Source organism: Phytohabitans maris (assembly GCF_031085175.1).
GTDB classification, from domain to species: Bacteria; Actinomycetota; Actinomycetes; order Mycobacteriales; family Micromonosporaceae; genus Phytohabitans; species Phytohabitans maris.
On record NZ_JAVHUY010000006.1, the window covers coordinates 56,339 to 112,606 of the forward strand.

Sequence of the window (56,268 nt, forward strand, 5' to 3'; positions counted from 1 at the left end):
CGGCCAAGGGCGGCAACAAGGAGATCGCGTACGGCTTCGTCAAGTACGCCAACGCGGGTGAGGGCGTGCAGACCCGGCTCGACGGCGGCGCCTTCCCGGCCACGACGGCGGAGCTGAAGTCGGAGAAGTTCCTCAGTACGGAGTTCCCCTACTTCGGCGGCCAGAAGGCCAACGAGATCTTCGCGAAGTCGGCCGAGCAGGTCGTCACCGGCTGGTCGTACCTGCCCTTCCAGGTGTACGCCAACAGCATCTTCAACGACACCGTCGGCAAGGCCTACGTGTCCGGCACGACGCTCCAGGATGGACTGAACAGCTGGCAGCAGGCCAGCGCCAAGTACGGAACGGACCAGGGATTCAGTGTCAAGTGAACCAACGTGGCCCGGCGCCGTCACGGCGCCGGGCCGCTGGTTGCGGTGGCCCGGCGGCGGCGAGCCCCGGATGGCGTACGGCGCCGACTACAACCCCGAGCAGTGGCCGCGGCACGTGTGGGACGAGGACGTGCGGGCGATGCGGGCCGCTGGGGTCAACATCGTCTCGCTCGCCATCTTCTCCTGGGCCCGGATCGAGCCGGCCGAGGGGGAGTACGACTTCGCCTGGCTCGACGACATCATGGACCTGTTGCACCGCAACGGGATCGCCGTCGACCTCGCCACCGCGACCGCCTCGCCGCCGCCGTGGCTGAGCAGCAAGCACCCGGAGATCCTGCCGGTCGACCGCACCGGCGCCACGCTCTGGCCCGGCGGGCGGCAGCACTGGCGCCCCACGTCGCCGGTCTTCCGGGCGCACGCGCTGCGGCTGGTGCGCGCGCTGGCCGGCCGCTACGCCGACCATCCGGCCCTGGCCGCCTGGCACGTCAACAACGAGCTCGGCTGCCACAACGTCTACGACTACTCGGACGACGCGGCCCACGCGTTCCGGGACTGGCTCCGCGCCCGGTACGGCACCGTCGAAGGGCTCAACGCCGCGTGGGGCACGGCTTTCTGGGCCCAGCGGTACGGCGACTTCGCGCAGGTGCTCCCGCCCCGGCAGGCCGCCTCGTACCCCAACCCGACGCAGCAGCTCGACTTCAAGCGCTTCTCCTCCGACGCGCTGCGCGACCACCTGCGCGCCGAGCGGGAGATCCTGCGCGCGGCCACGCCCGAGGTGCCGGTCACCACGAACTTCATGGTGATGGGGGAGACCGCCGGCATGAACTACGCCGACTGGGCGTCCGAAGTGGACTTCGTCGCCAACGACCACTACCTGGTGCCGGGGCCGCAGGGGCAGGACGAGCTCTCGTTCTCGGCCAACCTCACCGGCAACCTCGCCGGCGGGCGGCCGTGGTACCTGATGGAGCACTCGACCAGCGCGGTCAACTGGCAGCCGGTCAACCTCGCCAAGCGGGAGGGTGAGCTGGCCCGCGACTCGCTCACGCACGTGGCGCACGGGGCGGACGCGGTCTGCTTCTTCCAGTGGCGGCAGTCCGCCGCCGGCGCCGAGAAGTACCACTCGGCGATGGTGCCGCACGCCGGCGAGGAGAGCGAGGTCTTCCGGTCGGCCGCCGATCTGGGGCGTACCCTGGCCGGACTCGCCCCGGTCGCGGGCGTGCCGCGGCGGCCGGCCCGGGCCGCGATCCTCTTCGACTGGGAGTCGTGGTGGGCCAGCGAGCTCGACTCGCACCCGAGCTCGCGGCTGCGCTACCGGCAGGAGGCGCTCGACTGGTACTCGGCGTTCCTCGCCCTCGGCATCCGCGCCGACGTGCTGCCGGTCGCCGCCCCGCTCGACGGGTACGACCTGGCGGTCGCGCCGATCCTGCACGTGGTCCCGGCGCCGCTGGCCGGGCGGCTGTCGCAGTACGTGGCCGGCGGCGGCCACCTCGTGACGACGTACTTCTCCGGGATCGTCGACGAGAACGACCACGTGTGGCTCGGCGGCTACCCGGGCGCGCTGCGCGAGCTGCTCGGCATCCGGATCGAGGAGTTCGGCCCGCTGCTCGACGGCGACAGCGTGGTACTGGACACCGGCGCGACCGGTACACTGTGGACGGATCGGCTCGACGTCACCGACCCGGCCGTGGAAGTGCTCGCCGCGTACAAGACCGGCGAGTACGCCGGCCGCCCGGCGGTCACCCGGCGCACGGTGGGCGCCGGCTCGGCGAGCTACGTCTCCACCCGCCTCGGCCCGGCCGGCCTGGCCCCGCTGCTGGCCCAGCTCGCCGGCGCGGCCGGAGTCCACAGTGAACTGCCCGAGCCGTTGCGCGGCCGGGTCGAGCTCGCCATCCGGGGCAACCACTGGTTTCTGGTCAACCGCACCGACGAACCGGTCGAGCTGTCCGGCGTGCCCGGCCAGCCGCTGCTCGGCGGCGAGGTGCTCCCACCGCGCGGCGTCGCCGTCCGGGCTGTGTAGCGTACGGGGCGTTCCGGGGTGGCCCGGCCGGCGCGGGGCCCTGGCGCGGCGGCGGGGCCCGCCGGCGGGCGGGGGGCCCACCGGGCCGGGGTGGGTGCGGGGGGGGGCGGGGGCGCCCGGGGCGGCGGGCCCCCGGGCGGCGCCGGCCGGGCCCGCCTCAGAGCGTGGTGCACACCGTGCCGTTGAGGGTGAACGCGGCCGGTGTCACGTTCGGCCCGCTGTAGGCGCCGACGAAGCCGACGTTGACCGTGCCCCCCTCCGCGGCGAGGAGGCCGTTGCCGTCCAGGTTGGTCACCTTGACGGTGCGGCCGGTCTCGGTCCAGGTGGCGTTCCAGCCGCCGTCCATCCGCTGCCAGCTCGTCGGCCACTCGTACGTGAGCGTCCAGCTGGTGAGCGCGCGGGTGCCGGTGTTGGTGATGTCCACACTGGCCACGTAGCCGCTGGACCAATCTGTGGTGTACGTCCACTTCACCGTGCACGTGCTCTGCGCCGGTGTGCCCGTGGTGAAGGTGAGCGGCGGCGAGGCCCACGAGACGTTGCCGGCGGTGTCGCGGGCCAGGACGTTCACCGTGTACCGGCTGCCGGGCCGCAGGTTGCCGACGGTAAACGAGGTGCCGGGCGTCTCGCCGAGCTGCTCGCTGACCGCGCCGAGCTGGCGGTGCACCTCGTACTTGGCGATCGGATGCGCGCCGGCGCGCCCGGCCGGCCAGCTGATCGTCGCGGTGCGGTCGGTGACGGCGCTCGCGGTGGGCTGGCCGGGCGCGGTGGGCAGGCCGGTGACGGCCCGCTCGGCCTTGCTCGTCAGGACGGTCAGCGAGTACGGCGGGAGCGTCTGGCTGGTCGCCGTGCCGGCCTGGGCGGTGGCGATGCCGGCCGCCCCGTTGGCGTACGTGTGGACGGTCACCGCGCCACCGGCCGGCGCGAAACCGGCGTAGTCGATGGTGACGTCGCGGGCGCTGTCCGGGTCGCGGTTGAGCAGCAGCACGTTGACGTCCCCATTGGACCTGCGGACCGCGTGCGCGGTGACGAGCGGGTCGCTCGTGGCGGCGCGGACGAACTGGTCGCCGGGGCGGGCGAACGTGTTCATCAGGGAGAGACCGTGGTAGGGCGCGAACGGCGTGTTGAGCGGCGGCTCGCAGGTCGTACCGTCCGGTGTGCACGTGCCGCTGGAGAACATGCCGAAGTCGCCGTAGTCGGTCTGGCCGGCCACAGTGGACACGGTGCCGATGCCGTTGTGCACGTTCCACCACTGCACCGTGAAGACGCCGTTCGCGAGCAGCGTCGCGTACGCGTCGGCGAGGAAGATGGCGCCCGGCTGGGTGTTCTGGCCGACGCCGACGTTGGTCTCGGTGAGGCTGATGCCGATCCGGCCGGAGTTGGCGCCGGCGTACTTCGCGATCTGCTGCCGCACGATGTAGAGCGCGTCGACGAGGTGCTCGGTCTTGCCCATCGCCTCGGCCGCGCTGGGGCCGCCCGGGTACCAGTGCAGGTCGACGAAGTCGATCTTCGGTCCGGCGATGGAGAGCACCACCTGGTTCCAGCTGCCCGCGTCGCCCTCGGCCACGACCGCGTCCGGCCAGCCCGCCGGGATCGTGAGCACCGCGCCGACCTTGATGCTCGGGTCGACCGCCTTCATCGCGTCGGCGTACGCGACGACCTCGTTGGCGTACTGCCGGGGGCTCTTGTCCGGGTGGTCGTCCGCCTCCCAGGCCGCGCCGTAGTGGCCGTTGCCGTAGTTCTCGTTGCCGACCGTCCAGTACTTGACGCCGTACTTCTTGACCACGTTGGCCTGGCGGACCCAGCCGGCGGCCTCCGCGGCGGTGCCGGTGCCGTAGTTCGCGATGATCATCGGGGTGGCGCCGGTGCGCCGCACGCCGGCCATGAACGTGTCGAAGTCGGTGTTCGGCGCGACGTAGCCGCCCGGCGCGGTGTGGTCGGCCCAGTGGTAGATGTCCGCGTACGAGCCGCCGGGGTAGCGGCGCATCGTCACACCGGCCGACTTGAGCAGGTCGGCCACCGCGTTCGTGCCGAGCTCCTGGTCCCAGATGGCGTCGTTGATGCCGAGGCCGGTGGCGGGCATGGCGGCGAGGCCGGCCCGCGCGTTGACGGTGACGGTGGCGGGCGCCACGGCCGCGTGGGCGGCCGGCTGGCTGATGCCGGCGAGCGCGCCGGCGGCGAGGAGGAGTGCCGCGGCGGACGCCGCGCGGCGAAGCATGGGGTATCTCATCGGTCAGACGCTCCGGGGACATGACGCATCGGCAGGGATGACGCACAGCTGGTGAATGCGGTCGAAGGTTGCCCTGCCTCACGACCATGTCCGGCTCTGGACCGATAGCAGTATCGATCGAGCGCCTTCACTTGGCAAGCGCCCCGCCGGCGGGATGCTCAGGGCCAGCGGTCCAGGCGGATCCAGCGGTAGCCGTAGCCGTGCACGTCGATGGCATCCGGGTCGACCTTGTCGCCGTAGTCGCCGTCGGCGGCGACGTTGAGCGGCGGGATGTCGCGGCGCAGGTGCGCGGGGAGCGCGACGCGGCACGGGTCGGGCGCGAGGTTGTGCAGGAAGAGTACGCAGCCGCCGGCGCCGCGGGCGCTGTGCGCGAGCAGGTGCGGCGGGCCGATCTCCAGGACGTCGTGGGCGCCGCGGCCGATCTCCTCGCACTCGCGCAGCGTGTGCAGCATCCGCTCGAACCACACCAGCAGGCTGTCCGGGTCGAGCCGCTGGGCGGTGACGTTGACCAGGTCCGCGCCGTACTCGCCGTTACTGATGACGGGCGTGACGAGGGCGGCCGCGGGCGCGTCGGAGAAGCCGGCGTTCGCGGTGGCCGACCACTGCATGGGGGTACGGATGGCGGTCCGCTCCGGCAGCGTCAGGTCCTCGCCCATGCCGATCTCGTCGCCGTACCGGATCACCGGCGTGCCCGGCATCGTGAACTGCAGGCTGTACGCCATCTCCAGCCGCCGCCGGTCGCCGTCCAGCATGGGCGCGAGGCGGCGGCGCAAGCCCCGGTGGTACAGGTGCATCCGCTCCTCGGGGCCGAACTCCGCCATCACCTCCTCCCGCTCGCCCGGCGTGAGCCGCTCCAGGTCGACCTCGTCGTGGTTGCGCAGGAACGTGGCCCACTGGGCGTGCAGCGGGAGTTCGGGCAGCTCGCGGAGGGTGGCCTTGAGCGGCGACGCGTCCTGGCGGGCCAGGCTCAGCATGATCGCCTGGTTGAGCCGGAACGCGAACACCATCATCAGCCGGCTCGCCGACCCGTCCGCCTCGCCGAAGTACTCCAGGAGTTCGCCGTCGCCGACGTTCGCCTCGGCCAGCAGCACCGCGTCGCCGCGCCGCCACGACAGCGTCTCGCGCAGCTCGCGCAGGAACGCGTAGTCGCGGGAGGGCGTCCCGATCTGCCCGTCCCGCCGGCTCTCGATCAGCATCGGCGCGGCGTCGACCCGGAAGCCGGCCACGCCGAGGCGCAGCCAGAACTCCAGGATCTTGCGGATCTCCCGGCGTACCGCGGGGTTGTGGGTGTTGAGGTCCGGCTCGAACGTGTAGAACCGGTGCCGGTACCAGGCCTCCGCCACGTCGTCGTACGTCCACGTCTCCGACTCGACGCCGGGGAAGACCTGCCCGTGCCAGCGGTCGTCCGGCTCGCTGTCGGACCACACGTACCAGTCCCGGTACGGGGAGTCGCGGTCGGCACGGGCCTGCTGAAACCACGGGTGCTCGTCGCTGGTGTGGTTGAGCACCAGGTCGAGCATCACCCGCAGCCCGCGCTCGTCGGCGTTGTCGAGCAGCTCGGCCAGGTCGCCGAGGGTACCCAGCCGGGGGTCGACGCCGTAGTAGTCGGTGATGTCGTAACCGCCGTCGCGCCGCGGGGAGGGGTGGATCGGGTTGAGCCAGACCGCGTTCACGCCGAGCCGGGTCAGGTAGTCCAGCCGGGAGGTCAGGCCCGGGATGTCGCCGTACCCGTCGCCGTTGGAGTCCTGAAACAGCCGGACGTCCAGCGCGTAGATGACGGAGTTGCGGTACCAGCGGTCCACCCGACCCTCCGCGGGTCAGGCCGGCCGGTCCGCGCCGCCCAACGCGTGGCGTAGCCGGTCCCGCAGCTCGTCGTCGATGGTCGCCTCGTCCGGGTCCGGGCCGCGGCCGGGCTCGAACACCAGCGCGTCCAGGTACGGGTCGCGGTTCTCGCTGTTTCGGGTCTCGATCGCCTCGTGGCAGCGGCGCCGGGCCGCATCCGGGTCCATGCCGTGCGCCACCACGTCGTGCGCGAGGTTGAGCGCGAGGATGTTGCCCTCCTCGTCCTCGCAGTGCGAGGAGAGCTCGCCGCGGGTCCGGTCGTACACGACGCTGCCGTTGAACCGGGCCAGGTCGGCGAGGCGTTCCATCGGCACCGGCTGCTCCACGACGTGCTGTACGACGTCGACGTGCTCGTGCGGGAAGCGGTGCGGGACGATCGCGCGGGACACGACGACCCGCTTCCACGGCGTCCGGTCGTGCCAGATCAGCGTGTTGGGGCTCGCCTCGTCGGGCGGCCCGTACTTGTCGGCGGTGACCTGGGCGGCGGCCGCCGCGCTCGTCGGCCACCCCTCGGTGAGCGGCGCGGTCATGCCGGCCGCCCCGTGCCGCGCGCCGACACCGTCGGTACCTCGTGCGGCGCGACCGGCCGGTCCTCGTCCGCGGTGCCCGCGCCGGTGCTCGCCGGCTCGAAGGCGAAACCGCTGGTGTACGCCTGCGGGCGCCCCATCAGGTGGCTGGCCACCATCTCGGTGTACTCGCGGCGTGCCTCGTCCACCCCGATGCGGCCGCTGACCAGGTCGTGGGCGAGGTTGACGGCGAGGAAGTTGACCGCCTCGACGTGGCAGGTGGCGGCCACCTCGCCGCGGGTCCGGTTGACCCGGATGCTCCCGTTGAACGCGGCGACGTCGGCGGCGCTCTCCCGCGGCACCTCCAGGTCGACCCAGCTCTCGATGCGGTCCTGGTGCGGCTCGGGGAAGTGGTGCTCCGACGCGTCGCGGTTGACCACGATCCGCTTCCACGGCAGGGGGTGGTTCCACACCAGGCGCCTGGGCATCGTCTCGTCCGGCGGCCCGTACCGCTCGGCGGTGCGCCGCGCGGCCTCCTGGGCCTCCTCCGGCCAGTCGCCCACCACCCGGTCCAGCGTCTCTGTCACGGTCGATCCTCCGTGTCTGCGTGCTCCGCTCCCGGGTACCCAGCGGGCGCCGGCCCATTCCCGCCGCGCCGGCCCGATCACCCCGACCGGGCGATCCGCGCTCACCCCCGCCCGGCGAACGCTCGTGGCGTCTCAGCCGCGCACGGAGAGGACGCGCCGGTGGAGGATGCCGATGCCGCGACCGTCGTCGTCGGCCTCGTCGCCTCGCCGGGGCCGGCCGCGGAGATGGCGCAGACGCTGGTCGACGGGCTGGCCGACCAGATGGGCGACCGGCTGCCCGGTGCCAAGTGGACGATCCGGGTGGTGGCCGACCGGCTCGTCGACGGCCCGGCCCCGCTGCACCAGCTCGTCTCGTGCACCCGGCGCCGCCTGCTCGACGGCGGCTGGCAGCTCGCCGTCTTCCTCACCGACCTGCCATTGCAGACCGCTCGCCGCCCGGTCGTCGCGCACGCGAGCAGCGCGCACGGGGTGGCGGTGATCTCCTTGCCGGCGCTCGGCGCGGTGGGCGTACAGCGGCGGGCCGGCGAGGCGATCGTACGGCTCGTCGCGGTGCTGGTCGGCGACGGCGACACGCCGGTCGACGTCAAACCGGCCCGCGCGAACGGCGGCAGGCGCCGGGACGCGCTGCTGCGCCGGCTCCGCGAGCTCGGCACGGTGGCCGGCGACGACCGCGGCGCCGGCGTGGTCGCCGGGGTGGTCAGCGGCAACCTGCGGCTGCTGGTCGGCATGCTGCGCGCCAACCGCCCCTGGCGGCTGGCCGTCGGGCTGTCCCGGGCCCTCGTCGCGGCGCTCGCCGCCGGCGTGTTCGCGCTGGTCACCAACGACGTCTGGCAGCTCGCCGACACCTTCGGCTGGGTGCGGCAGACGCTGGTCGGCGCCGGCTCGGTGGCGGCCGTGGTGCTCACCCTGCTGCTCGGCGCCGACCTGTGGGAACGCGCGCCGCCGCGCCCCACCGACCGCGAGGTGGCCCGCTCCACCCGCGAACAGGTGATCCTCCTCAACTCCGTCACGGTCACGACGCTGCTCATCGGCGTGTTCGCGCTCTACTGCGCGCTCTTCGTCATCACGCTGCTCGGCGTGCTGCTGCTCGTACCGCCGGGGCTGCACGCCAGCACGCTGGGCCACCCGATCGGCTTTTCCGACCAGGTGGAGCTGGCCTGCCTGGCCAGCGCGCTGGCCACCCTGGGCGGCGCGCTCGGCGCCGGGCTGGAGAGCGACGAGACGGTCCGCGAGGCGGCGTACGCGTACCAGCCGGACCGCTCACTGACGGACTGACGGCACGGCCAGCGCGACGAGGGCGGTGGCGATCCACTCCCGGTACGCCTCGACGGTCCAGCCGCGCTGCCCCACGAGGAGGCCGTGGAGCAGCGGCGAGCTCAGCGTCCAGATCGTGTCCCGCAGGTGGCCGACCCGGGACAGGTCCGCGTCGCCGCGTTTGGCGGCCACGGCCGTGGCGACGTAGCCGGCGCCGGTGAGCCGCTGCCGGTCCAGGTCGGCGACGAGCGCGGCGATCTGCGGGTCGGCGTCGGCCGCGGCGTGCGCGACCGCGTAGATCGGGCCCGCCCGCCGCCCGGCGTCGGCGATCACCTCCGCGTACCGCCGGAGCGCCTCGGCGGCTGACGGCGCCTCGTGCACCCGCCGCAGCACCGGCTGGTCGCCCGGCCCGCCGGCCTCGGCGTCGTCGCCGAGCGCGTCGCCGACCGCCTCCTTCAGCAGGTTGACCTTTGACTTGAAGGCCGCGAACACGGTCGGCGTGGAGACCCCCGCCTCCTCCGCGACCTGGGCGATCGACGTGACGGCGTATCCGTGCTCGCGGAAGAGGCGGGTCGCCGCGCGCAGGATCCGCTCCCGGTTGGCCAGCGCCTGGGCCCGGCGGCCGGAGGAGTCGTAGCGGCGGCGGCCAGCCGGCGGGACGATCATTCGGCTACCTTACGCTCTATTAGATATAGAGCTAATTAAATCAATCTGGTACGGCGTACGCGTCCCGAGTGGACGGTCGGGCGGAGATGGAACGGGCCGTCCGATCGGGCCAGTCCGCGCCGCGCGGGTACCCGCCAGACTGGGGGCCGGGCGGCCAGACCGGGGGATATGGCATGAGGATTCTGTTCAGCGGCTGCCCGGCTTACGGGCACCTGCACCCGATGCTTCCACTCGCCCGCGCGGCGGCGCGCGGCGGCCACGACGTGGCGGTGGCGACCGGGCCCGACCTGGCCGAGCACCTGGCCGACCGGGGCTACGAGACCTGGGCGGTCGGACCGACGTTCGCCGAGTCGTGGGACGAGCGCAACGCGGCACTGCCCGACCTCGCCACGGTGCCACCGGAGCGGCACCTGTCGCTGGACATCGGGCCGCTCTTCGGCGCCTCGGCCGTCAAGCGGGCGGTCGACCTGGTGCCGAGGGCCCAGGCGTGGCGGCCCGACCTGGTGGTCCACGAGACGGTCGAGTTCGCCGGGGCGATCGCCGCACATCGCAGCGGGGCGGCGCACGTCACGCACGGGATCGGCGTCCCGCCGCCCGGGCCGGTGCGGGCGGCGCTCGGGTCCGCGATGGGCGAGGTCTACGAGCGGTGGCACGCGCCCGACCTCCCCGCCGAGGTGCTCGCCGCGCCCTATCTGGACATCGCGCCGCCCGCGCTGTCACCCCTGGGCGAGCCGGCGTTCGACAACGTGGTGCCCCTGCGCCCGTACCCGGGAGAGATCCTCCCCACCGACCGGCTGCCGGCCGCCCTCGCGGCCCGGCCCACCGCGGACATCGCGTACCTGACCTTGGGCACGATCTTCCACAGCGCGCCCGGCGTCTTCGAGGCGTGCCTGGCCGGCCTGCGCGACCTGCCGCTCGACGTGGTGGTGACCGTCGGTCGCGACGGCGACCCGGAGCGGCTCGGGCCGCAGCCACCGTCGGTGCTGGTCGAGCGGTACGTGCCGCAGGCGCTGCTGCTGCCCCGCTGCCGGCTGGTCGTCTCGCACGGCGGGGCCGGCACGATGCTCGGCGCGTACGCGCACGGGATCCCGCAGCTGATCCTGCCGCAGGCCGCCGACCAGTTCCTCAACGCGGAGGTGGCGCAGGCGGCCGGGGCGGCGATCGCCCTCCAGCCCGGGACGGTCACGCCGGCGGCGGTGCGCGCGGCGGCGCTGCGGCTGCTCGGCGAGCCCGGGTTCGGCACGGCCGCGCGGGCGCTGCGGGCGCAGATCGAGGCGACGCCGGGCGTCGACGACGTGCTCACCGCGCTCAGCCGGAGCGCGGGCGCTGCCTGCCGTCGGCGGTGAGGGCGGCGCCGACGAGGGCGATCGCGGCGGTGACGGTGGTGCCGTCCGGGCCGGTCTCCACGACCACGTCTTCGCTGAGGCGGCGCACGATCCAGAGGCCGCGCCCGCCCAGCGCGGTCGGCTCCGGCGGGCGGGAGCCGGCGGCCGGGTCCGGCATGCCCGGGCCCTGGTCGCTGATCCGGCAGCGCAGCAGGTCGCCGTCGCGCCACAGCCGCAGCCGCCCGGTGCCGCCGCCGTGCCGGATCGCGTTGGTGGCCAGCTCGCCGCCGACGATCAGCAGCCGTTCCACCTGCTCGGGGGTGGCGCCCAGGTGGTCGGCGTGCGCGGCCAGCGCGGCCCGCAACGCGTACAGCCCGTCCGCGTCGAACTGGTGGTCCACGGCGACCGCCTCGGGACCCATCGTCGGCGCCGGCCCGGCCCGGTCCCGGGCGGGCGGGTCAGCGCTGGTCATGGCCGGGTACTACCCGAAGCCGCGGCAGGTCACGCGCGCCGAGGAGGTCCAGCATCCAGCGCACCCGTCACCCACGCCCCGCTACCGTTCCGCTGCCAGTCACGGCGATCGTAGTCCCGCGGTGGATGTCGGGCTGGTCCCGCGAGTGACACGGTGGGGGTTGGAGGTCATGTCATGACACAGCTGACGACCACCGTCCGCATCGGCCCCGGTCACGTACAGCTAGCGCTGGTCGGTGAGATCGACCTGTCCAGCGTCGAGGTGCTCCTGCAGGGCCAGGGCGAGGCGCTGGCCGGCGCGGCGAGCCGGAGCCTTCCCGGCGTGGTCGTCGACCTCGGCCGGGTGACGTTCCTCGACTCGACCGGCATCGGTGCCCTGGTCGGCGGCTTTCGCGAGGCGTCCGCGGCCGGCCTGACCTACCGCCTGGAAAACCCGCGCGGCGCCGTCGCCCGCGTCCTCGACGTGTCCGGCGTCCTGCCGACGCTCGCGCCCCGCCCCCAGCCCGCCTGAGCGTCCTGCGGCCGTCACGCGCCGCTGTCCGGCCCGAAGACGAGGTGCGGCAGGAGGAGCCGCATGGTGGCGGCGGCGTGCTCCGAGGCGAGGGCGTGGTCGCGGTGGCCTTTGGCGGCGTCGGCGGCGTCCGAGATCCCCCGGATCGTGAGCCAGCCGTACGTCGGGCTTTTGCCGGTCGACCGTTCGTGGAACGCCTGGGCGACGCCGGCCGCCTCGGTCTCGACCGCGAGGATCTTTTCGTGGAAGGTGCCGAGCCAGCGGCGGATCTCCGAGTCGACGTCGGTGATGACGGCGTCGCCGGAGCCGATCGGGCCGCGGTACATCCGGAACGGCGTGCCCTCCGGCGTCCTGGCCTCGCGCCCCGCGGTCAGGAAGAACTCGTTGAGCCGATGGCCCAGCGCCGCCGTGACGGTGTGGGCCTGGCCGCGGCGGTGCGGGCCGTCGGCCGCCTCCCGGCGCGCGTCGTAGTAGATCACCTGGTCCGAGATCACCACGTCGCCCACCTTCACGCTCGGCTGTACGCCGCCGGCGATGCCGACCAGCAGGACCACGGCGGGCTCGTACGCCCGTACCAGGCGCTCGAACGCGAGTCCGGAGGTGCGGGGGCCGCGGTCGAGCGTCTGCATCGCGGCGAGCCGGATCTCGTCTCCGCCCGCCGGAAAGCGGGCCTCGTGCACCAGCGGCCCGTCGTTGTCGAGCCGCCGTGTCCGGTAGCCGTGCATCGACCGCAGGACCTCGGCGACCGCCACCATCTCCTCCTCGATGACGGTCAGGACGCCGACGTCCGCCCGCCGCCGTTCCTCGCTCCGCCGCTCTTCGTCCCGCCCGAACGACTGCCCGGTCACCGGCCCGTTGAAGATCTGGTCGCCGCGCCCGAAGTGACCGATCCCGATGTTCGTGGGTGCCATGCCGTCTGGTCCTCTCCGGTCACTCGGCGGGTTGCGCGGGCTGGGTGGGCTCGGGCATGCGCTGACCTACCACCTGGTCGTGGAAGGTCATGTCGCCCTGCCCGAAGTGGCCGACGCCGATGTTCAGGACCGAGGCCGCGCTCGCCCGGTACTCCGTGGTGTCCACGTCCCGCTCGTCCAGGAAGTCGAGCACGTGTGCGATCACCCGGCGCTCGATCAGGCGCTTGAACTTGAAGACGTCCTGACGCTGGGTGAAGTTGCGGAGCTTGTCCTTGGTGCCGATCTCGCGCACGCTCGTACGGGTGCCGTAGTCGTACCGGCGCCGGGACAGGCCCATCCGGGCGGCGCCGTGCGAGGCGCGTCCGAGGCGGGCCACCGACTGGATCAGGCCACCCGGTGCTCGCACGATCGTGCGCGGCGTGGCGGTGAGTCCACTTCGGAGCGCCCGCATCCACGCGCCGGGCCCGGTGCCACCCTCGATGTCCACGGTGCGGTACCACTCGTTGGGCGGGGCGAGGAAGGTGGTGGTGACCTCCAGGTACAACGACCGGCCCTGGAGCGCCACGTGGACGTGGACCGTCGTCACGAGCGCGCCACGCCAGGAGACCACCTGGCAGGCCAGGTAGTGCCGGGCCGGCATCGTCGGATTTCGGATGATCTCCGCCATCTCCTCCGGCGAGGTCGTGAGCGTGCGGTGGCCCCACTCGCGGGCGGAGAGAAAGACCCGGTCCTCCACCCGCATGTCGGGGATCCGCTGCTCGGCCACGTCGGCGGAGGCCAGCGCACCGAGGTGCGTCCTGAGGTAGTCGACGAGGTCCGCCGCGCTGAACGGTGACTGCGCGAACTCGCGCTCCCCTTCGAGGGGCGCCAGGACGCGATCGACGACGTTGTCGGGTGGCTTGCGAACCAGCCGCTGGGCGAAGCCCCACGTGCTCATCACCTCGCCGGACCCGATGAACGGCTCGAAGCCGCTGTAGATCACCGTGTTGCCGTGTCGCTGCTCGTCTATCTGCCGCAGCCGGCTCGACGGCCGGACGGGCGGTGCCGGCCGCCCGAGGGTGAACTGCTCGATCCTCTTCTGGCGCCACAGTGCGTAGGCGGCCGGTACCAGCAGGACGACGGCGGCGAAGAGATAGCCCGCGCTGCCGCCGAGGGAGAGGGCGGGCCCGCCGTCATCCGGGCCGCCGAGAAGGGGCGAGGCGGTGGCGGAGACGACCCTGCCCGCGATGGCGGCCAAGCCGAGCCCCAGCATCGTCCATCCCAGGAGCAGGACGAGCCCTCGGCCCGGGCTCACGGTGGTGTCGACGGCCGTGCCGGCGCGCACCCGGCCGACGAAGTCGCGGATCAGCCGCCAGGCGGAACGCGCCGCTCTCAGCAGGATGAGTGTCGCGGCGAGCGCGACGATCGAGAGCCAGTTCAGGTACGCGGCCAGGCAGCCGGCGAGGACGATACCGGCGTCGCGGAAGATGGTCAGATCGCGTGCCCGCAGGCACTGGTCCAGCACCACCACCACGTCGAATCCGTAGGAGGGCGCGACGAAGCGCCTCTTCTGGTGGTAGACGTCGCGCAGGCAGCGGTCGCGGAAGTGGTCGTCCAGGTAGGCGCCCACGCAGAGGTGGCGGGTGGCGTCGGACATCTCGGGGCGGTCGAGCGAGGGCGCCGGCGAGATCGGCTCGACGGGTGGCAGGAGGCGCTCCATCGTGCGGCGGGACATCTGGCCCTCCTGGTGGGGGTGGCGGCGATCTATGCCAGGCTGCCGACGAAACCGGCTGGTGTCGATGGCGCGTGTACGTGATAGTGGCGGGCCATGGGGACATCGCACGTCATCGAGACCGGCGGCTCGACGCTCCACGGCTACTTCTCCCGCGACTACCCGCCCGTCCTCACCGTGGACCCCGGTGACTCGGTGCGCTTCTCCACACTGGACGCCTTCTGGTTCGCCGGGCCGTACAGCGGCGGGAGCCTCGACGACCGGCCGCGCAGTGAGCACCACCGCGAGGGGTACGGGCACGCGCTCGTCGGGCCGATCGCGATCCGGGGCGCCGAACCGGGCATGGTGCTCGAGGTCCGCGTCGACGCGGTCGTGCCCGGCCCGTGGGGCACCACGGTGGCGGGTGGCTGGCCGAGCGTCTTCAACCAGCGGTACGGCGAGGTCGACGAGCAGACCACCCAGGCCTGGGACCTCGACGCGGCGGCGCTGACCGGCCGCAACCAGTACGGCCACACGGTCGCGCTGCGCCCCTTCCTCGGCGTGATGGGCATGCCGCCGGCCGAGCCGGGGGAGCACTCGACGACGCCGCCCCGCGCGTACGGCGGCAACCTCGACTGCCGCGAACTGGTCGCGGGCAGCACGCTCTACCTGCCGGTACCGGTGCCGGGCGGGCTCTTCTCCGCTGGCGACGGGCACGCCGCGCAGGGCGACGGCGAGGTCAGCGGCACCGCGATCGAGTGCCCGATGGAGCGGGTCGAGCTGACGATCGCGAGGACGGATCGCCCCGGTAGCCTTCAGGGGCGGCCGTAGGTCTCCAGCAGGCGCAGCCAGACCTCGTTGATCGTCGGGTAGGCGGGCACCGCGTGCCACAGCCGGTCGAGCGGCACCTGGGCGACCACCGCGATCGTCGCGGCCTGGAGCAGCTCGCTCACGTCCGGGCCGACGAAGGTGGCGCCGAGCACCACCTTGCGGTCCTCGTCGACGACCATGCGGGCGGTGCCCTTGTAGCCGTCGGCGTGGACGCTCGCCCCGGCCACGTATCCGATCTCGTAGTCGACGGCGCGCACCCGGTAGCCGGCGGCGGTGGCCGCCCTGAGCGTCAGGCCGACCGACGCGACCTCCGGGTCGGTGAACGTCACCTGCGGCACCGCCTCGTGGTCGGCCGTCGCCACGTGCGTGCCCCACGCGCCGTCCGAGACCGGCCGCCCCTGCGCCCGCGCGGCGATCACGTCGCCCGCCGCCCGGGCCTGGTATTTGCCCTGGTGGGTGAGGAGCGCGCGGTGGTTGACGTCGCCGGTGGCGTACAGCCAGTCGAAACCCTTGACCCGCAGCGTGTCGTCGGTCTCCAGCCAGTCGCCGGGCGTCAGGCCGACCGTGTCAAGACCGATGTCCCGGGTACGGGGTGTGCGGCCGGTCGCGACCAGCACCTCCTGCGCGGTGATCGACTCGCCGTCGCCGGTCTCCAGCGTGACCGACTCCCCGGCGCGGCGCACCCGGGTCGTCCCCGTCTGGAGCAGCACCTTGGCGCCCGCGTCGCGGAGCGCCTCGGCGACCATCTCGCCGGCGAACGGCTCCATGCCGGCCAGCAGCCCGCCGCGCGAGATGAGCGTGACCTCGGTGCCGAAGCTCGCGTACGCGGTGGCCATCTCGGTGGCGACCACGCCGCCGCCGATGATGGCGAGGCTCTCCGGCGTGACCTTGGCGCTGGTCGCGTCGCGGCTGGTCCACGGGTCGGCGTCGCGGAGGCCGTCGATGTCCGGGATGAGCGGGTCGGAGCCGGTGGAGACGACCACCGCGTGGCGGGCGCGCAGGAGCACCTCGCCCCCGTCCGGCGTGCTGACCGTGACCTCCTTGGCCGCGGTGAATCGCCCGTGGCCGCGGACGACCGCGATGCCCGCGCCCTCGGCCCAGCGGACCTGGCTGTCGTCGTTCCAGTCGTGGGTGAACGAGTCCCGCCGGGCCAGCACCGCGGCCACGTCGAGGGCGCCGGTGACCGCCTCCCTGGCACCCTCCACCTGCCGCGCGGCGCGCAGCGCCTGGGCCGGGCGGAGCAGGGCCTTGGACGGCATGCACGCCCAGTACGAGCACTCGCCGCCGACCAGCTCGTGCTCCACGAGAGCGGCGGTCAGTCCACGCTGGACCGCACGGTCGGCGACGTTTTCACCGACCGGCCCAGCACCCAGCACGATGAGGTCGTACTCTTTCGCAGCCACGCCCGTGAGGCTAACCCCCGCCGTCGCGGATCAGGGAGACGGCGGGCGTGTCGGCCGGGGTGTCGCCCCCGCGCATCCTGACCGAGGATGGGTACGTGTTGCGGATCGTGCTGACCCCGGGTGACCTCGCCAGAGTGCGGTTCGAGGCGGAGCCCGGGCCGCTGGTCGACACGGGCCTGGCCGCCCGCGCGCTGCGCCGGCCACCCGCCGCGCCGCTCGTCCACTGGCACGCGGCCATCCGGCCGGCGCTCGGTGAGCGGGCCGGCCCGCTGCTCGCGCTCACCCCGCCGGCGGGTCCGACCTGCTCGTTCGTGCAGCCGATCTGCGCCGACCTCGACGCGGGGCTCGACCTGGTGCGGGCCGCTCCGGCGCAGGTGATGCGGGAGGAGATCGCCGACCTGGTCACGCCGCCGACCGGCTGGCTGCGGCGGCTGGCCGGCGGTGACCGCGCCGCTCGGGCCGACCTCCGCGCCGCGGCCGCCCAGGTGTACGCGGCGGGCGTCGCGCCGGTGGCGGCACACATAGCCGCCGACCGCGAGGCCGACGTCTCGCGCCGCTCGGCGGAGCTTGGCGTCTCCGGCCTCGCCTCCGCCCTCCACGGCCTGCACCGCACCGTCGAGCTGCGCGGTCACGAGCTGCTGGTACGGCGGCCGTTCTCGTTCACCCACCGGTCCGACGGCGGTGGCATCGTGCTGGTGCCGTCGCCGTTCCTGGTCGACGAGGTGCGGGTCGTGGCCGGGCCGGGCCAGCCCACCGTGATCTTCTACCCGACCGGCACACCGCTGCCCAGCCGCGACGGCGAGGCCCCGGAGGACGCGCTCGCCCGGCTACTCGGCGGCACCCGGGCGGCCGTGCTGCGCGCGGTCGGCACCGGCTGCGGCACGGTCGAGCTGGCCCGGCGGGTACGGTCCAGCCCGGCCACCGCCTCCGAGCACGCTGCCGCGCTGCGCGCCGCCGGTCTGGTCGCGACCACCCGCGCCGGTCGGGGTGTACGCCACTGGCTCACCCCACTCGGCGCCCAGTTGCTGCACCGCACCACTCGGCCGGCCTCGAGCACTCGGCCGCCCTCGCCATGAGCGAGGCGGCGGCCGGCCCCCGCCCGGGCGGGACGCGGCCGGCGCGTACCGGTGAGCGCCGGGGTCAGACGCGCCACACCTCCGCCTCGGCCAGGAAGGCCGACGACCCGGGGCGTTCGGGTGTGCCGCCGAGTTGTACCTCGCCGGGGAGCGCCCGCCCGCCGACCGTGATCGCCGCGGTGCGCATCGGCGCGAGCACCAGGCTCAGCGAGTGCGCGGTACCGGCCAGGTCGAAGTCGTCCGTGCTGAACGTGCGGCGGTGCAGCACGCCACCCATCCGCACCCGCACGTCCCGGGCCCGCGCGTCGAGACCGGTGGCGAGGTCGAGCGTGACCTCCACGTCCGCGCGCCGCACCTCCGGCTCGGGCCACGGGACGCCCGCGACCTCGGGGAAGTTGCGGGTGAAGTACTGCGACAGCCAGTAGCCGAGTTCCCGGTCCGTCGCCAGCACCTGGACGCGGCCGTCGTGCCACACGACGACCGCGCGGCCACTGCCGCGCTCCGACCACCGCACGATCCACACCGACGCGAACGCGCTGAGCTCCTCGCCCCGCACGAGGCTGACGCCGGGGTTGGCGCCGACCAGCAGTACCCGCCGGTCGGCCGGGTCGGTCGCCGCGGCCGCGGCGCGGCCGGGCAGGGCGACGGCTGCCGTCGCGGTCATTCCCGCGGCGTAGGCCAGCATGGTGCGACGTTTCATCGGGTACCTCCACATGACAGCCGGTCACCCCCGTGTGGACCGGTTCTCGCCCGACACCCTGCGCGCCCCGGCCCGCCCGGCTCAACCATTTCGGCCGTCGCCGAAACGCCCGGGCGCGTTTCGGCGCGCGGGACGGCTGGGCAGGATGGAGGCATGGCCTACGTCAGCTCCACCGGTGAGTTCACCCGCGACCAGCGTTACATCGCCACCCGCGTCACCGCCGACGGGCGGGACGGGTACCCGGTGGAGCCGGGCCGCTACCGGCTCGTCGTCAGCCGCGCCTGCCCGTGGGCGAGCCGGGTGGTCATCGTCCGGCGGCTGCTCGGCCTCGAGCCGGTGCTGTCGATGGCGGTCGCCGGGCCGACGCACGACGCGCGGAGCTGGACGTTCGACCTGGACCCGGGTGGGCGCGACCCGGTGCTCGGCATCGAGCGGCTGCGCGACGCGTACCTCGCCCGCTTCCCGGACTACGACCGCGGCATCACCGTGCCGGCGATCGTGGACGTGCGGACCGGCCGGGTGGTGACCAACGACTACGCGCCGATGACGCTGGACCTCTCGACACAGTGGCGGGCCTACCACCGCCCCGGCGCGCCCGACCTCTACCCCGAGGCGCTGCGCGGCGAGATCGACCAGGTCAACGACGCGGTCTTCGGCGACGTCAACGACGGCGTGTACCGGTGTGGCTTCGCCGGCGGCCAGGAGGCGTACGAGGAGGCGTACCACCGGCTCTTCGCCCGGCTGGACTGGCTGTCGGAGCGCCTGTCCGGCCGCCGCTACCTGGTCGGCGACACGATCACCGAGGCGGACGTGCGGCTCTTCACGACGCTGGTCCGCTTCGACCCGGTGTACCACGGGCACTTCAAGTGCAACCGGCAGAAGCTGAGCGAGATGCCGGTGCTGTGGGCGTACGCCCGCGACCTCTTCCAGACGCCCGGCTTCGGCGACACGGTCGACTTCGACCACATCAAGCGCCACTACTACGAGGTGCACCGCGACATCAACCCGACCGGCATCGTGCCGGCCGGGCCCGACCTGTCCGGCTGGCTGGCCCCGCACGGGCGGGAGGCGCTGGGCGGGCGGCCGTTCGGCGCGGGCACCGCGCCCGGCCCGGTCAGCGACGCCGAGGCGGTGCCGCCGGACCACACGCCGCTGGCCGGCTGAGACCGCGCGCGGGCCCGCGCCGTGGGAGAGCGCGGGCCGGGGCGGCCGCCGGGGTCAGGCGTCGGGGATGCGTCCCACGCCCGCGCCGGTGGTGACCAGCGAGGGTACGGAGGCGGCGCTGTCCGGCGTGTAGGAGTAGTACGCGCGCGGGTCGGCCACGGTGCCGCCGCTCTCGCAGGTGCCGGATCGGACGAAGGCGTTGCCCCGCTCGGCGAGGCGGCCGGGTGCCGAGTCCGCGTACCCGCTCACGGAGTGGCAGGGATACGCCACGTCCTCGAAGTAGTTGGCCTCGACGAGCACGCCCGCGTTTTCGGTGGAGGCGACGCCGTAGAGGCCGATGCCGCGGTAGTAGTTGTTGTACACGTGGACCGGCTCGCCGAAGCGCACCCGCGGGTGGCGCTGGTTGGAGCCGTCGAAGTAGTTGTGGTGGTACGTGACCTTGAGGTAGCCGATGTCGTCCGGGTACGAGTCGGAGTGCCCGAGCAGCATGCTCTTGTCGGTGGCGTGGAACCGGTTCCAGGACACGGTCACCGCCGTCGACTTGCGCTTGACGTCGACCGAGCCGTCGAAGCCGGGGTAGAACTCGTTGTGGTCGATCCAGACGTGATGCGATCCATTGTGGACGCTCACCGAGTCGTCCGAGGCGTCCCGGAAGGTGATGTTGCGGACGATGACGTTGTTGCCGGGGCGCGTGGTCGTACCCAGCTGGAAGCCGCCGCCGACGATCTCGGCGGTCGATCCGACGCCGATGATGCTCTTGTTCGCGACCACGGTGACCATGTCGTCGACCGCGATCCGCCCGGCGACCCGGATGACGTACGGGGTGTTGGCGCCGGCGTACTCGGCCAGCTCCGCCGCGCTCGTGACGGTGACGGTGGGGCCGCCCGCGCCGCCGGTGGTGCCGGTCGCGTGGCCGTCCGCTTGGCCGGGCACCGGCGTGGGGCCGGCTGCGTCGGTGACCAGCACGCCGTCGAGGGTGGCACTGGCGGAGCCGTTGTGGCGGTAGGCGGCCGAGCCGTCGGTGACCACGGACCAGTTGCCGCCGGAACGGGTCCAGCCGCCGGTGCCGCCGGTGAAGTCGGCGCTGAAGAGCGTGGCGGCGTGCGCCGACGGCACGCCGACGACGGTGAGCGCGGCGACAACCGCGCTGCCGAGGGCCGCGGCGAGCAGCGCCCTCCGTCCTTTGTGGGGCATGGGCGCGCCTCCTGTCTCGCGGACTCAACCTGGTGGAAACAACGTTAGGAAAGCCCTTTCCCAAGGTCAAGCGAATCGACGTGCAGGAATGTTGCAGTCCGCGCCCCGGGCGTCTTTCAGACATGGTGTGCCCCGGTCGCGCCGAAACCGCGACCTCCGCTGCCGGCTCCGCGACCCAAGCCCACCCCGAGGTCGCCCGCCCGGCGGCGGCGCGGCGGTGACGTGTCGTGGACGCCCGGACCCATGCGGCCGCCGGGTCCCCGGTGGCGCACCCGGCGAGCTGGTGAGGACGCTCTCACGGAAGTCTCAGCCCGGCCTCATGCCGCCCGCCGACGCTGAGCCCGTGACCGTACCGATGTCCGCGCTCCTCCTCGTCGCCCTCCTGGCCGCCGCGACGGCCGCACTGGGCGGGACCCGCACGCTGCGGCGGCGGTTTCGTCGCCCGCGGCTGATCCAGGCGGCGGCGCTCGCGTCCGCGGCGCTGCTCGTGCCGCCGAACGCGCTCCACGCCGCCGCCGGCACGCCCGGCCCGGCCGCGGCACTCCTGCTGGCCGCCAGCCTCGCCGCGCTCTCCACGGTGGCCGGGCTCGCCGCCGCCCTCCGGATCACCGCCCCGCCGGCCCGGCTGCCGCGCCGGGTGCTCGCGGTCGGTGCCCACCCCGACGACGTCGAACTCGCCTGCGGCGGCACGCTGCTGCGGCTGGTCGACTCCGGCCACGAGGTACGCGTGCTGGTGATGAGCCGGGGCGGTGCCGGTGGCGACCCGGCGACCCGCGCCCGGGAGGCGACGGCCGGCGGCCTCTTCCTCGGCGTGACCGGGGTCGAGGTGCTCGACCTGCCGGACACCCGGCTGGCCGCCCACGAGAACGAGATGGCCGCCGCGATCGAGGAGGCGATCCGCCGGTACCGCCCCGACATCGTCTTCACCCACTCCGCCAACGACCAGCACCAGGACCATCGCGCCGTGCACGCCGCCACGCTCCGTGCCGGCCGCGGCCACCCCGCGCTGCTCTGCTACGAGAGCCCGTCGGCGACGGCGGACTTCCGGCCGAGCGTCTTCGTGGACATCGCCGAGCACCTGGAGGCGAAGGTCGGGGCGGTCGCCGCGCACCGGGGGCAGCGCGCCAAGCCGTACGCCCGGGAGGCCCGGGTCCGCGGCCTCGCCGCCTTCCGCGGCAACCAGGCCCGGCTGCGGCGGGCCGAGGGCTTCGAGCCGGTACGGCTGCCGCTCGTGGAAGAGTCCTGATGCCCCGGGTACTGGTGACCGGCGCGGGCGGGCCGGCGGGGACGGCGCTGCTGGCGGTGCTCGCCGAGCGGGGCGTGCCGGCGGTGGGCGCGGACATGCTGCCGCTGCCGCCCCGCGCCGGCGTACCGATCGAGCGGATCCTGCCCGCCGGCGCGCCGCTGTTCGAGTCCGAGGTCCTCCGCCTCGCCGCGCGCCACCGGGTCGACCTCGTGGTGCCCACCGTCACCGAGGAACTGCCGCGGATGGCCGCGCTCGCCGCCGCCCGGGCCGCGCCGCCGCGGATCGCCGTCGGTACGCCCGAGGCGGTCGCGGTCGCCGACGACAAGTGGCGCACCGTCCAGGTGCTCGCCCGCGCCGGGATCGCGGTACCCCGTTCGGTGGTCGCCGGCACGGCCGATCCGGTCCGCGTGCTCGGCCTGCCGTACCTCAGCAAGCCCCGCCACGGTCGTGGTGGCCGGGGGGTGAGCCTGCACCACGAGCCGGGCGGGCCGCGGACCACCGACCACGTGCTGCAGGAGTACGTGCCCGGCGACGAGTACGCCGTCCAGCTCTACGGCGCCGTGTCCGTGGTGCTGCGCAAGACGGCGCTCGCGCAGGGGCACGTGGGCAACGGGGTCGCCGTCGTGCGGGAGGAGCACCCGGACGTCGCCGCCGTGGCGCGGGCCGCGGTCGGCACGCTCGGGCTGACCGGGCCGGTCGACGTGGACGTGCGGCGCCGCGCCGACGGTACCCCGGTGGTGCTGGAGGTCAACGCCCGCTTCGGCGCCCACCTGCGCAGCGCGCCGGAGCTCGTCGACCAGCTGCTCAGCCCATGATCGACGCACTGCACGCCGTGGTGCTGGTCGCCGGCGTACCCCTCGTCGTGCTCGGCCTGCTGGAGCTCGCCTACTACCCGCTCGCGTTCGCCGCCGAGCTGCGCCGCCGCCACGATCCGGTCTTCGAGACGCTGCTGCCGAGCGTGTCGGTGATCGTGCCGGCGTACAACGAGGAGCGGGTCATCGCCGCCTGTGTCGCCTCGATCGTCGCCGACCGCTATCCGCGCAAGGAGATCATCGTCGTGGACGACGGCTCGACCGACGGTACGCTCGCCGCGCTCCGGCCGTTCACCCACTACGCCGACGTCACCGTGATCACCAAGGCGAACGGCGGCAAGGCGGCCGCCCTCAACGCCGGCCTGCGGTACGCGGGCGGGGAGATCTGCTGCTTCGTCGACGCGGACGGGATCTTCACCCGGGACACGATCACCAACCTGCTGCGCGGCTTCCGCGGCCCCGAGGTCGGCGGCGTCTGCGGCAACGACGAACCGGTCAACCTCGACCGCCCGCAGACCCGCCTGCTCGCGCTGCTCACCCACGGCACCGCGCTGGCCCGCCGCGCGCTCGCCCTGGTCGGCTGCCTCACCGTGGTCTCCGGCAACTGCGGCGCCTTCCGGCGGCGGGTGGTCGACGAGGTCGGCGGCTTCCGGGAGGGTTCGCTCGGCGAGGACCTGGAGCTCACCTGGCGGGTCCGCGCCGCCGGCCACCGCATCGCGTTCCAGCCCGGGGCCCTCGTGTACGCCGAGGTGCCGGCCACGCTCACCGGGCTGTGGCGGCAGCGGATCCGCTGGACCCGCGGGCTCGTGCAGACCGCCCGCCTGCACCGGCACCTGGTCGGCAGCCGGCGGCACGGGCGGCTCGGCCCGTACCTGGTGCACAACCTCGTCACGATGCTCGCCGCGCCGGTCCTCCAGCTGGTCGCCCTCGGCGCCGCGCTCGCCCTGGTGGCGGTCGGGCACTCGCCGGTACCGGCCAGCCTGCCCGCCGTCGCGGTCTGGCTCGGCCTCGGCGTCGCGCTGGTCAACGTGCTGGTCGCGGTCTTCCTCGACCGGGCCTGGCGGGACCTGCGCTTCCTCTACGTGCTGCCGCTGGTCGCCGCGTTCTCCGTCTTCATGTCGCTGGTCACCGCCACCGCCCTCTGGAAGGAGGCCCGGGGTGCGCCGGCCAGGTGGAACAAGCTCGACCGAACGGGTGTGAAGACCCGCACGGGTGACGGCCACCCGACACATAAAGATGTCTTCACCAACCGCTGAGGCCCGGCTTACGGACCCTCCGCAGACTCCGGAGTCATGGTCCAGGGTAGGAGCAGAAGGCCGGCCCGGCGCCGCGCCGTCATCGCGCTGGTGCTCGCCGCCTCGCTGACCGCCACCGTGATCGGTGTGCAGCCGGTGTGGGCGATGACGTTCACGGTCAACAGCACGGCGGACGAGGCGGCCGAGATGGCCCGAACCTTCAACGCGATGCTGGACCGGCTGGAGGCGGTCTTCCGCCGGGAGCGGGAGTTCATCGTCGACGCCAGCCACGAGCTGCGCGGCCCGCTCACCATCTCGCTGGGCAACCTCGGGCTGCTGGGGCACGCGGTGACCGACACCGAGGAGCGGCGGCGTACGGTCGCGCTGGTCTGCGACGAGCTGGAGCGGATGGGTCGGATCGTCGGCGACCTGCACCTGCTGCTGATCCTGGACATCGGGCTGCCCGGCCGGGGCGGCTTCGAGAACGTGATCGAGACACTGCGCGGCTTCGGCTACCGGCTGCGTACATGAGAGCCCTCTCATCCGCGCCTCATCGGGTGATCACGCTTCTCGGCCAGGATCGGGGGATGAGCGAGCGAATCATCGGGCACAGCGCTGTTGGTGCCTCATGCCCGCCCGCGGCGAAGCGAGGACGGGCATGAGCGCTCAGCAGTGGGCCACCGGGATCGGGCTGGTGGCGCTGGCCACGCTGCTGACCGGCGTCGGCCTGCCGGCGCTGCTCCCGCCCGACCGGGTGCCGGCCATCGAGATCACCGTGCCGGCCGCTCACGAGGTTCAGCCAGGGCAGAATGAGACGGCACCGCCCAGTGCGGGCACCGTACCCAGGCCCGCCAGCGGAGACGACGACGATGACGATGCCGACGACCGGCCCGCCCGGCCACCCGCCGCCGGAGGCGGGTCCGGACCCGACGATGACGATGCCCCTGCCCGTCCCGCAGACGACGACTCCGACGACGGTGGCGGCGGGGACGACGATGGGGGCGACGACGGGGACGACGACTGAGCGGAGCCGCTGGCGGCCGCCCCTCGGGCTGCGGCTGCGCCTGCTCGGCTGGGCGCTCGTGCTGCTCTGCATCGCCAGCCTCGCCTCGGTCGTCGTGATCCGGCAGGTGCTGCTCAACCAGCTGGAGAACCGGATCACCGCGGACATGCGGCAGGAGGTGACCGAGTTCCGCCGCCTGGTCGACGGGCGCAACCCCACCACGGGGCAGCCGTTCGGCACCGACCTGCGGGCGATCGCCGACACGTACCTGCTGCGCAACGAGCCGCAGCCGGGCGAGGCGGTGCTGGTCTTCGTCGACGGCGCGTTCTACCGCTCCACCGGCGACCCGCCGTACGACCTGGCCGCCGACGCCGCGCTCGTGGCCCGCTGGACCGCGCTGCGCGACAGCGCGTACGGGGAGGTCGACGGCGGGGCGGCCGGCGCCGGGCGGTGGCTGGCCGTGCCGGTCGTCATCGACGGCGCGGTACGCGGGCACGTGGTGGTCGCCGAGTTCGGCGCCGAGCGGCGCGCCGAGATCGACCGCGCCGTGCAGATCATGGCGCTCGCCTGCCTGCTCGTACTCGTGGTCGTGGCCGCCGGCGGGTACCTCGCGATGGGCCGGGCCCTGCGCCCGCTGCGCCAGGTCACCGAGACCGCCCGGGTCATCGAGGAGACCGACCTGTCCCGGCGGATCGAGGTGACCGCCACCGACGAGGTCGCCGACCTGGCCCGCACGTTCAACGCGATGCTCGGCCGGCTGGAGGGGGCGTTCGCCGCGCAGAAGGCGTTCGTCGCCGACGCCGGCCACGAGCTGCGTACCCCGATCACGATCGTCCGCGGCCACCTGGAGCTGATGGGCGACGACCCGGCCGAGCGGGCCGAGACCGTCGCGCTGGTCACCGACGAGCTCGACCGGATGAACCGGATGGTCGACGACCTGCTCGTGCTGGCCCGGGCCGAGCAGCCCGACTTCCTGCAGCTCGACCGGGTCGACGTGGCACCGATGACACACGAGGTGTACGCCAAGGCGGTGGCGCTCGGCGACCGCGACTGGCGGCTCGGCGAGGTGGCCGAGGTGACGGTCTGGGCCGACCGGCAGCGGCTCACCCAGGCGCTGATGCAGCTTGCCCAGAACGCCGTCCAGTTCACCGCCGCCGGCGACCGGATCGAGCTCTCCGCCCGCGCCGAGCACGGCCGGGTGCTGCTCGCGGTACGGGACACCGGCCCGGGCATCGAGCCGGAGGAGCGGGAGCGGATCTTCGCCCGCTTCGCCCGGGGCCGCGACGGCCGGGCCCGTGCCGAGGGTACCGGCCTCGGCCTGGCCATCGTCGCCGCCATCGCCCAGGCCCACCGGGGCGCGGTCGCGGTGGACAGCGTGCCGGGGGCGGGCGCGACGTTCACGCTGGTGCTGCCGGGCGCGCCGCGATGAACCGGATCCTCATCGCCGAGGACGAGCCGCGGATCGCCTCGTTCCTGACCAAGGGGCTGCGCGCCGCCGGGTACGTCACCACGGTCGTCGAGACCGGCGTCGACGCGGCCGCGTACGCGCGCGGCGCCGACTTCGACGCGCTCATCCTCGACCTGGGGCTGCCCGGCCAGGACGGGCTCTCGGTGCTGGCCCAGATCCGGGCCCGGGGCGAGCGCCTGCCGGTGATCGTGCTGACCGCCCGGGACGCGGTGCCGGACCGGGTCACCGGGCTGGACCAGGGCGCCGACGACTACATGACCAAGCCGTTCAGCTTCGAGGAGCTGCTCGCCCGGCTGCGGGCCCGGCTCCGCGACCGGGGCCGGGACACCCCGACCACGCTGCGCGCCGGCGCGGTCGTGATGGACCTGGTGCGGCGCACCGTCACCGTCGACGGGCAGCCGGTCGAGCTGACCGCCCGTGAGTTTCTGCTCGCCGAGACGCTGATGCGCCACCCCGGCCAGGTGCTCAGCCGCGAGCAGCTGCTCGACCGGGTATGGGGCCTCGCGCACGACCCCAGCTCCAACGTCGTGGACGTCTACATCGGATACCTGCGCCGCAAGCTCGGCCAGGAGCTCATCCACACGGTACGCGGCGTGGGTTACCGGCTGCGCGAACCCTAAGCGGACTCTCACCCGCGGTTCACCGTCCACTCACGACGGTGGTCGATCGTCGTGGCATGACCCGACTGCTCACCGGACCCGACGCGGGCGACCTGCTCGGCGTCGCCCTGCACCCCGGGCGGCTGCTGTCCTGGCGCGCCCGGCAGGTCGACCACCAGCCCGGCCGGGGCTGCACCGCCGCGTACGAGGTGCGCGTGCGCTGGCCGGACGGGCGCGACACGCACGAGCGGATGGCCGCCTGCACGGGGCGGGTCCCGGCCGGCGTGACCGTGCTCGACGACGGCGCCGAGCGGGTCGGCGTCTGGCGCTACCCGTACGACCCGGACCTGCCCGCGCTCGCCACGGCCGCCGACGGCACCGCGGTCGCGGCGCTGCTCGACGGCTTCGGGCTGGGCGGCGGGCCGGTGCGGCTGGCCCTGCGCGCGTACCGGCCGCGCCGCCGGGCGGTCATCGAGGCGGTGGGGGAGCGGGGCCGGCTCTTCCTTAAGGTGGTACCCCCCGGCCGGGTACGCCGGCTGCACGAGCGGCACCGGACGCTGGTCGCCGCCGGCGTGCCTGCCGCGCCCAGCCTCGGCCACACGCCGGACGGGCTGCTGGTGCTCCAGGCGCTCCCCGGCCGTACCCTGCGGCAGGCACTGCGGCACGGCTTTCCGGTGCTGCCACCGGCGTCCGCCGTACTCGCGCTGCTGGACCGCCTGCCGGCGGAGCTGGCTTCTGGCCGGCGGCGCCGCACCTGGGCGGAGAAGGCGCCGCACTACGCCGCGGTCGTGGGCGCGGCGCTGCCCCCGGCGGGGGAGCGGGCGGCGGCGCTCGCCGCGGCGATCGGCGCCGAGGGCGGGCGGGGCGCGGTGGTGCCGGTGCACGGCGACCTCTACGAGGCGCAGCTCCTCGTCGCCGGCGACCGGGTCACCGGCCTGCTCGACATCGACACCGCTGGCGCGGGGGAACGCCTGGACGACCTCGCCTGCGTGCTCGGCCACCTCTCCGTGCTGGCCGACCTCTACCGTCCACAAGCGACAGCCATCAACCGGCTCGGCGCCCGCTACCTCGGCGCGTTCGAGCGGTCGGTGGACCCGGCGGACCTGCGCTACCGGACCGCGGCGGTGGTGCTGTCGCTGGCGACCGGCCCGCACCGCGTGCAGGAGCCGGGCTGGCCGGCCGCCACCCAGCGCCGCCTGGACCTGGCCGAGCGGTGGGTGGCGAGCGCGCGGACCATGAAAGGCTCCTCATCCCGCCGCCATGCCCGTCTCACCGCGCCCGCACAGGCTGAAACCCACACGCAGAAGGAGGAGTGACATGCGGCTATCACGACCCTGGCGGGTCGCCGTCGCGGGAGCCGGCGCCGCCGCCATCCTGGCCGGCGTCGCGGGTGCGGCCACGGCCAGCGACGGCATCCAGCTCAACGACAAGGTGCAGCCGATCGAGATCGGCGGTAACCTGGACGCGGGTACCGCTGGCGCGGACGACTCGGCGGAGTCGGCCGACAGCGCGGGCGAGTCCCCGTTCGACTCGGCCGGCTCGGCCGGCGACAGCCCCGGCGATCCGAAGTGGACGGACCCGTCGCCGGAGTCCGCCGACAGCGCCGCCGAGTCGGCGAACGACTCGCCCGCCCCGCCCCGCAAGCCGGCGAAGGCCAAGCCCGCCGGCGACTCCGCCGGCTCGGGTGACTCCGGCGGCTCCGCCGACTCCGGCGACTGACAGCACCCCGCGCTCGCCGCGCTCGCCGGCTTCCCCGCCCTCCGCCGCCAGCTCCACGCGGGTTTGACCGCGGTGTCCGCCGGACCCGAGGTGTGCGTGCGCGAAGCTCTGGAGCTGCCCGCACAGACGGGGCACCGCGACGACCCGGCCGAGGAGCACGGCTAGGCGTCGCCTCGCAACGTCGCCCGCCGTCGTGCAGATCTAGAACGTTTAGGGCTGATATAGAGCCATAAACGTTCTAGATCTGCTTTCGGAATCAGCGTCGGGCGCGTCGCAGCGTTCCTTCGGACGCGATTTGCCCCGGTCCGCCCCAGCTGTGGGCCGGATGCGCGGGGTCCCCGGGGAAACGTGGAGCGCAGCGGAGCGCTTTCTTGGGGTGCTTTCCCGCGGGGACCGCGGCGGCCGGCGGCTCGCTGGCGCTCGCCGAGTTCCCCGGCCTCCGCTGCCGGCGCCGCGGCACAAGCCCGACCGGGGACGAGGTCCGCGCTGACCGCCCACGGCGGGTGCGGGGAAGCTGTGCGGTCGCACGCACAGACGGGGCAGCTCCAGAGGCTCCCGCGCACGCACATCCGTCCGCCCGGCGGCGGCGCGGTGGTGAGGTGTCGTGGACGCACGGACGCCTGGACGGCCGGCGGCTCCCCGCAGGGGCCGGGGTGAGATCGCCGGCCGCGGAGGGTGAGGCCGCGGGAGCAACGGTCTGGACCACCGCGGGCGTCGCGGTAGCTCGATTTCTTTGGGATTGGTCTTTCTGCCGGCGCGGCGGCGCGCGTGTCAGGCGGCGAGGCGGTGGAGGAAGGAGACGAGCGCCGCGTGGTAGGGGGCGATGGTGGAGAGCTCGGCGTATTCGTGCGGGCCGTGCTGGCCGTGGCCGCCGACGCCGAACGCGACCGCGGGGATGCCGCGGGCGGAGTAGAAGCGGCCGTCGCCGGCGCCGTGCTTGTAGAGGAAGGCGCCGTCGTAGCCGGCCTCGCGGGCGGCGGCGCGCAGGTGGGTGATCTCCGGGCGGTCGTGGTCGGCGTGGTGCGGGGCGTCCACGTGGTCGACCGAGACGGTGACGCCCGGCTCGCAGAACGCGGCCAGGTGCGCGGTGATCCGTCCGGCGTCGGCGCCGGCCCAGTCGGTGTCCTCGGTGGGGAAGCGGATGTCGAGCCACGCCTCGGCCTCGCCCGGGATCTGGTTGAACGCCCGGTTGGGCGTCTCGATCCGCGCCACGTTGACGGTGGTGCGCCACGCCTCCGCGGCCGGTACCGGGTAGCGCTCGGTGAGCCGGTCGATCGTGCGGACGAGCTTGAGCAGGGCGTTGTCGCCGAGCCACGGGTACGCGCCGTGACCGCTGTGGCCGGTCGCGTGCAGCCGGGCGTGTGCCAGCCCCTTGGAGTCGGCCACGATGTCGAGCCGGCTGTGCTCGCCGATCACGACGAAGCCGGCCGTGACGCCCCGCTCCAGCTGGTGCCGCGTGCCGTCGCGCCCGCCCACCTCCTCGTCGGCGACGAGCTGGAGCGCCAGCGGGTACGGCAGTGCGGCCGCGGTCTCCTTGAACGCGAGCGCCTGGGCCAGCGCCGTGACCTTCATGTCCTGGGCGCCCCGCGCGTACAGCCGGTCGCCCTCCCGCCTCGGCCGGAACTGCTCCGGCGTGGCCGGTACGACGTCGAGGTGCGCGTTGAGCACGACCCGGAAGTCGCGCCGCTCGCCGGGTCCATGGTGGAGCAGGGCGCTGGGCACCCCGCTCGACTCGAACCACTCCACCCGGAAGCCCGGCCCGACGAAGTCGACCACGAACTCGACCGCCCGCCGCAGCTCCTCCGGCCGGTCCGCGGTGGACGGCACGGCGAGCAGCTCCTCGGCGGCGGCGAGAAAGCCATCCAGCTCCACGAAACCATCCTGCCCGACGGCGGGTAACCACGGCCGAAGGCCGGCGCGGCTTTGGGACCGGAGGGCGGGAACGAGCGATGCCGGCGCGCCCGACGGCCGAAGATCATCCGGCCAGCGCGCGGCGTTCATCCGCGATTTGATCAACGTCGCCAGGGTGTGGCTACCCGCGGTGCCAGCCTGCTCCACGGCGACCGCTGGACTCGTCCGCTCAGTCAGGGAGACGCAATGGCCAAATCCGTACCCAGGACCCGATTCGCGCTGGCCGCCGTCGCGGCGGCGCTCGTGCTCCTGCCCACCGCGGCCGCGCAGGCCGGCGGGTCCGGACAAGCGCAGCCGGGGCAGAAGACGCTCTGGCGCGGTGACTTCGACGGTGCCAGCTCGGCGTGGTCGGTGCAGACCGACGGTACGCCGGCCGGCTGGCGCGGCTGGACGTTCACCCAACGGGACGACTGGTTTGCCACCGCCGCTCCGGCCGGCGTGGGCTGCGATCCGGAGAACGACCAGCCGCTGGACCAGCGCTGCTTTCTCGACGGGCGCCAGCAGTTCTCCCGTTCCCGCGGGGTGATCGCGGTCGCTGACAACGGCGTCGCGGCGGCCAAGGGCGCGACCGTCGACGGCGACCACCCGGTCAACAGCACGCTGGTCAGCCCCGCCGTGCCGCTCAACAGCCGGAAGGCGATCGAGCTCGTCTTCTCCTCGCACTACCGGCAGGCGCACAAGGCGGTCGGCCGGGTGACGGTGGCGTTCGACGGCGGCGCGGAGACGGAGATCCTCCGCTACTCGGCCGCGCGGACCAGCGCCAACGGCGGCGAGGACGTCATCTCCGGCCAGGAGGTGATCCGGGTGAAGGTGCCGTCGGGGGCGCGCACCGCCGTGTTCCGCTTCGGGTACAGCAGCAACCGCCCGCAGATGTACTGGGCGGTCGACGACGTGCTGATCCGCACCCCGCTGCCGGCGCTCTCCAGCAACGCCAAGCCGGTGATGCTCCAGGTGCTCAGCGACATCCAGGTGGAAGGGCTGCCGTACACCGACGGGGCGCTCGACCTGCTCCGCCGCGAGGCGCCGGGCGCGAAGGCGCTGCTCTTCGACGGCGACATCATCTCCGGGCCGCGCGAGGCGACCCAGGAGCAGCAGGTGCACGAGTACGCCCAGGTCAGCGCGGCGTTCGAGGGCCACAAGCTGCCCCCGGTGTATCCGGCGATCGGCAACCACGACGTGCGCAGCCGGGTGCTGACCAAGCAGCAGCAGGTGGACAACTACGTCACGTGGGCCAACCAGTGGGGCGCGGAGATCACCAAGCCGTACTACGAGAAGGTCATCGGCGGCGTGCCGCTGGTCGTCCTCGGCGAGGAGGGGAACGTCCCCGAGGACGAGAAGCAGGACATCAGCGACGCGCAGGTGGCGTTTCTGATCGAGCGCCTCGCCTACTGGTCGGCGAAGGGCAAGCAGGTGCTGGTGATGCGCCACTACCCGTTCGAGTGGACGGTCTCCGGCTCGTACGGCGACTTCTACGAGAACGGTCCGCGCGACTTCGAGCTTGAGAAGATCATCGGCAAGTACCCGAACGTGATCTACCTGAGCGGCCACACCCACTGGTCGCCGTACCGCCGGGACTGGTCGGCGCGGGTGGTCGTGGACGGCGGGCACCAGGACGGCTACACGGCGATCAACACGGGCGCGCTGGCGATGGAGTTCGCACCGAGCCCGGACAACCCGTGGGACGAGGACTCGGCCACCGACCGGCCCGAGTCGCCGGCCGTGCTGACCGTCGCCGTGTACGACGACCGTACGATCGTGCGCGCGTTCGACGTGCTCACCGGCGAGCAGATCAACGAGATCGAGGTAGCCAACCCGGCGACCCGCCGCTGACCGCCGCCGCTCCGGCCCCGCCCGAGGTCCCACGGGCGGGGCCGGAGCCATGCTCACCACAGCCGCCTCAGGTCCAGGATCGTGGGCGTGCCGTCCGGGGCGGTCCAGACCCGCACCGGCGACCGCGGGTCCGCGGACTCGTAGAAGTACCGGTCGTCGGCGAACCCGTTGCGCGTGCTCGCCGTGTGCTCGATGACCGCGGCCCGGCCGCTGCCCCGGTCCCACACGACGTCTCGCCCGCCCAGGGATCCGATCGCGAGGCGCCCCTCCAGCGCCGGATCGAGGCTACCTTTCTCCTTCAGCGGGATGTAGCCGCCGCCGTCGAGGTCCTGGATCGCGGCCTGGTCGCCGACGGTCCAGCCGGTGCACCACGCGGGTCCACACGCGACGGTCGCGACCATCTCCTCGTTGGCGGTCCACCGGTATCGCTTGACCACCACCGTGTGCAGCCAGCTCTCCGGGTCCCGGACCGTGGGCCAGCGCCGGTACAGCTCGACGAACGCCTCTTGGACGATGTCTTCGGCCGCCGCCATGCTGTCGGTTATCACGTACGCCAGGCGGATCATGGCGTCGTAGTGCGCCCGATACGCCGCGCCGAAGTCGGCCAAGGCGCTTCCGCCCGCCTGGGGCTCCTCTACCGCGGTCCTCGTCACGCTTCCTGGTCGCACCGGACCCCCGATCGGTTCCGCCTCTCGCGCCGGATTTGTTTGAACAGATGACGCCGACCCGCCCGTATCACCGTTCAGGGAGTGTGAACCTTGTGACGATGACGAAGACCGCGGCACCGCCCGCGACCGCGACCGAGCCCCGGGAGGGCCGGGTGGCGGCGGTGCTGGGGCGCCGCCGGCGGTGGCTGTATCCGCTGGTCGTGGCGGTGATCCTGGGCCAGATGGCGGTCGCGATGGTGACCGCGGCCAGCCAGCAGACCCCGACGATCGACGAGCCCGTCTACGCCGGCACGGCCGTCTGGCAGCTCCAGGAGCACAGCCTCCGCTACAATCCGGAGCACCCGCCGCTCGGCAAGCTGGTGATCGGCGCCGGGCTGGCGCTCTCCGGCGCCGAGGTCGACCCGGCCTTCACCGGAGACCAGACCGCACTCGGCCGGCACCTGCTCTACGAGTCCGGCTACGACCCGTGGCGCCTGATGCTCCTCGCCCGGCTGCCGGTGATCCTGCTGACGCTGCTCTTCGGGCTGGTGGTGCTCGCCTTCGCCCGCGACGTGGCCGGCCCGGCCGGCGGGCTGGTCGCGCTGAGCCTCTACGCCTTTTCGCCCGACGTCATCGCCCACGGCTCCCTCGCCACGCTCGACCTGCCCGTGGTCGGCTTTCTGCTCACCTCGGTGTGGCTGGCGTGGCGGGCGCGGCAGCGCCCCCGGCTCTACGTGCCCCTCGCCGGGCTGGCACTCGGGGCGGCGCTGGCCACCAAGATGAGCGCTCTCCCGGCCGTACCGGTGCTGCTCCTGCTGATCCTGCTGTCGGTGTGGTCGGCGGCCGGGCGGACCTGGCGCGGCGCGGCCTGGGGCGTGGCCGCCGCGGCCGGCGCGGCGCTGCTCGCGGTCGCCGTGGTCTGGGGTGCCTACCTGGCCGTCGACCCGCGGCTGGAGTGGGTGCCGCCGCCGGACGTACCGGCCACCGGCGGCTGGCGCGGCCTGGTGGCGCGTCTGCTGCCGTTTCCCGAGCCGTACGGCGACGGGCTGCGCATGCAGTTCGGCTTTGAGGACTCGCGGTGGAGCGGTTTCCTCTTCGGCGAGCTCTACAGCGGCGGCCGCTGGTACTACCTGCCCGCCGCGCTGCTGGTGAAGTCGCCGCTCGGCGCCATCGCGCTGTGGCTGGCCGGCGCGGTCGCGCTGCTCGCGGTGCCCCGGCTGCGGGCGGCCGCGCCCTACGTGCTGGTGCCGGCCGCCGTGCTGCTCGGCGTGGCGATGACCGGGGCGCGCGACTTCGGCACCCGCTACGCGCTGGTGGTGCCGGTCTTCCTCGCCGTCGCCGCGGCCGCCCTGACCGCCGTGCGGTGGCGCTGGCCCGGGGCCGGGCGCGAGCGCCGAGCGACGGCGGCCCGGGTCGCCGCGGCGGTGCTGGTGCTCCTCGTCGCGGCAAGTTCGCTGCGCACGTTTCCGTACTACCTGCCGTACTCGAACGAGGCCTTCGGCGGCCCGGCCCGCACCCACGAGCACCTGCACGACTCCAATGTGGACTGGGGGCAGGACCTGGGGCGGCTGGCCGACCGGCTGCGCGAGCGGTACGCGGGGGAGCGGGTCTGGCTGGTCTACAAGGGCAGCGGCGTGCCGTCGTGGTACGGCATCGAGTCGTCCGACCCGCTGGCCGTGCCGGCGGGGGAGGTGCGCGGGCTGCTCGTCGTCTCGGACAGCTCCGCGGCCAAGGCCACGGGTCCGCTCGCGGAGCTGATCCGCACGAGCGAGCCGATCGACACGGTGGGACACTCGATCACCCTCTATCGACGGTGAGCACGAACTTGCCGCGGGCGTGATGCTCCTCGACGAAGCGGATCGCGTCGGCGGTCTCGCTCAGCGGGCGGGTCTGCTCGATGACCGGGTCGAGCGTGCCGGCCGCGACCATCGCGCCGAGCTCGGCGAGCTCGTCGCCCTTTGGCGTGGCGAGCAGCGGGCGCAGCCGGTGCGACACGAACGGCGCCAGCGCCATCAGGCCGAGCAGCCGCGGCATCGGGCCGAGCACCTTGCCGCCGCTGCCGAACGACGCGATGTACATCCCCTTGGGGGCGAGCACGCGGCGCATCGCGGCCAGCGGCTTGTCGCCGACCAGGTCGAGCACGACGTCGAAGGTCGACCCGCCCCGCGTGACGTCGTCGATCGTGTAGTCGACCACGCGATCCGCGCCGATCGAGCGGACCAGGTCGGAGTTGCGCCCGCCGCAGGTCGCGGTGATGTGCGCGCCGGCCGCCTTCGCCAGCTGCACCGCGAACGTGCCCACCCCGCCCGACGCGCCGTTGACCAGCAGGCGCGTGCCGGCGCCGACCTGACCGAGGCGGATGCCCTGCAGCGCGGTATTGGCCGCGACCGGCAGCGTGGCCGCCCGCTCGAACGACACCTCGGCGGGCTTGGCCGCGAGGTGCTTCTCCTTCGCCACCGCGAACTCCGCGAAGCCCTTCTGGCTGACCTCGCCGAACACGCCGTCGCCGGGCTGGAAACGGGTCACCCCGGGCCCGACCGCCTCCACCGTGCCGGCGACGGCCCGGCCGAGGACCCGTGCCCGCGGCCGGCGCAGCCCCATGGCGAGCCGGATCGCGCCCGGCTCTCCGCGCATCGCGGCGCGGTCGCCGAAGTTGAGGGAGGCGGCCCGCACGCGGACGAGCACTTCGCCGGCGCCGGCGGTGGGGCGCTCCACGTCCGCGTAGCGCAGGACTTCGGGCGGGCCGTAGCGGTCGTAGACGATGGCCTTCATCGGTGTGTCTCCCTTCAGCGCCGGCGGTAGTCGCGCAGGCCGTTGACGACGGCGCTGACCAGCGAACCGATGCAGATGACGACGATGATCCCGTTTGTCCACCGGGAGGCGCCGGCGGACCAGCCGGCGGCTTCGACGAACGCGGGGTTGAGGATGCGGTCGTTGACGGCGAGCCAGATGAGCGTCAGGCCGGTGGCGAGTTCGACCGCCGCGCGACCGATCGCCAGCGGGATGCTCGGGCTCACGTAGTACTTGGCGAAGGAGAGGCCCAGGCTGACCACGAGCAGGCCGAGGAAGGCGTAGATCAGGCCGCTGTCCCAGAGCCAGGGGTCGAGCAGCCCGATCGCGTCGCCGTCGGCGTCCGTCTGGAAGCGGAGCACCGGGGAGATCAGGATGAACGAGGTGAACACCACCATCGCCACCGTCTCGGCGATCAGCTCCGCGTATCGCGTGCGGCGGCCCACCGGCTCGGGCAGCGCGTCCGGCGTCCACCGCCGGGTGGGCAGCTTTGGCGAGGGGACCCGCTCGACGATCGCGAAGAGCACCGTGGTCCAGAAGACGACGTGCAGCGCGGCCGTGAACCCCGCGCCGACCGCGTCACCGACCACTGTGGACGCGTCTCGCTCCAGCAGCACCCGCACCAGCCCGACCCCGGCCGCCACGGCGGGCACGACGGTGACCAGCAGGACCCGCAGCAGCTTCGTGTACTCCAGGTAGAACGCGGGGCCGATCAGGTGCAGTGGGCGGTCGGCGTAGCCAGCGGCCAGCCGGGCCGGGTCGCCCAGGTCGGTGAGCACGGCCGCCTCCGCCTCCGCCGGCGTGACACCCGCCTCGAGCCGGTCGTCGACCGCGTCGGCGATCGACGTCCGCAACTCGCGCTCGATGTCGGGCCGCTGCCGGCTCGGCACGCGGCGGAGGGTGGCCTCGATGTAGCGATCGGTGAGCGTGGGGGTGGTGGACGTCGTCATGGCTCGCCCTTCAGGGTGCGGAACGCGGCGTGCAGCTCGTCCCAGTCGCGGCTCAGCGTGTGGGCGAGCTCCTCACCGAGGTCGCTGGTGCGGTAGAACTTTCGCGGCCGGGACTCGTCGGTATTCCAATCGCTGGTGAGCAGGCCCTGCTTTTCCAGCCGGCGGAGCAGCGGATACAGCGTGTTGGCATCCACGGCGAAGCCGCTGCGCTCCAGCAGGTCGAGCAGGGCGTAGCCGTAGTTGGGCTTGCGCAGGATCAGCAGGCAGGCGAGCACGACGGTGCCGCGACGCAGCTCCTGCAGGTGCGTCGAGAGCAGTTCGTCGTCGAGCATGCGTCACACGGTACTGTGTGCCACACACTATCGCAAGACGCACATCATCCGGCTCGTCATCATCCGGCTCGTCAGAAGAGGAGGCCGGACTCCAGGACGATCACCGTGCCGATGAGGACGAAGACTCCCGGGACCAGCCAGTGGCCGTAGCCGCGGACCAGCGCGACGACCCGCCCGTGCGAGCCCAGCCAGGAGCCCGCCGCGCACCAGGCGGCCACCAGCACCGCGAAGACCGCCACCGTCACCAGGCTCGCGGTCAGGCCGATCGTGCGGAGCATCGGCGTGTACACGGAGATGTTGTCGGCGCCGTTCGCGATCGTCACCGCGGCGACCGACCAGGGGCCGCCGGCGACCACGGGCGGCTCCTCACCGCCGGAGGACCGGGAGCGGAGCGCGGCGACCAGCCCGCGCACGCCGAGGGCGATCGGCACCAGGCCGAGCAGCCCCACCCAGCGGTCGGGCACGACCGTCAGGCCCAGCGCGGCGGCGGCCGACACGGCGACGAGCGCCGCGATGCCCGCGTACTGGCCGGCCCAGACGTGCCACACCTTCGGCTTGCCGCCGGCGCGGGCGGAGAGGAAGAGCACGGTCAGGACGATCAGGTCGTCTACGTTGGTGCCCGCGAAGACGCCCGCGGCGGCGCCCACCGTCCCGAGCGGCCCAGCCATGATCGAGCCAGCGTACACAGTGGGAGCCGGCACCCCGGGTGGCGCCGGCTCCCGGGTGGGCGTGCGCCGGTCGCCGCGCCGGTGCACGCCCCGGGGCCGCCGCCGAGGAGCGGCGGCCCGCCAATCGAGGTACCTCTCAGGCGGGTGCGTTCCACTTCTGGTTGGCCGCGCCGGTGCAGGTCCAGATCTGCAGCCGGGTGCCGTCGGCCGAGTTGTTGCCGGTGACGTCCAGGCACTTGTTGGCGTACACGCTGGTCAGGTCGCGCCCGGCCGTGTACGTCCACTGCTGCGAGGCGCCGCCGTGGCAGTCCCACAGGTGGGTCTGCGCGCCGTCGGCCGTGCTCGGGCCGGCGATGTCCAGGCACTTGCCCAGCGCGCGGATCGTGCCGTCGGTGCCGCGGGTCCATTGCTGCGCGGCGGTGCCGTTGCAGGCGTAGAGCTGGACCGCCGCGCCGTTCGCGGTCGAGGCGCCGGCCACGTCCACGCACTTGCCGGCGAGGCCGGTGATCTGGCCGGTGCTCCCGCCGCCACCGCCGCCGCCGGACTGGGTGCCGGTCCAGGTGAACGTCGCGGTGGTGCGGGCCGGCAGCGTGTACGTGAAGGACTGGTTGCCCCAGTTGACCCGGACCGACTGGGAACCGGTGCCTCCATTGTGGGCGATCAGCGCCTTGGAACCGTCGGTGTTGCGCCACGCCACGTTCTGCACGGCGGTGTTGTTGGAGTCGATCCGCTGCGCGCCCGGCCGCACGAACTTGGTCAGGTGGCCGGTCGTGTAGTACTCGATCGTGTTGTCCACCTGGCCGGCCCGAGACCCTCCCTCTTGGACGGTGACCAGGCCGGTGCAGGTGCCGCAGCCGCCGTTGTGCGGGCCCATGTTCTGGTTGAGCGCCAGGCTCCACTTCACCAGGCTGCCGCTCCAGTTACGCGCGTAGTTGACGATGTCGTTCAGGTCCTCGTTGTGCTGGTTGCCGACCCACGTGCCGCCGGAGTGCTCGGTGGAGAACTGGCGCACGTTCGGGTACTGGTTGCGCACCTGCGTGCCGACCGCCGGGTCGCCGAAGTAGCCGTGCCACGCGATGCCGCCGAAGAGCGGGTCGTTGCGGATCGCCGCGTCGGCGAGGATCCCCTGGCCGATCTGGCCGTAGTCGCCGTAGTTCCAGTCGTGCACCAGCACCTTGGTGGTGATGCCGGCGGCCCGGAACGCGGGGAAGAGGTGGTTCTTGGTGAGCTCGATCAGCCCGGAGGCGTTCCAGCTCATGCCGGGGTAGTTCATCGCGGTGGGGTTGCCGGCCTGGCAGCAGTTGGGCTCGTTCTGCACCGAGACGTAGTCGACCGGTACGCCCGCGGCCTGGTAGCTCTGCACGTACTTGACGAGGTACTGGGCGTACAACCCGTAGTACTCGGCGCGCAGCCACCCCATCTGGTCCATCCGGCCGTTGTCCTTCATCCAGCCGGGGGCGCTCCACGGCACGCCCTTGACCCGCAGCGCCGGGTTGATCTGCTTGGCCTGCTGGGTCAGCAGCCGCACGTTGGTGTCGTACCCGTTGGCGCCGAAGTCGTTCAGGTCGCAGCAGGTGTCGTCGAGCGAGACGTTGCCGGGGCGGGAGAGGTCGGAGGCGCCGATCGGGTTGCGGACGAACGACAGCCCGATGCCCTCGGTCGGGCTGAAGAGGCGGCGCATGACCGCGTCGCGGGTGGCCGCGCTGATCGGGCCGCCGCGGAAGAGGTACGCCGTCGTGTCGGTGATCGACGCGCCGCCGCCCTCGAAGGTCTGGTAGCGCACGTTCTCGTTCACGGTGATGGTCTGGTTGGCCGAGCCGCCGGCCGGCCCGAAGGCGATGGCCGCCTGCTGCTGCAGGCCGCGGGTGACGTTGCGGCCGCCGCTGTCGGAGGTGGTGGTGAGCCAGACGTTGACCTGCTCGCCGGCGGCGTGCGCGGGTGGCGACAGGACGACGCCGGCAGCCGCGACCGCGAGAAGGGTGGCGGCGGCGGCGAGCGCTCTGGGCATGAAGGGATCTCCCTCGCGTAGGGATCGTCTCGCCTGGCGGTTTCGCCAGGCGACGCCGGACATGGATGTGCGGCGTCAGACCCCCTCACCGTCCTTGGACGAGCGTGAACGGCGATGGCCTCGGGTGGGTCCAGCGCCCGCTGCCGCGCTCGACCCGGCGGGCGCGACGGCGGTAACGGAAATGAAACACCCACTTGGAACGAGTGTCAATATGTAACGCCGGCCGGGCCGGTGGAGCCGCGGACCACGAGCTCGGTCGCGAGCTCGACGTGGAGAGCGTCCAGCTTGTGCGCGTCGAGCAGGCGGATCAGCAGGTTGACGGCCATCCGCCCCATCTCCTCCAGGGGCTGCCGCACGGTCGTCAGCATCGGCTGGGTGGCGCGGCTGACCTCGATGTCGTCGAAGCCGGCCACCGACAGGTCGTCCGGCACCCGCAGGCCGCGCTCGGCCGCCGCGCGGAGCGCGCCGACCGCCATCTTGTCGTTGAACGCGACCAGCGCGGTCGGCCGCTCGGCCAGGTCGAGCAGCTCGCGGGCGGCCCGGTAGCCGTGCTCGGTGGTCGGCTCCACCACGAACCGCACCAGCTCCGGCACCGGCAGTACGCCGACGTCGGCCAGCGGCGCCACGTACCCGGCCTGGCGGTGGTCGGTGACCAGCCAGTGCCGCGGCCCGCCGATGATGCCGACCCGGCGGTGGCCGAGCTCGACCAGGTGGGTCATCAGGCGGCGGGCGCCGGCGAAGTGGGCGGCGGAGACCGCGGGCACGTCGCGCGGCGGCGGGGTGCGCGGGTCCACGACCACGAACGGGAAGCCCTGGTCGCGCAGGCGCTCCAGCTCCTGGCCCGGCTCCGGCGGGAGGATCAGGATGGCGCCGGACAGGGAGGTCCGGCCGGCCAGGCCGGGGAGGACCGCGGCGTGCTGGGCCGCCTCACCGGCGTTGAGCACCACCGGCCGGCCGTGCACCTCGAGCGTCTCGGCGACCGACGACACGATGATGCCGAAGTAGTCGGTCAGCACGTACGGGCAGCGCACGTAGACCGCGCCGCCGGCCGGCTCGGGGTCGGTGCGGCGTGGCACGTGCTGGCCGAGCCGGCCCATCGCGCGCAGCACGAGATCGCGGGTGTGCGGTGCGACATTGGCCCGACCGTTCATCACCCGGGACACCGTGGCGATGGACAGACCGGTCTCGGCCGCGATGTCGCGCACCGTGACGCGGGCACCGTGTGTTACGCCGCGTTGTTTCATGGTGGAACAGCATACCGGCCACGTGCGTCGATCCGCGCACTCAGCGTTCGCGGGCGGCCTCGATCGGTACGACGTCGGCCAGGTCGGGCGCGGCCCGCGCGAGGTCGGGCGGCGGTGGCGCGAGGTCGGGCACCGCCGGGGCGAAGTCGGGCGCCGGTGGCATCGACTCCGGCACCAGCCGCGCGAGGGCGGGTACCGGCGGACGGGGCGGGCGCACGCCCAGTTCGAGGCTCCGCTCCCGCCACCAGGACGCGGACTCCAGGCGGCTCAGCAGGATCCCCTCGCGCAGCGCCCACGGGCAGACGGTCACCTGCCGCAGCCCGAAGATGTCCATCGCGGTATGGGCGACGAGCGCGCCGGCCAGCGACTGGCGGGCGCGGGGCTTGCTGATCCCGGGCAGCCGGGCCCGCTCGGCGGCCGGCAGGCGGGCCAGGCGGGCGAGCTGGTCACGCAGGTCCTTGCGGCGCAGCAGGCGGGGTACGAGCGGGCCCTGCCGCCGGGGCGCCGCGCCGCAGAGCCGGGCCAGCTGGTGAAACGTGCGGGACGTGGCGACCGCGGTGTGCGGCCGCTTCCAGCACAGCCGCTCGGCGATCTCGCCCAGCTCCTGCCGCAGGTAGTCGCGGAGCGCCTTCACCTCGCGCCCGCTCGGCGGGTCCTCGCGCAGCCGCTCCCGGGTGAGCCGGCCGGCGCCGAGCGGCAGCGAGACCGCCGTCTCGGTCGTGACGTCGTGGCCGTACGCGACCTCGACCGAGCCGCCGCCGATGTCGAGCAGCAGCAGCGGCCCGGCCCGCCATCCCATCCACCGCCGGGCGGCCAGGAACGTCAGCTCCGCCTCCTCGACGCCGCTCAGCAGCCCGAGCGTCAGGCCGGAGCAGTCCCGTACGGTCGAGAGCACCTCGTCCCGGTTGGGCGCGTCGCGGACCACCGCCGTGGCGTACCCGAAGAGCTCGTGCACGCCCATCTCGCGGGCCTGCGCGACGGCGCCCGACACGGCCTTGGCCAGCCGCCCCACCGCGGCCGGGTCGAGCTGGCCGTCCGGGCCGACCCGCTCGGCGAGGCGGAGCTTGGTCTTGACCGCGCTGACCGGGATCGGCAGCCCGTCGCCCGCCTCCGCCACCAGCAGGTGGGCGGTGTTCGAGCCAACGTCGAGAACTCCGATGCGCATGGGCGTTGATACCCGGTGCCGGCCGCGCCAACCATCCGGCCGGCACCGACCCGGCGCGCTCACCGGACGGTGAGGAGCGTCGCCTCCTCGTGCACGGTGGTCGCGACGTCGAAGCGGGCCTCGAGCATCCGCGCGGCGTACTCGACGTCCTCGACGAACGGCACCGGCAGCATCGACGCCGCGTCCGGCGCCGCGTGCGAGGCGACCAGTACGATCCGGTCGGCCTTGCGCAGCCCCTTGGTCACCAGCAGGCTGAGGTCGTCGGGCATGAGGCAGCGCCACAGGTCGATGTGGACGAACTGGGCGAACTGTCCGGTCCGGAAGTCGTGCAGCATCAGCCCCAGCCGGTGCCAGTTGGTCTCGTCGATCGGGGCGTCCTGGTCGAACGTGTGCGAGCCCGGGCCGAGCGGGAGGCGCGACACCCCGTACCCGGCGATCAGCGTGCGGTCGGTGAGCCCCGCGCGGACCTCGGCCGGCAGCACGGCGGGGCGCCCCAGCCCCGCCCGGCGGCAGGCGGCGACCGCGTCGGAGTAGAGCCGAACCCGCCCCATCACCTGCCCGAGCGTGGCCGGACTGTGCATCGCCTCGAAGTCGTAGCGCGGGTGCTTGCGGGCGATGTACCGGATGTTGTCGAGGGTGCCGAGCAGCTCGCCGGTCGGGCGGTAGTGCGGCATGTGGTACGCGATCGCCTCCGGGTCGCGGGCGAACAGGTCGGGCGGGCCGCCGTGGTGGTGGAAGACCCGGTAGAACAGCTCGCTGTCTTCCAGGCCCCACTTGACGATCGCCTCGTCGAAGCCGCCCACCGCGTCGAACGTCGCCTTGTCGACCGAGGCGTTGTGGGTGAAGCCGAGCAGCCACGGCGCGCGGGCGAAGTCGCGCCGGTGCTGCGGATGCGCGGTGTGCCCGTCGCGCGGGTCGCCCCGGTACGCGTCGAGCATCGCCGGCGTGGGTGACTCGCCGCGCAGCAGCGCCCCGGCGGCGGCCCAGTCGATGTCGAACCGCTCGCCGAGCAGCACCCCGGGACGGCCGCCGCGCCCCTCGTGGTACGCCGCGTGCCGCTCCAGCAGCGCCGGATGGGCCACCGTGTCGGCGTCGACGAACACCACGACATCGGCGCCGGCCCGGGCCGCTCCGGCGTTGCGCCCGGCCGAGCGGCCACGGTTGCGCTCGGCCCGCACGCAGGTGACGTTGAGCCGGTCGGCGTACTTGTCGACGGCGGGCGCCAGCGGCACCGGCGAGCCGTCGTCGTTGACGATCACCTCGAAGTCGGCGGCCGGCATGGTCTGCCGCGCCAGCCCGCCCAGCGTCAGGTCGAGCAGGGGAGCGTTGTTGTACGCGGGCACGACGACGCTCAGCCGGAACCGACCCATGGTGCGCCCGCCCTTCCCGGTAGCCGTGTGCGCCAGTGATCGAGAGCCTAGGTTGGCGGACTCTAGGATCGGTCGGAATCCGGTCTGATCCGGCTGATCGCCGGGACCGGTCGCGGCTCCTCGCCGGACCGTGGTGACCACGTTATAGTGGCCCCAAATTTGGCGTTGCCTCAAGATTTGGGCGAGGGCGATGGGACTGCGCGAGCAGAAGAAGGAGCAGACCCGGCGGCTGATCACCGAGACCGCCTGGCGGCTCTTCGCCGACCGGGGCTTCGACCGGGTCTCGGTGGCGGAGGTGGCGCGCGCGGCACAGGTGGCCGAGACCACGGTGTTCAACTACTTCCGGACCAAGGAGGACCTCTTCTACTCCGGCCTGGAGGGGTTCGGCGCCGAGCTCGTCGACGCGGTGCGGCAGCGGGCGGCCGGGGAGTCCGCGCTGGCCGCGTTCCGCCGCTTCCTGCTCGGCGCCCAGGGGGTGCTCGCCCGGATCGCCGAGGGCGACGCGGAGGCGCTGGCCCGCGCCCGCTCGGTGATGGAGATGATCGCCCGCAGTCCTCGCCTGCGCGCCCGCGAGCAGGAGGCGCTCGCCCACATCACCGACGGCCTCGCCGACCTGCTGGCCCAGGAGACCGGCGCGGCCGGCGACGACCTCACCGCCCGCGTGGCGGCCAACGCCCTCGTGGGCGTCCATCGCACGCTCATCGAGTACGTGCGCCGCCGCGTCCTCGCCGACGACGGTGTGCGGCGCCTGGCGGACGACGTCCGCGTGCGCGCCGAGTCCGCCTTCGCCCTGCTGGAGCGCGGCCTGGGGGACTACGCGACCCGCTGACCGCCGTCGGCACGCCCGCCACTTCGCTGCCCGCTGCTCGCCGTCGGCGCGCCCGCTGCTCGCCGTCGGCGCGCCCGCTGCTCGCCGTCGGCGCGCGCATTAGCACACCCATCGAAATATTTGGTTAAGCCTATTTACTGTTAGGTTTGTTTACCTTATGTTGATGGGCACCAACCCGAGCGGATCCCCCGAAACAAGGAGGATTTCATGCGAAGACGGATCACCCTCCCCCTCCTGACAGTCGCCGCGATCGTGGCCTCGTTCTTCGTGGCCATCTCGCCGGCGCAGGCGCACGGGTACGTCTCCTCGCCGCCCAGCCGGCAGGCGATGTGCGCGCAGGGCCGGGTCGCCGACTGCGGCGACATCATCTACGAGCCGCAGAGCGTCGAGGCGCCCAAGGGCTCGATGCAGTGCAACGGTGGCGGCACCCGGTTCGCGGTGCTCAACGACAACAGCCGCAACTGGCCGACCACCTCCGTGGGCCAGAACGTGACGTTCAGCTGGGTGCTCACCGCCCGGCACGCCACCAGCACCTGGGAGTACTTCGTCGGCGGTACGCGGATAGCCGTGTTCGACGACGGTGGACGCCAGCCGGCGGCGAACGTCTCGCACAACGTGAACCTGGGCGGGCGTACCGGCCGGATCACGGTGCTGGCCCGGTGGAACATCGCCGACACGATCAACGCGTTCTACGCCTGCGTCGACCTGCAGGTCGGCGGGGGTGGCGGCAACCCACCGCCGACCACGCAGCCGCCCGCCCCCGCGTGCGGCAACGCGTGGAGCGCCACAGCGGTCTACACGGCCGGCGCGATCGTCTCCCACAACGGCCGCCGCTGGCAGGCCCAGTGGTGGACCCAGGGCGAGACCCCGGGTACGACCGGCGAGTGGGGCGTCTGGCGCGACCAGGGCGCCTGCGGCTGAAACCCGATCCCTCAGCGGTTGATCAGGGAGTTCGTGGGCGTGTCGTGCGGCGCGCCGCTCCACAAACTCCCTGATCAACCGCCAGCGCGCGGAGGCGAGCCATGCGAGTGGTTCTGGTGGTCCTGGTTTTCGCGCTGGCCGCGTGCGGCGCGGAGGCTACGAGTGGTGCGCCGACGACCGCGCCGCCGTCCACGGCCGCCGCGGCGTTGCCGGCCACTGTGGACGGTGCGCACAACGCGACGGACGTGATGTTCCTGCAGATGATGCTGGCGCACCACGAACCGGCCGCCGCGCTGCTGGAGCTGGGACGGAGCAAGGCGACCCGCGCGGACGTACGCGGGCTGGCCGGCGACCTGGCCACCGCGCAGGCCACCGAGACCCGCACGATCACCGGATGGCTGGAGTCGTGGGGCGAGCCGCTCGTCTCCACGGCGCATGCCGGCGCGCACGCGGCGCACGGCGGGCTCCCCGCCCTCGGTGACAAGGAGGTCGCCGAACTGGAGCGGATCGGCGGCGCCGAGTTCGACACCGCGTTCCTCAACATGCTGATCGGGCACCAGCACGGCGCCGTCGAGCTTGCCCGCATGGAGGCGACCAGCGGCCAGAACCCGCAGGTCAAGGCGCTCGCCAAGCACACCGACGAGACGACCCGCGCGCAGATCCGGCAACTGCTGCGGATGGTCGCCGGCTGAGCCCCGCTCGTGATCGAAGCTCCCGTGAAGTCGTTCTAACGACTTCACGGGAGCTTCGATCACGGGTTCACCAGTCCGAGTTCGTCACCCCGGTACCCAGGATGATCTGGTCGAACTCGTTGCCGTCGTTGTCGTCGGTGTACGCGACGCTCACCTCCGACCAGGGCGACACCGCGACCGCGATCTGCTCCTGCCGCCCCGCGGTGGCCTGGCTGAGCAGCTGCGCCCCGAGCCGCCCGGTGCCGGTGCCGTCCGGGTTGCGGCCGGCGATCCAGACCTGCGGGTCGGTGCCGCCGACCGTCCAGGCCAGCGCCACGTTTCCCTGGTCGTCGATGCCGATCCCGGGCGCCACCGCACCCGCCCCGGACGACACCTCCACCTCGGCGTGGCGCGCGGTGCCGGCGGCGGTGAAGGAGCGGGCCCACACGCCACGCGTACCCGTGTGGTCGGACTCCCACGCCACGGCGAAGTCGCCGCCCGCGCCGGCCGCCACCGCGGGCCGTTGCTGCTCGCCACCCGCCTGCGCGTTCGCCAGCCGCCGGGACAGGGTGACGGCACCGTTGGCCCGGGCCAGCCGGACCAGGCCGACGTCGCCCCCATTGCCCCACACCACGAGCGCCTCGCCCGAGGGGAGCACCGCCACGTCCGGCCGGCGGTGGTCGCCCGTGGTCTGGCTGGCCACCACCTCGTACGCCTTGGTGGTCGCGGCGGTGTAGCCGGACGCCCGTACCGTCGCCGGGTTTGTGCCCTGGATGTCCTCCCACACGACCGTAAACGCGACCGCGCTCGTGCTGCCCGGCACCCCGTCCGGGTCGACCGACACCTTCGGGAAGACCTGCTGCCCGTCGGTGCTGGCGTTGGCCCGGCCGGAGGCGAGCACGCTGCCGGTGGGGGAGACCACGCGGTACGGGACGTTGTAGTAGCCGTTGCCGTCCGGGTCGTCCGCCCAGACCACGACCGCGTTGCCCCGGTCGTCGAGGCCCACGTCGGGCGTGACGTGCTTCCAGGCCACGCCGCTGGTGCCGCCGCCGGAGAGCTTCACCTCGTACACCGGCGTGCCGTCCTTGAAGAGCCGCAGGAAGATCTCGGAGTGCGCGTCGTCGGCGGGCGCGGTGGTGTCGCGGTCGTCCTCCCACACGACGGCGACCTGGCCGTTGCGGTTGGCCGCGATCGCCGGCACGTCCTGGTCGCCGGTGGCGACGCTGTTGGCGGTCGACCAGGTGACCGACTCCACGCCGAGCAGCATCACGGCGGTCGCGATCGAGACGATCGACATGTCACACCTCCTGCAGGCCGGGCTGGCCGTCGAGGATGACGAACGAACGCAGCGTCGAGACCGCCGCGCCGTGCTCGGTCACGCTCGGCACCGCGCGGAAGTCGGCCCGCACCTGGGTACGGGAGATGGTCGTGCGCGTGTACCCGCGGCGGTCGGAGTGGAAGCGCAGGTGCGGGTTGTTCGCCACGTTCGGGATGGTGGTGCTGCCGGTGCCGTCGCCGCCCGAGGTGATCGAGGTGCAAACCAGCTCGGTGCCGATCGTGGCCGAGCCGGGGTTGGCGTAGTCGGCCTTCAGGTCGTTGGCCCACGCCCGGTGCACGTCGCCGGTGAGTACGAGCGGGTTGCGCACCGCCCGCTGCACCCAGCCCTGCTGGATCCGCGAGCGGGAGGCCCGGTAGCCGTCCCAGGCGTCCATGTTGGACGCTCCGGAGGCGTCGTACTGGCGGGCGAAGAAGACCTGCTGCCCGAGTACGTCCCAGGTGCCGGAGTGCTGCGCGAGCCCGTCCAGCAGCCAGGTCTCCTGCGCCGAGCCGGTGAGCGTGCGGGAGGTCAGGTCGGCGTCGGCGCAGACCTTCCAGCCGTCGCCGCACGCCTGGTCCGAGCGGAACTGGCGGGTGTCGAGCATGTGGAACGTCGCCAACTGTCCCCACTGGACACGCCGGTACAGCGGGATGCTGTTGCCGCTCGGCGCGGCCGACGGGCGCAGCGGCATGTTTTCGTAGTAGGCGCGGTACGCGGCGGTGCGCCGGGCCGTCCACTGTGCCGCGGTCAGCGCCGGGCTGCTGTCGGCGCGCGTGTTGGTGGCGTAGTTGTTCTCCACCTCGTGGTCGTCCGGCACGACCAGCCACGGGGCGGCCGCGTGCGCGGCCTGCAGGTCGGGGTCGGACTTGTACTGCGCGTACCGCCGGCGGTAGTCGGCCAGCGACACGATCTCGGCACCGAGGTGCTCGCGGACCGAGCCGGCCGTGGTGGCATCCTCGTAGATGTAGTCGCCGAGGTGCAGCACCAGGCCGGGCGAGTCTTCGGCCAGCCGCCGGTAGGCCGTGTAGTAGCCGGACTCGTAGTGCGCGCAGGAGGCGAACGCCATCACCAGGTCGCGCCCGAACGTACCGGCCGCCGGCGCGGTGCGGGTGCGCCCGACCGGGGAGACGTGCCCCTGCGCCCGGAAGCGGTAGAAGTAGTCGGCGTCCGGCGCGAGCCCACCGGCCACGACGTGCACCGAGTGGGCGTCGGCGTAGCGCGCGGTCACCGAGCCCGAGGCGACCAGCGTGGTGAACCGGTCGGTGGTCGACACCTGCCAGTCGACGACCACGTCCGCGTTGGCCATCCCACCCTGCCCGTCGGCGTTGAGCGGGGAGGGGGCGAGGCGGGTCCAGAGCACGACGCTGTCCGGCGCCGGCTCACCGGACGCGATGCCCAGCTTGAACGGGTACGGCGCCGCGGCGGACGCCGGCCGCGTGGGGAGCGCCGCGGCGCCGGCGACCGCGAGTCCACCGAGGACGAACGTGCGGCGGGAGAGGTTCCTCATGGTCCATACCATGGTGGTTATTCATTAACGAAACAAGGCCCGTCGATGAAGATTTTTGCCGGGCGTGGTCAGCCGACGCCCTTCGCGTACCGGTGGCAGGGGACCGGGATCGGCCCGTCGTCGCCGACCACCATCACGAACCCGGCCACCTCGCCGCCCCGCACCGCCACGGTCGTGTCGCCCACCCGCCGCGCCGCCCGCACGCCGAACGACTCCTCCGTCCGGATCGCAACCAACGCCTCCGGCACGTGGCCGAGGTGCCCGTCCCGCCACCCCTCGTGCCAGATCCCCGCCACGGCCGCCGCGTCGCCGGCCTCGGCCGCCCGGATGCCCATCCGCCGATTCTAGAGAGCCTTCCCCACAGCCCATCACCCCGCATGCTCCCGCACCGCTGCGGCCGGCGGCTCGCTGGCGCTCGCCGACTTCCCCGGCCTCCGCTGCCGGGTCCGCGCCGGTTTCGGCGCGCCTTCGCCAGACTTGAGGTGTGCGTGCGCGAGGCTCTGGAGCTGCCCGCACAGACGGGGCACCGGGACGACCTGGCGGACCGGGCCGTTCGCGGCCGGGCCGTGCGGTGAGTCGCACGGCCCGGCCGTCCCCCGTTGTTACTTGAGTTCGACGGATGAGAGGTCGATGACGCCGACCCAGTCGGTCTTGATCGGCTTGAGGCGGCTGGAGATCCCGGACTGCTGGGAGACCGCGACGATCGGCATCGACGGCACCTCGGCGTCTACGATCTTGATGGCCTCGGCGAACTTGGCGTGCGCCTCATCCTCGTTCGGCGCCTTGGTGCCCTCGGCGTAGAGGCGGTTGACGTCGGCGTTGTCGTAGAGGCCGTCGTTGGAGGCGGCGTTCTTGACGTAGAGCGGGCCGATCCAGTTTTCGCCGTCCGGGTAGTCGCCCTGCCACGCCGCCCGGTACGGGCCGTCCATCTCGTGCGCGTTGATCCGCTGCCGGAACGTGTCGAACGTCGCGATGCCCTGGGCCACCGCGTCGATGCCGAGGGTGTTTCGCACGCTCTGCGCGACCGCCTCCATCCAGTCCTTGTGGCTGGCGTCGGCGTTGTAGAGGAAGACCAGCTTGCCGCTGAAGCCGCCCGCCTTCCGCAGCAGCGCCACCGCCTCGTCCTTGTTGTAGGCGCAGGCGGTGCACGTGTACGCCTCGGTGCCCGGGGTGCCCGGCGCCGCCCAGTTCGTGGCCGGTTTGCGGGTGTTGAAGAAGACCTTCGAGGCGATCTCCTCCCGGTCGATGGCGAGCGAGATGGCCCTGCGCAGGTCCGGGTTCTTGAACCGCGCGTCGTAGACCGGGAACGTGATCATCTGCTGCACCGGGATGTCGATCGCCAGGGCCCGGTCGCCGAGGTCGGCCTTCCACTTCTCACCGGCGAGGCTCACCACCGGTACCTGCTGCATGAAGTCGAGGTTGCCGGCGAGCAGGTCGGCGTACGCGGCGGTGTCCTCCTGGTACAGCTTGACCGTCACCTCCTTGACCTTGACCTTGTCAGCGAGCGCGTAGTCGTCGAAGCGGGCCAGCTTGATCTCCACGTTGTCGCGCCAGGAGACGAACTTGACCGGTCCGTTGCCGATCGGGTTGCGGCCGAACGTGTCCGGCCCCTGCTGGAAGAAGACGTCCGGCATGGGCGAGTACGCCGAGTAGCCCAGCTTGGTCTTGAAGATGGAGAACGGCGCCTGCAGCTTGATGGTGAACGTGTAGTCGTCCAGCACCTTGAGGCCGGACATCGTCTGTACCTTCGGCTCGGGCGCCTTCTGCGGTCCCTCGCCGTCCGGGTCCTCCGGGTTGACGTCGGTAAACCCCTCGATGTCGCTGAAGAAGCTCGACTGCTGCTGCCCGTTGGTGGCGAGGGCGGTGTAGTTCCAGGCGTCGACGAAGTTCTTCGCCTTCACCTCGGTGCCGTCGTGGAACCTCGTGCCCTTCTTGATTTTGACCGTGTAGTTCTGCGAGTCGGTGGTGTCGATCGACTCCGCTACGGCGTTCTCCGGCTCGCCGCCGCCCGGCGGGTAGGTGATCAGGCCGGTCCACAGGTGGTCGATGACGTTGCCGCCGCCGGTCTCGCTCGTGTTTCCGGGCACGAGGCCGACCTCGGGCTGGGTGCCGTTGACCGAGATGGACGCGTTCGCCGTGTCGCCGTCGTTGCCGCTATCCTCGCTACCGCCGCCGCAGCCCGCCGCGACGAGCGACACCGTCGCGACGGCGGCGAGCGCGATCGTGCGCTTCGACCGATGCATTGTGTGCACCTTGCCGACTCCCTTCCTGATTCAGCCCGCACTGATCCGCGCCGCGCAGGGGGTGTCAGGCGCGGCGGGCGGGCGTTATGGGGTCTGTGCGTGCAGGTGGCCCTGCCGTCTTTTCCATGAACGCCCGAGCCGGTCCGCCGGGTTGTCGCCGATTCGCGCGGGAAGGCAAGGATGTGGGAGTGGACACATCGGCCGCGATCAGCGCACACGGCCTCGCGCGGGTGCGGTAGCGGTCAGCCGTGACCGACCACGGCGTCCGGGGTCGGATCGATCCCCGCCGCGAACGCGACGAGTCCCGCCTCGCCCAGCCCGGTCTCCGACTGGACCACGAGGGTGCGCCCGTCGCCGAGGTCGACGGAGAGGACCGAGGAGCGGGGGCTGGTCGCGAGCCGGCCGGTACGCGCGCCGACCGCGACCGCGCGGCCGCTCGGCGACACCTCGGCGGTCTCCGACAGCAGCACGGTGAGCTTGCCGGCGAAGCCGTGGCTCGGCGCCGCGCCGGCCGGCCGGAACGCGACCGCCGCCCGGGTCACCACGTCGGGCACCAGCCCGGGCGGTACGGCGGCGAACGTGAACGGCCACAGCACCGGCACCGCCCCGGGGGTCAGGCCGGCGGCGAACCCGATCAGAGCCTCCCGGGTCAGCCCCCGGTCGGCCTCCACCCGCAGCCAGCGGCCGTCCGCCACCTGCCAGGTGAGCGCCGAGCCGGTCCGCCCCAGCTCCAGCGCCCCCTTCCGCTCGCGCACCGTCACCCCGTACGACTTCGGCGCCGCGTCCCAGCGTGGCGGTGCCGGCCGGTCGGCGAAGACCGCGACCGTCAGCCAGCGCTCCGGTCCGCCGTCGTAGCGCAGGCCGGGCACGCCGGCGGAGAGCTCCGCGATCGGCTCACCGTAGCCGGGCGGGGAAAACCCCGGCGCGAACGGGAACGGCGGCACCGGTGGCTCCACGGCCGGCGCCGCGGCGGTGTCCACAGTGGAGGTCTCGACCGGGGACCAGAGGCGCGCCGCCATGGGCACCGCCAGCAGTACCGCCGCGGCGGCCACCGCGACGCCGACCGCCTGGGTGCGGCGCCGCCCCTGCCGCGCGCGGCCCCGGGCCCGGCGTACCAGGTCCGCCGGTGCCCCGACCTCGGCGGCGCGGTCGGTGAGCGTCACGCGCACCAGGTGCTCGATGTCATCCACTGCGATCCTCCGCGGTCAGGTGCGTCGAGAGCCGCGCCCGCAGCGCGCCGAGCGCCCGAAACGCGTGTACGCGCACGGTCGCCGGGGCGCAGCCGACCAGGTCGGCGATCTCGGGGTCGGGCAGGTCGAGGTAGTAGCGCAGGACGAGGACCGCCCGCTGTACCCGGGGAAGCGTGCCGAGCAGCGCCCACATCTCGTCGCGCGCCGCCACCTGGTCGGCCATCAACCCGCGGTCGGGGTGCTCCGGCACCTCCGCCACGACCGCCTCGGTGCTGGCCCGGCGGCGGCGCCAGGACAGGTACTGGTGCAGGATCGCCCGCCGCACGTACGCCTCCGGCGGCTCGGCGCGCGCGATCCGGCCCCACCGGCGGTACACCTTGGCCAGCACCTCCTGGAGGATGTCCTCGGCCAGGTGCCGGTCGCCGCACATGAGGTAGCCGAACCGCAGCATCGCCGGGCCGCGCGCGGTCACGAATTCGTCGAACGAGATCATCGCCCTCCCCACCGGTACACGCGGTCGGGCGTCCGATCCGTTTCATTCCGCAGGTCAGGGCCATCATGCGCCCTCCGGGACGGGGTCGTCGTACGAGCCGGCCGGCCCCCGGTAGAGCCGCCCGTCGAGCAGCGGCCACCCGTACGCGACGCAGCCGTGCAGGCCGAGCGTCTGCTGCTGCATCACCGGCGCGGGCCGGCCCAGGCCGGGGCACTTCTCGTGGCCGTGGCCGAGCCGGTGCCCCACCTCGTGGTTGACCAGGTACTGACGGTAGGCGTCGAGGGGAGCACCGTACCGGGGCACGCCGTGCACCCAGCGCGCCACGTTGAGCACGACCCGCTCGCCGTTGCGGCACGAGGTGTACCCGTCGTCGCCGGGGCAGAGGTCGTCGCGGGTGCCGGGGGTGGTCAGGTAGACGGTGAAGTCGTAGGGCGAGCCGTTGCCGACCCGCTGCAGCCGCCACCGCCCGTCGCCGGTCCAGCTTCGCGGGTCGGAGAGCGTCCGGGTCACCTCGACGGCGAACGCGTCCGGCGCGATGCCGTCGATGCCCCGCTCCACCGCCACGCGGTACCGCATGAGCTGCCCGGACCGCCCGGCCAGCGGGCCGCCGCCGGCGGCGAAGCGCCACGTCCCCGCGCCGCGCGCCGGATAGGTGATCTCCGGGGGCGGCGGCGCGGGCGGGCTCGCGGTGGAGGAGTAGGGCGGCGCGGGCGCCGGCGGCGTGGCCGGCGCAGCGGCCGGGACCGGCCGCTGCGGCATCCCGGCGCGGACGGCGACCACCCCCGCCAGTACCGCCCCGCACGCCGCCACGACCACCGCGATCCGTCCACCCCGCATGCCTTGATCACGACGTGGGTACCGGGGCGCGTTTCACCGTGGGCCTATTCGAGGAACGCCAGCACCGCTTCGAGGAACGGTTCCGGCGCGGTCGTGTGCACCCGGTGGCCGGCCGGGACCGTGACCAGCCGCCCGCCGGGGAGCCGCGCGGCGAACTCGTACAGCGTGCGCTGCGGCAGGTGGCTGGCCGGGCCGCCGGAGATCACCAGCGTGGGCACGGCGACCTCGTCGGCCCGGGTCCACCACGCCGGGTCGGGCGTGTTGAGCTGCGCGACGATCGCCGGCCGCACGTCGAAGTCGTACGGCACCGGCTCCGCGGGGCGTGCCGGCATGGGCAGCGCCAGCGGTACCGGCGGCGGGGCCTCCTCCAGCACGAGCCGCCTCACCCGCTCGGGGCTGTCGAGGGTGACCAGGTAGGCCACCGCGCCGCCCATCGAGTGCCCGACGAGCGAGACCGGCGCCGTCCCGATCTCGTCCATCAGTTCGAGCACGTCGTCGCGCATCAGCTCCAGCGAGTACTCGCCGGGCCACTCGCTCTTGCCGTGTCCGCGCAGGTCGGGGGCGTAGACCCGCCACTGCTCGGACAGGGCCGGCGCCACCACGTCCGCCCAGGTGGCCGAGTCGGTGCCGCCGCCGTGGAGCAGGATGACCGGCGCGTTCTCCGCCGAACCCCAGCTTCGGTAATGCAGTCGCACCGTCGCCACGGGCCCCAACATAGCCCAGGACCCGCCGGCGGAGCCGCCGCGCGGTCAGCGCAGCAGCGAGCGGGCGGTCGGGGTCAGGCGGAGTGTCTCCAGCGGCTTGGCCAGCCATTCGTCCAGCGCGGGTACCGGCGGGACGGGGTCGCCGGGTGCAGAGCGGCAGAACCAGACGTAGACGTGCTCGCCGGTACGCACGGGTAGGGCGGGGAAGGTGTTCTCCGCGTACTCGGTCTCGAAGCGGGCGATGACCGGCATCGCCGGCGCGACCTCGGCGGCGAAGAAGTCGCGAAAGGCCGGGGTCACCGGGGCCGGGAGGTACGCGATCGACGCGGTGAGCACCGAGTCCGTCCCCTGTGGACGCCGCTCGGCCGGCAGGTCCCAGACCGGGCCGGCCGGGCGCAGCAGCAGCACGTCGTCGGAGTCGACCATCGTGGCGTTGGCGGCGTCGCGGTTGGCCTGCCACACCGGGCCGCCGTAGAAGGCCCGCAGCGACTCGGCCCGGCGCGCCATGTCCGGAAAGCTGCGCACCCACACGAAGTGGTCCGGCCGGCCCTCGTCGCGGAACTGGCCGTCGATCCGCATGCCGGTGGCCTCCTGGCTCTCCACGAACTCGCGGTCGAACAGCTCGATGAGCGCCTCCCGCTTGCCCGGCCAGAGCGTGTACTGGCGCAACTCGTAGATCATCACCCGCCCAGCCTGCCTTGGCGGAGGGCCTTTGACCAGTGACGGCGAGCGGGGTGCGAAACGTGGCGAAGCGTGGACATATCTGGCTTCACGAATTAATGTGACGGCTACGATGCGTAGGAACCTCCTCGGGGCGGCCACCGCGCTCCTCGCGGTGCTCGCCTGCACGGGCCCGACCTCGCCGGTGTCGGCCAACCCGGCCGACGCGCCGTACGACGTGCTGGTCTTCGCCAAGACGGCCGGCTTCCGCCACGACTCGATCCCGCACGGGATCCAGGCGATCCGGGACCTCGGCGCGGCCAACAACTTCACCGTCACCGCGACCGAGGACGCCGCCGCGTTCACCGCCGGCGACCTCGGCCGGTACGAGGCGGTGATCTTCCTCTCCACCACCGGCGACGTGCTCGACGCGGCCCAGCAGGCGGCCTTCGAGCGGTACATCGCCGCCGGCCGGGGGTTCGTCGGCGTGCACGCGGCCGCCGACACCGAGTACGACTGGCCGTTCTACGGTGACCTGGTGGGTGGCTACTTCGCCGCCCACCCGGCGGTCCAGCAGGCGGACATCCGGGTGGAAGACCGGGGTCACGCCGCGACCGGGGACCTGCCACGGACCTGGACCCGCACCGACGAGTGGTACGACTACCGGACCAACCCGCGCCCATCCGCGCGCGTGCTCGCCAACCTCGACGAGTCCTCGTACTCCGGCGGCGGCATGGGCACCGACCACCCGATCGCCTGGTGCAAGTCGTTCGGCGGCGGGCGGTCGTTCTACACCGGGCTGGGCCACACCCAGGCCACGTACGCGGAGGCGGGCTTCCGGGCGCACCTGCTCGGCGGCATCCGGTACGCGGCCGGCCGCTCCCAGGCCGACTGCCGGCCGGAGACCGGCTACACCACCCTCTACAACGGGTCCACCGCGGGGTGGTCGCAGGCCGGGCCGGGCAGCTTCACCGACTCCGACGCCACGCTGACCTCCGTCGGGGGCATGGGCCTGTTCTGGTACGGCCAGCGGCAGTACACGTCGTACTCGCTGAAGCTGGACTGGCGGATGGCGGGCGACGACAACTCGGGCGTCTTCGTCGGCTTCCCGGCGTCGAGCGACCCGTGGTCGGCGGTCGACAACGGGTACGAGAT

The 56,268-nt window shown here is 73.4% G+C and carries 51 protein-coding genes and 2 pseudogenes (2 of these 53 only partly in view); 23 read left to right on the forward strand and 30 right to left on the reverse strand.

What is annotated here, in order from left to right; genetic code table 11:
• Positions 1-368, forward strand: the 3' end of a protein-coding gene (locus RB614_RS07800; RefSeq protein WP_308711701.1) for an ABC transporter substrate-binding protein. The gene continues 973 nt to the left of window position 1, outside the view; 368 of the gene's 1,341 nt are visible here — the last part of the coding sequence; the start codon falls outside the window, past its left edge; the stop codon is at positions 366-368.
• Between the two features lie 70 nt (positions 369-438).
• Complete coding sequence (locus tag RB614_RS07805; RefSeq protein WP_308711702.1) at positions 439-2,385, forward strand: beta-galactosidase; 1,947 nt, start codon at positions 439-441, stop codon at positions 2,383-2,385.
• Positions 2,386-2,542: 157 nt separating this feature from the next.
• On the opposite strand, the gene RB614_RS07810 is transcribed toward RB614_RS07805, so the two are convergent.
• The 4 genes from RB614_RS07810 to RB614_RS07825 all read right to left on the reverse strand — a co-directional run bounded on the left by RB614_RS07810 (position 2,543) and on the right by RB614_RS07825 (position 7,547).
• Positions 2,543-4,612, reverse strand: a complete 2,070-nt coding sequence (locus tag RB614_RS07810) for a cellulose binding domain-containing protein (RefSeq protein ID WP_308711703.1) — start codon at positions 4,610-4,612, stop codon at positions 2,543-2,545.
• Positions 4,613-4,770: 158 nt separating this feature from the next.
• Positions 4,771-6,414 (reverse strand): alpha-amylase family protein, encoded by a 1,644-nt coding sequence (locus tag RB614_RS07815; RefSeq protein ID WP_308711704.1) that lies wholly within the window; start codon positions 6,412-6,414, stop codon positions 4,771-4,773.
• 15 nt (positions 6,415-6,429) lie between these two features.
• Entirely contained in the window at positions 6,430-6,984 is a 555-nt protein-coding gene (locus tag RB614_RS07820) for a hypothetical protein (protein WP_308711705.1), read from the reverse strand.
• A complete protein-coding gene (locus RB614_RS07825) occupies positions 6,981-7,547 on the reverse strand; it encodes a hypothetical protein (RefSeq protein ID WP_308711706.1) in 567 nt (188 codons plus the stop codon). The genes RB614_RS07820 and RB614_RS07825 overlap by 4 nt, the downstream gene beginning before the upstream one ends.
• Before the next feature lie 159 nt (positions 7,548-7,706).
• Between RB614_RS07825 and RB614_RS07830 the strand changes: the two genes are divergently transcribed.
• Positions 7,707-8,822 (forward strand): hypothetical protein, encoded by a 1,116-nt coding sequence (locus tag RB614_RS07830; RefSeq protein WP_308711707.1) that lies wholly within the window; start codon positions 7,707-7,709, stop codon positions 8,820-8,822.
• On the opposite strand, the gene RB614_RS07835 is transcribed toward RB614_RS07830, so the two are convergent.
• Entirely contained in the window at positions 8,808-9,467 is a 660-nt protein-coding gene (locus RB614_RS07835; protein WP_308711708.1) for a TetR/AcrR family transcriptional regulator, read from the reverse strand. The genes RB614_RS07830 and RB614_RS07835 overlap by 15 nt on opposite strands.
• 173 nt (positions 9,468-9,640) lie before the next feature.
• Here RB614_RS07835 and RB614_RS07840 point away from each other — a divergent pair, with 173 nt between their 5' ends.
• Positions 9,641-10,813: a glycosyltransferase gene (locus RB614_RS07840; protein WP_308711709.1), complete on the forward strand. Its 1,173-nt coding sequence runs from the start codon at positions 9,641-9,643 to the stop codon at positions 10,811-10,813.
• Here the strand turns inward: RB614_RS07840 and RB614_RS07845 are convergent.
• Positions 10,776-11,264, reverse strand: coding sequence for an ATP-binding protein (locus RB614_RS07845; protein WP_308711710.1), 489 nt, complete (start codon positions 11,262-11,264; stop codon positions 10,776-10,778). The two genes, RB614_RS07840 and RB614_RS07845, sit on opposite strands and share 38 nt — an antisense overlap.
• A gap of 174 nt (positions 11,265-11,438) precedes the next feature.
• On the opposite strand from RB614_RS07845, the gene RB614_RS07850 reads away from it, so the two are divergent.
• Entirely contained in the window at positions 11,439-11,774 is a 336-nt protein-coding gene (locus tag RB614_RS07850) for an STAS domain-containing protein (RefSeq protein WP_308711711.1), read from the forward strand.
• Positions 11,775-11,788: 14 nt separating this feature from the next.
• Here RB614_RS07850 and RB614_RS07855 read toward each other — a convergent pair whose 3' ends face one another.
• Both RB614_RS07855 and RB614_RS07860 read right to left on the reverse strand, forming a co-directional pair.
• Entirely contained in the window at positions 11,789-12,685 is an 897-nt protein-coding gene (locus RB614_RS07855; protein ID WP_308711712.1) for a 5'-methylthioadenosine/S-adenosylhomocysteine nucleosidase family protein, read from the reverse strand.
• 19 nt (positions 12,686-12,704) lie between these two features.
• Complete coding sequence (locus RB614_RS07860) at positions 12,705-14,399, reverse strand: hypothetical protein (protein ID WP_308711713.1); 1,695 nt, start codon at positions 14,397-14,399, stop codon at positions 12,705-12,707.
• 93 nt (positions 14,400-14,492) lie between these two features.
• Here RB614_RS07860 and RB614_RS07865 point away from each other — a divergent pair, with 93 nt between their 5' ends.
• A complete protein-coding gene (locus RB614_RS07865) occupies positions 14,493-15,206 on the forward strand; it encodes an acetamidase/formamidase family protein (RefSeq protein WP_308711714.1) in 714 nt (237 codons plus the stop codon).
• On the opposite strand, the gene RB614_RS07870 is transcribed toward RB614_RS07865, so the two are convergent.
• Positions 15,191-16,609: a dihydrolipoyl dehydrogenase family protein gene (locus RB614_RS07870; RefSeq protein ID WP_308711715.1), complete on the reverse strand. Its 1,419-nt coding sequence runs from the start codon at positions 16,607-16,609 to the stop codon at positions 15,191-15,193. The genes RB614_RS07865 and RB614_RS07870 overlap by 16 nt on opposite strands.
• 47 nt (positions 16,610-16,656) lie before the next feature.
• Between RB614_RS07870 and RB614_RS07875 the strand changes: the two genes are divergently transcribed.
• Positions 16,657-17,685 carry an ArsR/SmtB family transcription factor gene (locus RB614_RS07875; RefSeq protein WP_308711716.1) on the forward strand — a complete coding sequence of 343 codons (1,029 nt, stop codon included), beginning with the start codon at positions 16,657-16,659 and terminating at the stop codon, positions 17,683-17,685.
• 64 nt (positions 17,686-17,749) lie between these two features.
• On the opposite strand, the gene RB614_RS07880 is transcribed toward RB614_RS07875, so the two are convergent.
• A complete protein-coding gene (locus RB614_RS07880; protein ID WP_308711717.1) occupies positions 17,750-18,385 on the reverse strand; it encodes a hypothetical protein in 636 nt (211 codons plus the stop codon).
• Positions 18,386-18,538: 153 nt separating this feature from the next.
• Between RB614_RS07880 and RB614_RS07885 the strand changes: the two genes are divergently transcribed.
• Positions 18,539-19,549, forward strand: coding sequence for a glutathione S-transferase family protein (locus tag RB614_RS07885; protein ID WP_308711718.1), 1,011 nt, complete (start codon positions 18,539-18,541; stop codon positions 19,547-19,549).
• A 54-nt stretch (positions 19,550-19,603) separates the two neighbouring features.
• Here RB614_RS07885 and RB614_RS07890 read toward each other — a convergent pair whose 3' ends face one another.
• On the reverse strand, positions 19,604-20,743 hold the full coding sequence (locus RB614_RS07890; RefSeq protein WP_308711719.1) for a pectate lyase family protein: 1,140 nt from the start codon (positions 20,741-20,743) through the stop codon (positions 19,604-19,606).
• 343 nt (positions 20,744-21,086) lie between these two features.
• Between RB614_RS07890 and RB614_RS07895 the strand changes: the two genes are divergently transcribed.
• The 9 genes from RB614_RS07895 (at position 21,087) to RB614_RS07935 (ending at position 28,825) form a co-directional block, all read left to right on the forward strand.
• The gene (locus RB614_RS07895; protein ID WP_308711720.1) at positions 21,087-21,989 is read left to right on the forward strand and encodes a PIG-L deacetylase family protein; all 903 of its coding nucleotides are present in this window, start codon (positions 21,087-21,089) and stop codon (positions 21,987-21,989) included.
• On the forward strand, positions 21,989-22,804 hold the full coding sequence (locus RB614_RS07900; RefSeq protein WP_308711721.1) for an ATP-grasp domain-containing protein: 816 nt from the start codon (positions 21,989-21,991) through the stop codon (positions 22,802-22,804). Before RB614_RS07895 ends, RB614_RS07900 begins: the two co-directional genes overlap by 1 nt.
• A complete protein-coding gene (locus RB614_RS07905; RefSeq protein ID WP_308711722.1) occupies positions 22,801-24,057 on the forward strand; it encodes a glycosyltransferase family 2 protein in 1,257 nt (418 codons plus the stop codon). The genes RB614_RS07900 and RB614_RS07905 overlap by 4 nt, the downstream gene beginning before the upstream one ends.
• A gap of 36 nt (positions 24,058-24,093) precedes the next feature.
• Positions 24,094-24,567, forward strand: coding sequence for a histidine kinase dimerization/phospho-acceptor domain-containing protein (locus RB614_RS07910; protein ID WP_308711723.1), 474 nt, complete (start codon positions 24,094-24,096; stop codon positions 24,565-24,567).
• A gap of 127 nt (positions 24,568-24,694) precedes the next feature.
• Entirely contained in the window at positions 24,695-25,060 is a 366-nt protein-coding gene (locus RB614_RS07915) for a hypothetical protein (protein WP_308711724.1), read from the forward strand.
• Positions 25,032-26,468 carry a sensor histidine kinase gene (locus tag RB614_RS07920; RefSeq protein ID WP_308711725.1) on the forward strand — a complete coding sequence of 479 codons (1,437 nt, stop codon included), beginning with the start codon at positions 25,032-25,034 and terminating at the stop codon, positions 26,466-26,468. The genes RB614_RS07915 and RB614_RS07920 overlap by 29 nt, the downstream gene beginning before the upstream one ends.
• On the forward strand, positions 26,465-27,127 hold the full coding sequence (locus RB614_RS07925) for a response regulator transcription factor (RefSeq protein WP_308711726.1): 663 nt from the start codon (positions 26,465-26,467) through the stop codon (positions 27,125-27,127). The genes RB614_RS07920 and RB614_RS07925 overlap by 4 nt, the downstream gene beginning before the upstream one ends.
• 56 nt (positions 27,128-27,183) lie before the next feature.
• Positions 27,184-28,422, forward strand: coding sequence for a phosphotransferase (locus RB614_RS07930; RefSeq protein ID WP_308711727.1), 1,239 nt, complete (start codon positions 27,184-27,186; stop codon positions 28,420-28,422).
• Between the two features lies 1 nt (position 28,423).
• Positions 28,424-28,825, forward strand: coding sequence for a hypothetical protein (locus tag RB614_RS07935; RefSeq protein WP_308711728.1), 402 nt, complete (start codon positions 28,424-28,426; stop codon positions 28,823-28,825).
• 771 nt (positions 28,826-29,596) lie between these two features.
• Here RB614_RS07935 and RB614_RS07940 read toward each other — a convergent pair.
• Positions 29,597-30,697 carry a M20 family metallopeptidase gene (locus RB614_RS07940; protein WP_308711729.1) on the reverse strand — a complete coding sequence of 367 codons (1,101 nt, stop codon included), beginning with the start codon at positions 30,695-30,697 and terminating at the stop codon, positions 29,597-29,599.
• A 225-nt stretch (positions 30,698-30,922) separates the two neighbouring features.
• On the opposite strand from RB614_RS07940, the gene RB614_RS07945 reads away from it, so the two are divergent.
• Complete coding sequence (locus RB614_RS07945) at positions 30,923-32,566, forward strand: metallophosphoesterase family protein (RefSeq protein WP_308711730.1); 1,644 nt, start codon at positions 30,923-30,925, stop codon at positions 32,564-32,566.
• Between the two features lie 53 nt (positions 32,567-32,619).
• Here RB614_RS07945 and RB614_RS07950 read toward each other — a convergent pair whose 3' ends face one another.
• Entirely contained in the window at positions 32,620-33,219 is a 600-nt protein-coding gene (locus RB614_RS07950) for an RNA polymerase sigma factor (RefSeq protein WP_308711731.1), read from the reverse strand.
• Positions 33,220-33,332: 113 nt separating this feature from the next.
• Here RB614_RS07950 and RB614_RS07955 point away from each other — a divergent pair, with 113 nt between their 5' ends.
• Entirely contained in the window at positions 33,333-35,030 is a 1,698-nt protein-coding gene (locus RB614_RS07955; RefSeq protein ID WP_308711732.1) for an ArnT family glycosyltransferase, read from the forward strand.
• Here RB614_RS07955 and RB614_RS07960 read toward each other — a convergent pair.
• The 8 genes and pseudogenes from RB614_RS07960 to RB614_RS07995 form a co-directional block, all read right to left on the reverse strand.
• Positions 35,011-35,985 carry an NAD(P)-dependent alcohol dehydrogenase gene (locus tag RB614_RS07960; RefSeq protein ID WP_308711733.1) on the reverse strand — a complete coding sequence of 325 codons (975 nt, stop codon included), beginning with the start codon at positions 35,983-35,985 and terminating at the stop codon, positions 35,011-35,013. The genes RB614_RS07955 and RB614_RS07960 overlap by 20 nt on opposite strands.
• A 14-nt stretch (positions 35,986-35,999) precedes the next feature.
• Positions 36,000-36,953 carry a permease prefix domain 1-containing protein gene (locus tag RB614_RS07965; protein WP_308711734.1) on the reverse strand — a complete coding sequence of 318 codons (954 nt, stop codon included), beginning with the start codon at positions 36,951-36,953 and terminating at the stop codon, positions 36,000-36,002.
• Positions 36,950-37,285: a PadR family transcriptional regulator gene (locus tag RB614_RS07970; protein ID WP_308711735.1), complete on the reverse strand. Its 336-nt coding sequence runs from the start codon at positions 37,283-37,285 to the stop codon at positions 36,950-36,952. The genes RB614_RS07965 and RB614_RS07970 overlap by 4 nt, the downstream gene beginning before the upstream one ends.
• Positions 37,286-37,356: 71 nt before the next feature.
• Complete coding sequence (locus RB614_RS07975) at positions 37,357-37,953, reverse strand: cadmium resistance transporter (RefSeq protein ID WP_308711736.1); 597 nt, start codon at positions 37,951-37,953, stop codon at positions 37,357-37,359.
• A gap of 136 nt (positions 37,954-38,089) precedes the next feature.
• The gene (locus RB614_RS07980; RefSeq protein WP_308711737.1) at positions 38,090-39,961 is read right to left on the reverse strand and encodes a ricin-type beta-trefoil lectin domain protein; all 1,872 of its coding nucleotides are present in this window, start codon (positions 39,959-39,961) and stop codon (positions 38,090-38,092) included.
• 206 nt (positions 39,962-40,167) lie between these two features.
• Positions 40,168-41,205 (reverse strand): LacI family DNA-binding transcriptional regulator, encoded by a 1,038-nt coding sequence (locus RB614_RS07985; RefSeq protein ID WP_308711738.1) that lies wholly within the window; start codon positions 41,203-41,205, stop codon positions 40,168-40,170.
• Between the two features lie 256 nt (positions 41,206-41,461).
• A pseudogene (locus RB614_RS07990) lies at positions 41,462-42,370 on the reverse strand (Ppx/GppA phosphatase family protein); the annotation flags it as partial.
• Between the two features lie 59 nt (positions 42,371-42,429).
• Positions 42,430-43,740, reverse strand: a complete 1,311-nt coding sequence (locus RB614_RS07995) for a glycosyltransferase family 2 protein (protein WP_308711739.1) — start codon at positions 43,738-43,740, stop codon at positions 42,430-42,432.
• Positions 43,741-43,930: 190 nt separating this feature from the next.
• On the opposite strand from RB614_RS07995, the gene RB614_RS08000 reads away from it, so the two are divergent.
• The 3 genes from RB614_RS08000 (at position 43,931) to RB614_RS08010 (ending at position 46,182) form a co-directional block, all read left to right on the forward strand.
• Positions 43,931-44,569, forward strand: coding sequence for a TetR/AcrR family transcriptional regulator (locus RB614_RS08000; RefSeq protein WP_308711740.1), 639 nt, complete (start codon positions 43,931-43,933; stop codon positions 44,567-44,569).
• 207 nt (positions 44,570-44,776) lie between these two features.
• Positions 44,777-45,490, forward strand: coding sequence for a lytic polysaccharide monooxygenase (locus RB614_RS08005; protein WP_308711741.1), 714 nt, complete (start codon positions 44,777-44,779; stop codon positions 45,488-45,490).
• A gap of 101 nt (positions 45,491-45,591) precedes the next feature.
• Positions 45,592-46,182 carry a DUF305 domain-containing protein gene (locus RB614_RS08010; RefSeq protein WP_308711742.1) on the forward strand — a complete coding sequence of 197 codons (591 nt, stop codon included), beginning with the start codon at positions 45,592-45,594 and terminating at the stop codon, positions 46,180-46,182.
• Between the two features lie 67 nt (positions 46,183-46,249).
• Here RB614_RS08010 and RB614_RS08015 read toward each other — a convergent pair whose 3' ends face one another.
• The 9 genes from RB614_RS08015 to RB614_RS08055 form a co-directional block, all read right to left on the reverse strand.
• Positions 46,250-47,458, reverse strand: a complete 1,209-nt coding sequence (locus tag RB614_RS08015) for a hypothetical protein (RefSeq protein ID WP_308711743.1) — start codon at positions 47,456-47,458, stop codon at positions 46,250-46,252.
• Position 47,459: 1 nt separating this feature from the next.
• Positions 47,460-48,986, reverse strand: coding sequence for an alkaline phosphatase D family protein (locus RB614_RS08020; protein ID WP_308711744.1), 1,527 nt, complete (start codon positions 48,984-48,986; stop codon positions 47,460-47,462).
• A gap of 68 nt (positions 48,987-49,054) precedes the next feature.
• Positions 49,055-49,321, reverse strand: coding sequence for a hypothetical protein (locus tag RB614_RS08025; protein WP_308711745.1), 267 nt, complete (start codon positions 49,319-49,321; stop codon positions 49,055-49,057).
• Positions 49,322-49,588: 267 nt separating this feature from the next.
• Positions 49,589-51,229, reverse strand: a complete 1,641-nt coding sequence (locus RB614_RS08030) for a peptide ABC transporter substrate-binding protein (protein ID WP_308711746.1) — start codon at positions 51,227-51,229, stop codon at positions 49,589-49,591.
• 242 nt (positions 51,230-51,471) lie between these two features.
• Complete coding sequence (locus RB614_RS08035; RefSeq protein ID WP_308711747.1) at positions 51,472-52,419, reverse strand: hypothetical protein; 948 nt, start codon at positions 52,417-52,419, stop codon at positions 51,472-51,474.
• Entirely contained in the window at positions 52,412-52,912 is a 501-nt protein-coding gene (locus RB614_RS08040) for a SigE family RNA polymerase sigma factor (protein ID WP_308711748.1), read from the reverse strand. The genes RB614_RS08035 and RB614_RS08040 overlap by 8 nt, the downstream gene beginning before the upstream one ends.
• Positions 52,913-52,975: 63 nt before the next feature.
• Positions 52,976-53,749 carry a DUF3152 domain-containing protein gene (locus tag RB614_RS08045; RefSeq protein ID WP_428982953.1) on the reverse strand — a complete coding sequence of 258 codons (774 nt, stop codon included), beginning with the start codon at positions 53,747-53,749 and terminating at the stop codon, positions 52,976-52,978.
• A gap of 44 nt (positions 53,750-53,793) precedes the next feature.
• Positions 53,794-54,453, reverse strand: a complete 660-nt coding sequence (locus RB614_RS08050) for an alpha/beta fold hydrolase (RefSeq protein ID WP_308711749.1) — start codon at positions 54,451-54,453, stop codon at positions 53,794-53,796.
• 45 nt (positions 54,454-54,498) lie between these two features.
• The gene (locus RB614_RS08055) at positions 54,499-55,134 is read right to left on the reverse strand and encodes an NIPSNAP family protein (protein WP_308711877.1); all 636 of its coding nucleotides are present in this window, start codon (positions 55,132-55,134) and stop codon (positions 54,499-54,501) included.
• A gap of 112 nt (positions 55,135-55,246) precedes the next feature.
• Between RB614_RS08055 and RB614_RS08060 the strand changes: the two are divergent.
• Positions 55,247-56,268, forward strand: a pseudogene (locus RB614_RS08060) (ThuA domain-containing protein); its annotated part runs 283 nt beyond the window's last position; the annotation flags it as partial.

Coding starts and splice junctions, on each gene's coding strand:
- RB614_RS07805 (WP_308711702.1), top strand. CDS start 439: ATGGCGTACGGCGCCGACTACAACCCCGAGCAGTGGCCGCGGCACGTG.
- RB614_RS07810 (WP_308711703.1), bottom strand. CDS start 4,612: ATGAGATACCCCATGCTTCGCCGCGCGGCGTCCGCCGCGGCACTCCTC.
- RB614_RS07820 (WP_308711705.1), bottom strand. CDS start 6,984: ATGACCGCGCCGCTCACCGAGGGGTGGCCGACGAGCGCGGCGGCCGCC.
- RB614_RS07835 (WP_308711708.1), bottom strand. CDS start 9,467: ATGATCGTCCCGCCGGCTGGCCGCCGCCGCTACGACTCCTCCGGCCGC.
- RB614_RS07840 (WP_308711709.1), top strand. CDS start 9,641: ATGAGGATTCTGTTCAGCGGCTGCCCGGCTTACGGGCACCTGCACCCG.
- RB614_RS07845 (WP_308711710.1), bottom strand. CDS start 11,264: ATGACCAGCGCTGACCCGCCCGCCCGGGACCGGGCCGGGCCGGCGCCG.
- RB614_RS07850 (WP_308711711.1), top strand. CDS start 11,439: ATGACACAGCTGACGACCACCGTCCGCATCGGCCCCGGTCACGTACAG.
- RB614_RS07855 (WP_308711712.1), bottom strand. CDS start 12,685: ATGGCACCCACGAACATCGGGATCGGTCACTTCGGGCGCGGCGACCAG.
- RB614_RS07860 (WP_308711713.1), bottom strand. CDS start 14,399: ATGTCCCGCCGCACGATGGAGCGCCTCCTGCCACCCGTCGAGCCGATC.
- RB614_RS07865 (WP_308711714.1), top strand. CDS start 14,493: ATGGGGACATCGCACGTCATCGAGACCGGCGGCTCGACGCTCCACGGC.
- RB614_RS07880 (WP_308711717.1), bottom strand. CDS start 18,385: ATGAAACGTCGCACCATGCTGGCCTACGCCGCGGGAATGACCGCGACG.
- RB614_RS07885 (WP_308711718.1), top strand. CDS start 18,539: ATGGCCTACGTCAGCTCCACCGGTGAGTTCACCCGCGACCAGCGTTAC.
- RB614_RS07890 (WP_308711719.1), bottom strand. CDS start 20,743: ATGCCCCACAAAGGACGGAGGGCGCTGCTCGCCGCGGCCCTCGGCAGC.
- RB614_RS07900 (WP_308711721.1), top strand. CDS start 21,989: ATGCCCCGGGTACTGGTGACCGGCGCGGGCGGGCCGGCGGGGACGGCG.
- RB614_RS07905 (WP_308711722.1), top strand. CDS start 22,801: ATGATCGACGCACTGCACGCCGTGGTGCTGGTCGCCGGCGTACCCCTC.
- RB614_RS07910 (WP_308711723.1), top strand. CDS start 24,094: ATGGTCCAGGGTAGGAGCAGAAGGCCGGCCCGGCGCCGCGCCGTCATC.
- RB614_RS07915 (WP_308711724.1), top strand. CDS start 24,695: ATGAGCGCTCAGCAGTGGGCCACCGGGATCGGGCTGGTGGCGCTGGCC.
- RB614_RS07920 (WP_308711725.1), top strand. CDS start 25,032: ATGGGGGCGACGACGGGGACGACGACTGAGCGGAGCCGCTGGCGGCCG.
- RB614_RS07925 (WP_308711726.1), top strand. CDS start 26,465: ATGAACCGGATCCTCATCGCCGAGGACGAGCCGCGGATCGCCTCGTTC.
- RB614_RS07930 (WP_308711727.1), top strand. CDS start 27,184: ATGACCCGACTGCTCACCGGACCCGACGCGGGCGACCTGCTCGGCGTC.
- RB614_RS07935 (WP_308711728.1), top strand. CDS start 28,424: ATGCGGCTATCACGACCCTGGCGGGTCGCCGTCGCGGGAGCCGGCGCC.
- RB614_RS07945 (WP_308711730.1), top strand. CDS start 30,923: ATGGCCAAATCCGTACCCAGGACCCGATTCGCGCTGGCCGCCGTCGCG.
- RB614_RS07955 (WP_308711732.1), top strand. CDS start 33,333: ATGACGAAGACCGCGGCACCGCCCGCGACCGCGACCGAGCCCCGGGAG.
- RB614_RS07960 (WP_308711733.1), bottom strand. CDS start 35,985: ATGAAGGCCATCGTCTACGACCGCTACGGCCCGCCCGAAGTCCTGCGC.
- RB614_RS07965 (WP_308711734.1), bottom strand. CDS start 36,953: ATGACGACGTCCACCACCCCCACGCTCACCGATCGCTACATCGAGGCC.
- RB614_RS07970 (WP_308711735.1), bottom strand. CDS start 37,285: ATGCTCGACGACGAACTGCTCTCGACGCACCTGCAGGAGCTGCGTCGC.
- RB614_RS07975 (WP_308711736.1), bottom strand. CDS start 37,953: ATGGCTGGGCCGCTCGGGACGGTGGGCGCCGCCGCGGGCGTCTTCGCG.
- RB614_RS07980 (WP_308711737.1), bottom strand. CDS start 39,961: ATGCCCAGAGCGCTCGCCGCCGCCGCCACCCTTCTCGCGGTCGCGGCT.
- RB614_RS07985 (WP_308711738.1), bottom strand. CDS start 41,205: ATGAAACAACGCGGCGTAACACACGGTGCCCGCGTCACGGTGCGCGAC.
- RB614_RS07995 (WP_308711739.1), bottom strand. CDS start 43,740: ATGGGTCGGTTCCGGCTGAGCGTCGTCGTGCCCGCGTACAACAACGCT.
- RB614_RS08000 (WP_308711740.1), top strand. CDS start 43,931: ATGGGACTGCGCGAGCAGAAGAAGGAGCAGACCCGGCGGCTGATCACC.
- RB614_RS08005 (WP_308711741.1), top strand. CDS start 44,777: ATGCGAAGACGGATCACCCTCCCCCTCCTGACAGTCGCCGCGATCGTG.
- RB614_RS08010 (WP_308711742.1), top strand. CDS start 45,592: ATGCGAGTGGTTCTGGTGGTCCTGGTTTTCGCGCTGGCCGCGTGCGGC.
- RB614_RS08015 (WP_308711743.1), bottom strand. CDS start 47,458: ATGTCGATCGTCTCGATCGCGACCGCCGTGATGCTGCTCGGCGTGGAG.
- RB614_RS08020 (WP_308711744.1), bottom strand. CDS start 48,986: ATGAGGAACCTCTCCCGCCGCACGTTCGTCCTCGGTGGACTCGCGGTC.
- RB614_RS08025 (WP_308711745.1), bottom strand. CDS start 49,321: ATGGGCATCCGGGCGGCCGAGGCCGGCGACGCGGCGGCCGTGGCGGGG.
- RB614_RS08030 (WP_308711746.1), bottom strand. CDS start 51,229: ATGCATCGGTCGAAGCGCACGATCGCGCTCGCCGCCGTCGCGACGGTG.
- RB614_RS08040 (WP_308711748.1), bottom strand. CDS start 52,912: ATGATCTCGTTCGACGAATTCGTGACCGCGCGCGGCCCGGCGATGCTG.
- RB614_RS08045 (WP_428982953.1), bottom strand. CDS start 53,749: ATGCGGGGTGGACGGATCGCGGTGGTCGTGGCGGCGTGCGGGGCGGTA.
- RB614_RS08055 (WP_308711877.1), bottom strand. CDS start 55,134: ATGATCTACGAGTTGCGCCAGTACACGCTCTGGCCGGGCAAGCGGGAG.